Origin of the sequence: Intestinimonas sp. RTP31139st1_F5_RTP31139_211217 (genome assembly GCF_040226735.1) — a bacterium.
GTDB classification, from domain to species: Bacteria; Bacillota; Clostridia; order Oscillospirales; family Oscillospiraceae; genus Intestinimonas; species Intestinimonas butyriciproducens.
In genome coordinates this window covers 54,760-99,211 of sequence record NZ_JBCOAQ010000004.1, presented here as the reverse complement: position 1 = coordinate 99,211, position 44,452 = coordinate 54,760, and the positions used below count along the sequence as shown (strand labels likewise).

The 44,452-nt window shown below is 59.2% G+C and carries 44 protein-coding genes and 1 tRNA gene (1 of these 45 cut by a window edge); 19 read left to right on the top strand and 26 right to left on the bottom strand.

Annotated elements, in window-relative coordinates; genetic code table 11:
* Positions 1-54 precede the first annotated feature (54 nt).
* A complete protein-coding gene (locus ABUA09_RS05075) occupies positions 55-210 on the bottom strand; it encodes a hypothetical protein (protein WP_208319453.1) in 156 nt (51 codons plus the stop codon).
* Positions 211-349: 139 nt separating this feature from the next.
* Here ABUA09_RS05075 and ABUA09_RS05070 point away from each other — a divergent pair, with 139 nt between their 5' ends.
* Together ABUA09_RS05070 and ABUA09_RS05065 are read left to right on the top strand one after the other, a co-directional pair.
* Positions 350-1,228, top strand: coding sequence for a LysR family transcriptional regulator (locus tag ABUA09_RS05070; protein ID WP_033117369.1), 879 nt, complete (start codon positions 350-352; stop codon positions 1,226-1,228).
* A gap of 63 nt (positions 1,229-1,291) precedes the next feature.
* A complete protein-coding gene (locus ABUA09_RS05065) occupies positions 1,292-1,534 on the top strand; it encodes a TIGR03905 family TSCPD domain-containing protein (protein ID WP_033117370.1) in 243 nt (80 codons plus the stop codon).
* A gap of 45 nt (positions 1,535-1,579) precedes the next feature.
* Here ABUA09_RS05065 and ABUA09_RS05060 read toward each other — a convergent pair whose 3' ends face one another.
* Positions 1,580-2,335 carry a MerR family transcriptional regulator gene (locus ABUA09_RS05060; protein WP_075704447.1) on the bottom strand — a complete coding sequence of 252 codons (756 nt, stop codon included), beginning with the start codon at positions 2,333-2,335 and terminating at the stop codon, positions 1,580-1,582.
* Between the two features lie 111 nt (positions 2,336-2,446).
* On the bottom strand, positions 2,447-3,880 hold the full coding sequence (locus ABUA09_RS05055) for a D-alanyl-D-alanine carboxypeptidase family protein (protein ID WP_227152379.1): 1,434 nt from the start codon (positions 3,878-3,880) through the stop codon (positions 2,447-2,449).
* Between the two features lie 136 nt (positions 3,881-4,016).
* On the opposite strand from ABUA09_RS05055, the gene ABUA09_RS05050 reads away from it, so the two are divergent.
* From ABUA09_RS05050 to ABUA09_RS05030, 5 genes are all read left to right on the top strand, one after another.
* Positions 4,017-4,373: a ComEA family DNA-binding protein gene (locus tag ABUA09_RS05050; protein WP_197055531.1), complete on the top strand. Its 357-nt coding sequence runs from the start codon at positions 4,017-4,019 to the stop codon at positions 4,371-4,373.
* 28 nt (positions 4,374-4,401) lie between these two features.
* Positions 4,402-5,088, top strand: coding sequence for a response regulator transcription factor (locus tag ABUA09_RS05045; protein WP_216522316.1), 687 nt, complete (start codon positions 4,402-4,404; stop codon positions 5,086-5,088).
* A 41-nt stretch (positions 5,089-5,129) separates the two neighbouring features.
* Complete coding sequence (locus ABUA09_RS05040; protein ID WP_349949191.1) at positions 5,130-6,599, top strand: sensor histidine kinase; 1,470 nt, start codon at positions 5,130-5,132, stop codon at positions 6,597-6,599.
* Positions 6,596-7,528 (top strand): GerMN domain-containing protein, encoded by a 933-nt coding sequence (locus ABUA09_RS05035; RefSeq protein WP_052082607.1) that lies wholly within the window; start codon positions 6,596-6,598, stop codon positions 7,526-7,528. The genes ABUA09_RS05040 and ABUA09_RS05035 overlap by 4 nt, the downstream gene beginning before the upstream one ends.
* A gap of 85 nt (positions 7,529-7,613) precedes the next feature.
* Positions 7,614-8,897, top strand: coding sequence for an O-acetylhomoserine aminocarboxypropyltransferase/cysteine synthase family protein (locus tag ABUA09_RS05030; protein WP_279204946.1), 1,284 nt, complete (start codon positions 7,614-7,616; stop codon positions 8,895-8,897).
* A gap of 86 nt (positions 8,898-8,983) precedes the next feature.
* Here ABUA09_RS05030 and ABUA09_RS05025 read toward each other — a convergent pair whose 3' ends face one another.
* Together ABUA09_RS05025 and spo0A are read right to left on the bottom strand one after the other, a co-directional pair.
* Complete coding sequence (locus ABUA09_RS05025) at positions 8,984-9,523, bottom strand: flavodoxin family protein (protein WP_058118267.1); 540 nt, start codon at positions 9,521-9,523, stop codon at positions 8,984-8,986.
* Between the two features lie 280 nt (positions 9,524-9,803).
* Complete coding sequence (gene spo0A, locus ABUA09_RS05020) at positions 9,804-10,574, bottom strand: sporulation transcription factor Spo0A (protein ID WP_033117377.1); 771 nt, start codon at positions 10,572-10,574, stop codon at positions 9,804-9,806.
* A gap of 278 nt (positions 10,575-10,852) precedes the next feature.
* Here spo0A and ABUA09_RS05015 point away from each other — a divergent pair, with 278 nt between their 5' ends.
* Complete coding sequence (locus tag ABUA09_RS05015; protein WP_052082608.1) at positions 10,853-11,221, top strand: winged helix-turn-helix domain-containing protein; 369 nt, start codon at positions 10,853-10,855, stop codon at positions 11,219-11,221.
* A gap of 121 nt (positions 11,222-11,342) precedes the next feature.
* Here the strand turns inward: ABUA09_RS05015 and spoIVB are convergent, their stop codons facing one another.
* Entirely contained in the window at positions 11,343-12,452 is a 1,110-nt protein-coding gene (gene spoIVB, locus ABUA09_RS05010) for a SpoIVB peptidase (protein ID WP_033117378.1), read from the bottom strand.
* Between the two features lie 272 nt (positions 12,453-12,724).
* Here spoIVB and ABUA09_RS05005 point away from each other — a divergent pair, with 272 nt between their 5' ends.
* The gene (locus tag ABUA09_RS05005) at positions 12,725-13,246 is read left to right on the top strand and encodes a DUF6512 family protein (RefSeq protein WP_195608414.1); all 522 of its coding nucleotides are present in this window, start codon (positions 12,725-12,727) and stop codon (positions 13,244-13,246) included.
* 124 nt (positions 13,247-13,370) lie between these two features.
* Positions 13,371-13,447: transfer RNA gene (locus tag ABUA09_RS05000), tRNA-Arg, on the top strand.
* Positions 13,448-13,881: 434 nt separating this feature from the next.
* On the opposite strand, the gene ABUA09_RS04995 is transcribed toward ABUA09_RS05000, so the two are convergent.
* From ABUA09_RS04995 to ABUA09_RS04920, 16 genes are all read right to left on the bottom strand, one after another.
* Positions 13,882-15,315 (bottom strand): amidase, encoded by a 1,434-nt coding sequence (locus tag ABUA09_RS04995; RefSeq protein ID WP_195608413.1) that lies wholly within the window; start codon positions 15,313-15,315, stop codon positions 13,882-13,884.
* A 9-nt stretch (positions 15,316-15,324) separates the two neighbouring features.
* Positions 15,325-15,531 (bottom strand): hypothetical protein, encoded by a 207-nt coding sequence (locus ABUA09_RS04990; RefSeq protein WP_058118263.1) that lies wholly within the window; start codon positions 15,529-15,531, stop codon positions 15,325-15,327.
* Between the two features lie 64 nt (positions 15,532-15,595).
* Entirely contained in the window at positions 15,596-16,999 is a 1,404-nt protein-coding gene (locus ABUA09_RS04985) for an amidase (protein ID WP_195608412.1), read from the bottom strand.
* Positions 17,000-17,004: 5 nt separating this feature from the next.
* Entirely contained in the window at positions 17,005-17,211 is a 207-nt protein-coding gene (locus ABUA09_RS04980; protein ID WP_075704439.1) for a hypothetical protein, read from the bottom strand.
* Positions 17,212-17,353: 142 nt separating this feature from the next.
* Positions 17,354-17,503, bottom strand: coding sequence for a hypothetical protein (locus ABUA09_RS04975; protein ID WP_156113742.1), 150 nt, complete (start codon positions 17,501-17,503; stop codon positions 17,354-17,356).
* Between the two features lie 44 nt (positions 17,504-17,547).
* Complete coding sequence (locus tag ABUA09_RS04970; protein ID WP_349949189.1) at positions 17,548-19,044, bottom strand: sodium:solute symporter family protein; 1,497 nt, start codon at positions 19,042-19,044, stop codon at positions 17,548-17,550.
* A 107-nt stretch (positions 19,045-19,151) separates the two neighbouring features.
* Entirely contained in the window at positions 19,152-20,027 is an 876-nt protein-coding gene (locus ABUA09_RS04965) for an enoyl-CoA hydratase-related protein (RefSeq protein ID WP_075704437.1), read from the bottom strand.
* A gap of 18 nt (positions 20,028-20,045) precedes the next feature.
* Positions 20,046-21,347, bottom strand: coding sequence for an acetyl-CoA hydrolase/transferase family protein (locus ABUA09_RS04960; protein WP_272040106.1), 1,302 nt, complete (start codon positions 21,345-21,347; stop codon positions 20,046-20,048).
* Positions 21,348-21,367: 20 nt separating this feature from the next.
* Complete coding sequence (locus ABUA09_RS04955) at positions 21,368-22,507, bottom strand: acyl-CoA dehydrogenase family protein (protein ID WP_058118259.1); 1,140 nt, start codon at positions 22,505-22,507, stop codon at positions 21,368-21,370.
* A 16-nt stretch (positions 22,508-22,523) separates the two neighbouring features.
* Positions 22,524-23,681: an acyl-CoA dehydrogenase family protein gene (locus tag ABUA09_RS04950; protein WP_075704435.1), complete on the bottom strand. Its 1,158-nt coding sequence runs from the start codon at positions 23,679-23,681 to the stop codon at positions 22,524-22,526.
* Positions 23,682-23,793: 112 nt separating this feature from the next.
* Positions 23,794-24,573 carry an acyl-CoA dehydratase activase gene (locus ABUA09_RS04945; RefSeq protein ID WP_075704434.1) on the bottom strand — a complete coding sequence of 260 codons (780 nt, stop codon included), beginning with the start codon at positions 24,571-24,573 and terminating at the stop codon, positions 23,794-23,796.
* Between the two features lie 20 nt (positions 24,574-24,593).
* Positions 24,594-25,730, bottom strand: a complete 1,137-nt coding sequence (locus ABUA09_RS04940) for a 2-hydroxyacyl-CoA dehydratase subunit D (RefSeq protein WP_075705554.1) — start codon at positions 25,728-25,730, stop codon at positions 24,594-24,596.
* 6 nt (positions 25,731-25,736) lie between these two features.
* A complete protein-coding gene (locus ABUA09_RS04935; RefSeq protein WP_195416888.1) occupies positions 25,737-26,960 on the bottom strand; it encodes a 2-hydroxyacyl-CoA dehydratase subunit D in 1,224 nt (407 codons plus the stop codon).
* A 97-nt stretch (positions 26,961-27,057) separates the two neighbouring features.
* Positions 27,058-29,088 (bottom strand): sigma 54-interacting transcriptional regulator, encoded by a 2,031-nt coding sequence (locus ABUA09_RS04930; RefSeq protein WP_195608409.1) that lies wholly within the window; start codon positions 29,086-29,088, stop codon positions 27,058-27,060.
* A gap of 86 nt (positions 29,089-29,174) precedes the next feature.
* Positions 29,175-30,395 (bottom strand): CaiB/BaiF CoA transferase family protein, encoded by a 1,221-nt coding sequence (locus ABUA09_RS04925; protein ID WP_197055533.1) that lies wholly within the window; start codon positions 30,393-30,395, stop codon positions 29,175-29,177.
* 64 nt (positions 30,396-30,459) lie between these two features.
* Positions 30,460-31,245, bottom strand: a complete 786-nt coding sequence (locus tag ABUA09_RS04920) for an enoyl-CoA hydratase/isomerase family protein (RefSeq protein ID WP_058118253.1) — start codon at positions 31,243-31,245, stop codon at positions 30,460-30,462.
* 253 nt (positions 31,246-31,498) lie between these two features.
* Here ABUA09_RS04920 and ABUA09_RS04915 point away from each other — a divergent pair, with 253 nt between their 5' ends.
* From ABUA09_RS04915 to ABUA09_RS04900, 4 genes are all read left to right on the top strand, one after another.
* Positions 31,499-31,861, top strand: coding sequence for a hypothetical protein (locus ABUA09_RS04915; RefSeq protein ID WP_279204960.1), 363 nt, complete (start codon positions 31,499-31,501; stop codon positions 31,859-31,861).
* Positions 31,862-32,027: 166 nt separating this feature from the next.
* Positions 32,028-32,228, top strand: coding sequence for a hypothetical protein (locus tag ABUA09_RS04910; protein WP_033117393.1), 201 nt, complete (start codon positions 32,028-32,030; stop codon positions 32,226-32,228).
* Positions 32,218-33,324: a DNA adenine methylase gene (locus tag ABUA09_RS04905; protein ID WP_058118251.1), complete on the top strand. Its 1,107-nt coding sequence runs from the start codon at positions 32,218-32,220 to the stop codon at positions 33,322-33,324. Before ABUA09_RS04910 ends, ABUA09_RS04905 begins: the two co-directional genes overlap by 11 nt.
* Position 33,325: 1 nt before the next feature.
* Positions 33,326-35,989 (top strand): Eco57I restriction-modification methylase domain-containing protein, encoded by a 2,664-nt coding sequence (locus ABUA09_RS04900; RefSeq protein ID WP_279202916.1) that lies wholly within the window; start codon positions 33,326-33,328, stop codon positions 35,987-35,989.
* A 145-nt stretch (positions 35,990-36,134) separates the two neighbouring features.
* Here ABUA09_RS04900 and ABUA09_RS04895 read toward each other — a convergent pair whose 3' ends face one another.
* Genes ABUA09_RS04895 through ABUA09_RS04885 form a run of 3 tightly spaced genes read right to left on the bottom strand, consistent with a single transcriptional unit; the run spans position 36,135 to position 39,595 of the window.
* The gene (locus ABUA09_RS04895) at positions 36,135-37,427 is read right to left on the bottom strand and encodes an McrC family protein (protein WP_195974226.1); all 1,293 of its coding nucleotides are present in this window, start codon (positions 37,425-37,427) and stop codon (positions 36,135-36,137) included.
* 8 nt (positions 37,428-37,435) lie between these two features.
* Positions 37,436-39,109 (bottom strand): AAA family ATPase, encoded by a 1,674-nt coding sequence (locus ABUA09_RS04890; RefSeq protein ID WP_195608405.1) that lies wholly within the window; start codon positions 39,107-39,109, stop codon positions 37,436-37,438.
* A gap of 27 nt (positions 39,110-39,136) precedes the next feature.
* Positions 39,137-39,595 carry an Lrp/AsnC family transcriptional regulator gene (locus ABUA09_RS04885; RefSeq protein WP_033119336.1) on the bottom strand — a complete coding sequence of 153 codons (459 nt, stop codon included), beginning with the start codon at positions 39,593-39,595 and terminating at the stop codon, positions 39,137-39,139.
* A gap of 267 nt (positions 39,596-39,862) precedes the next feature.
* Between ABUA09_RS04885 and ABUA09_RS04880 the strand changes: the two genes are divergently transcribed.
* The 5 genes from ABUA09_RS04880 (at position 39,863) to ABUA09_RS04860 (ending at position 44,176) form a co-directional block, all read left to right on the top strand.
* Complete coding sequence (locus tag ABUA09_RS04880; protein WP_052082918.1) at positions 39,863-40,444, top strand: chromate transporter; 582 nt, start codon at positions 39,863-39,865, stop codon at positions 40,442-40,444.
* Positions 40,441-40,992 (top strand): chromate transporter, encoded by a 552-nt coding sequence (locus ABUA09_RS04875; protein ID WP_052082917.1) that lies wholly within the window; start codon positions 40,441-40,443, stop codon positions 40,990-40,992. Before ABUA09_RS04880 ends, ABUA09_RS04875 begins: the two co-directional genes overlap by 4 nt.
* A gap of 280 nt (positions 40,993-41,272) precedes the next feature.
* A complete protein-coding gene (locus tag ABUA09_RS04870) occupies positions 41,273-41,917 on the top strand; it encodes a hypothetical protein (protein ID WP_033118034.1) in 645 nt (214 codons plus the stop codon).
* Positions 41,918-41,934: 17 nt separating this feature from the next.
* A complete protein-coding gene (locus ABUA09_RS04865; protein ID WP_052082715.1) occupies positions 41,935-43,542 on the top strand; it encodes a flotillin family protein in 1,608 nt (535 codons plus the stop codon).
* A gap of 361 nt (positions 43,543-43,903) precedes the next feature.
* Positions 43,904-44,176: a DUF1905 domain-containing protein gene (locus ABUA09_RS04860; RefSeq protein ID WP_033118056.1), complete on the top strand. Its 273-nt coding sequence runs from the start codon at positions 43,904-43,906 to the stop codon at positions 44,174-44,176.
* 48 nt (positions 44,177-44,224) lie between these two features.
* On the opposite strand, the gene trmB is transcribed toward ABUA09_RS04860, so the two are convergent.
* On the bottom strand, positions 44,225-44,452 hold the 3' end of the coding sequence (trmB, locus tag ABUA09_RS04855) for a tRNA (guanosine(46)-N7)-methyltransferase TrmB (RefSeq protein WP_033118035.1). Its footprint extends 465 nt past the window's final position; only the last 228 of its 693 coding nucleotides appear in the window; its start codon lies beyond the right edge, outside the window; its stop codon occupies positions 44,225-44,227.

Sequence of the window (44,452 nt, the reverse complement as noted above, 5' to 3'; positions counted from 1 at the left end):
CGGGGGCCCCTTCCCTTTGAAAAAGAGGGTGGGATTTGGTTTGCTGAAGTGTGATCAAGGACGGAACATCATGCCCACGGCCCGCCAGGGGCTTCCGGACCAGTAAGCGGACCTGGCGCCCAGGGAGCACCAGTCCTTCTTCCAAAGCCGCTCATGGCCCACCTGGACCTGGGGCTGTACACAGTTCATCGCGCTTTTGTTCCATTTCATGACTTGACGCTCCTTTCCGGTCTGTACGGCATTTGCCTCTTGTCTTCCTCTTGTGATTATTATACAATGGCATTAAGCATTACACAAACGACTCTTTCTCATTGATCGCATTCTGAAATAGAATGATAGGAGGCGGGGCATGGACATCGGAAAATATCGGGCACTGCTGCGGACTGTGGAGATGGGAAATATCACCCGGGCGGCGGAGGAGCTGGGCTACACCCAGAGCGCAGTAAGCCGGATCATCGCCGATCTGGAGCAGGAGTGGGGAGTGACGCTGTTGACCAGAGGCAGGATGGGCGTGGTCCTGAGCTCTGCCGGGGAGGCGCTGCTGCCCCATCTAAGGGCAGTGTGCAATGCGGACCGGGAGCTCCTGGAGGAGGTGGACCAACTCCACGGACTCACCCGGGGCACCATTCGGGTGGGGACATTCAACAGTATTTCGGTCCACTGGCTGCCCCGGCTCATGAAAACCTTTCTGGAGCGATATCCGGGGATCCGATTCGAGGTCATGACCCATATTGAGTATCGGGAGATTGAGGAGTGGGTGGCGGGAGGCCATGTGGACTGTGGCTTTATCGCTCTGCCCAGCGCCCTCACGCTGGACACGGTGTTTCTCCGCCGAGACCGGCATATGGCGGTGCTGCCGCTGGATCACCCATTGGCCGGAGAGGAGAGCTATCCCATCAGCCGCTTTGCTGAGGACTCTTTCATTAAATTGGAGGATGACCGGGACCGCGAGATCGTGCAGATTTTTGAGCGATATCAGGTAAAACCCAACCTCCAGTATCGGGTAAACGACGACTATGCGGCCATTGCTATGGTGGAGAACGGGCTGGGGGTGAGCGTACTCACGGAGCTGGTGCTGCAGCGCACTCCGTACGGCGTGGCGGTAAAGCCGCTGGACCCGCCGCAATTTCGGGATATCGGCCTGGCAGTGCGCAGCCGCCGGTCCGCCTCGCCGGCCACGGCCCGGTTCCTGGACCATGTGGAGCGCTGGGCCGCCGAAGGGATTTGACAGCGGGCCCCAGCGGAGGTATAATAATACCGCCAAAATCTAAGGAGACGGGAGCACGCCGCAATGACGATTACCTATAAGACGAAGGGGACCTGTTCCTCCAAAATGACCGCCGAGGTGGAGGACGGTGTGATCCGCTCTCTCCAGGTGGAGGGAGGCTGTGACGGCAATCTCCAGGGCATCTCTAAGCTGGTGGTCGGAATGCAGGTGGAGGATGTGATTGAGCGGCTGGAGGGCATCCGCTGCGGTCGCAAGGCGACCTCGTGCCCCGACCAACTGGCCCGGGCCCTGAAACAGGCTCTTTGAATCAACCGGCGGCGCATCTGGGAACAGATGCGCCGCCGGTCTTTTTTATTGAATGTGGGCCTCAATGGCGGCCCGCAGGAAGGCCGCGCAGCCGGGGAGCGCACGGTCATAATAGGCGGTGAACCGCTCGTCCTCGGTATACATGGCGGCCAGCATCCGGTGTGCTTCAGGGCTGTACCAGCGCTCCTCCCAGGAGTGGGAAAGCCAGGCTTTGTGCCGCAGGGCCAGGTCCAGCCCCACGTCCCCGGCCGGATCGGCCCCGGACCGGACCGCGGCCTCCAGTCCGGTCCGGATCTCCCCCTCCAGCGTGGCCATAGCCCAATACTGCTCCTGTGTAAGCTGCGCGGTCCGGGCATTGGCGCGGTCCATGACTTCATTTCCATAGCGGGCACGCACCTCGGCGCCGTAGGTCTCCTCATTTTCTCTGATTACTTTTTGTTTAAAACATTCGAATTTTTCCAGATCTGACATCATACTTGCCCCTTTCAAAGTCTTTTTTACGGTCAGGATAAGGGCATCCAGCCGGGTGCGGCGGGCCTCCAGGGCGGCGAGGTGGCTCTGCAGCGCCGCCTCACGGTCAAAGGCCGGATCATCCAGCAGTCTGCGGATGGCAGAGAGCTCCAGCCCCAGCTCTCGGTAAAAGAGGATCTGCTGGAGCCGGTCCACCTCCTGCGGACCATAGAGCCGATAGCCTGCGTCTGTGCGCCGAAGGGGCTTGAGCAGCCCCTCCAAGTCGTACCAGCGCAGGGTCCTGGGCGTGACGCCCGAGAGGGCTGCGAGCTGCTTGACGGTATATTCCATGGAACACATGCCTCCTGACAAGGGGAGTATAGCCCCTGCCGTAACGGCAAGGTCAAGATAAAAATAAAAATTGGGGGCGCGGCTGACGCGTCCCCAATTCTTGAACCGGTGTCATCGCCTGCGGCGGCCGCTGTAGCGGCCGCCGCTATAGCCGCCCCGGCGGCGGGAGCCGTATCTGCGGCGGCGTCCGAAGAGCAGCCAGCGCAGCAGCAGCACAGCCGCCAGCACCAGTACCACGACCAGCAGGATTTTTACCCAGAGCTGGTCAAAAAAACGCTTGACCTGGTCCAGACGGTAGAGAAGCTCCGAACGCGCCACGCTGTCCACGGCCACCAAGTCCAGAGAGCCGTATACCGTATCTCCGTTGGAGACCGTGACCTTGCCCACGATCTGACCCTTGTCCACGGGGGCCTCCAGGCTCTCGGCGTTGAACTCGGGCGTCACCTGGAAATCCGCCGGGTCCAGATCGTTGGGGAGGATCGCCTCGATTTCCCCCGATGCCTGGGCCCCGACATAGTTGGCGTCCCGGGAGAGCGTGACGGGAATGGTGCCTCCAAAATAGGTGCTGTCCAAAAGCGTTTTGGTGGAGAAGCTGCTGAATCCCCATTGGAGGAGCCGCTTGCTCTCGGAGAAGGACTGCCGCAGAGTGGTGCCGTCGGACTGCGCAATGTTTTCCGCACCCAAAACGACCGAGATGAGGTTCCGGCCGTCCTTGGAGGCGGAGGCGGCCAGGCACTGGCCGGCCTCCGGCGTGGAGCCTGTTTTGATGCCGGTGGCATATTCATAATAGTAGCCGGTGATCCTCCAGGTGGAGACCAGGGCGTTGGTATCGTGGAGTTCTCTGGCCTCATGGAGGTTGGTGGCGGGCACTATGTAGCTCTTGGCGGTGACGATGGTACGGAAGGTTTCGTGCTGCATCGCCTCCCGACACATAAGGGCGATGTCGTAGGCCGTGGTGTAGTGCTCTTCGTTGTGATAGCCATGGGTGTTGGCAAAGTGGGTGTCCTCCATGCCCAGCTCGCCTGCCCGCTGATTCATCAGGGCCACAAAGTCGTCCACACTGCCGGAGACCGCTTGGGCCAGAACATTGCAGGCCTCATTGGCGGAGGCGGTGAGGGCGCAGTAGAGGACGTCCTCCAGCCGGATCTGTTCCCCCTCCTTGATATTTTGGGTGGAACTGCCGTCGCCCACCTCGCGGTTAACCTCGGAGCCCACGGTGATCACGTCGTTCAGGGACAGCTCACCGCGATCCACGGCCTCGATGGCCAGCATGGCAGTCATGACCTTGGTGATGCTGGCAGGATAGCGCTGCTCATGGGCATTCTGATCGAAGAGCACGGTGCCCGTGTCGGCGTCCACCAGGATGGCGGCCGCAGCCTCAATGTGCATATCACTGAGCAGTTGGCTCTCCACCGGCGCCTTTGGCGTGACCACCGCTGGCGTGGCCTCGGGAGGGGCGCTCTGCGCGGCGAGAGCGGTGGGGAGGGTGAGTCCGGCGGCGAGGGCCAGGGCCAGAAGAGAGCGGAAAAGACGATATTTTTTCATTAGGAAACTCCTATAAACTGTGGTATAATAGCAACGATCCATGCGCCTGCGGATGGGCGGCGCGCGGAAATATTATACCAGACGAACGCACACCGTGCAACCGGGTGGAGGAGGTGGCGACATAAAAATTTCAACTTTGGAAAAGGCGCTTCTGGGCCTTACCGCCGCCTTTCTGCTGATGACGACCGGATATTTCCTGGGTGCGCGCAGCGCCGCGGACCCCTACCGGGTGGACACGCAGTATCCGGCTGCCGCTGAGATCGCCGCTCCGTCAGAGGCGCCGCCCGCCGCACCGGAGGGCACGGTCAATATCAATACCGCCACCGCGGCCGAGCTGGAGACTCTTCCCGGGATCGGGGAGAAACGGGCGGCGGATATCGTGGCGGACCGGGCGGCAAACGGCCCCTTCCGGATTCCGGAGGACCTCACAAGGGTAAAAGGGATCGGAGAGGGTACGCTGGCGGGACTTATCGAGTATATCACCGTAGAATAAACAGGATGCTGGCAGTGGAGGGTGTGCAATGGCGAAAATCTTAGTGGTTGACGACGAAAAGGTGCTGGTAAAGGGCATCAAATTCAATCTGGAAAACGAGGGCTATGAGGTCGAGGTGGGCTATGACGGCGAACAGGCGGTGGAGCTGGCCCGGAACGGCGGCTTCGATCTCGTCATTCTAGACCTGATGATGCCCAAGATCGATGGACTCCAGGCCTGTATGCGCATCCGGGAGTTCTCTAACGTGCCCGTCATCATGCTGACGGCCCGGAGCGAGGATACCGACAAGATCATCGGGTTCGAGTGCGGAGCGGACGACTACATCACCAAACCCTTCAATATTCTGGAGCTCAAGGCCCGCATCCGGGCCATGCTCCGCAGGGCGGGCGCTTCCGGGCAGAAGGACAAGGCCTCCCGTGTGCAGCAGGGCCACATCGTTTTGGATACGGATGAGCGCTCGGCCTGGCGGGACGGGGTGTCGGTGGAACTCACCGCCAAGGAGTTCGACCTCATGGAGCTGCTGATGCGCAACCCCGGCCGGGTCTACAGCCGGGAGAACCTGCTGAACATCGTGTGGGGCTACGAGTACGCGGGCGAGTACCGCACCGTGGATGTACACATTCGCCGGCTGCGGGAGAAGCTGGAGCTGGACCCCGCCAATCCGGAGTATATCCTGACCAAATGGGGCGTGGGGTACTATCTGAAAAGCACCTGAAAAAGGCCGGACCACGGCGGAGAAGAGGGAGGTGGCGAGAGGTGGAGGAAGCGGAAAAGACCCGGAAGACGGAAAAAATCCCATTCCGGCGGTCCATACAATTGAAATTTGCCCTAAGCTATATCGTCATCATCGCAGCGGTGCTGGCGCTGCTGAATACCTATCCGGTGCTGGTCTCTCAGGATCTGGTGTTCCATTCCAAGGCGAGCCTGCTCCAGTCTCAGGCCACGGTCATCGCAAACTCACTGGCGCTGTCGGCCACCCTGACCGCCGACACGGTGCGGGAATATATCGACGGCTCCCTCATGGGCTCTCTGGACAACGCCGGACGCATCCGTATTCTGGTCACGGACCCTTCCGCACGGCTGCTCTATGACAGCGATGAATACCGGGCCACGCAGAATCGCTATGCCCTGCTCAGCGAGGTGACGGCGGCGCTGAAAGGGTACGACGTGGCGGCTTCGGAATATCGGGACGGGGCCTTTCGCAGCAGGGCCGCCACGCCCGTCATGTACCGGGGCGTCACCATCGGCGCGGTCTATGTCTATGAAAACGACGCCGACCAGGCGCGGCTGCTCACCGATATCCAGAGCAACCTGCGTACCATTTCCATCGTCATCTGTGTGGTGGTGCTCATTATGAGCATTGTCTTTTCCAAGGCCCTCACCCGACGGATCGGCGACCTGCTGCGGGCCATCCGGATCGTACGGGAGGGCGAGTACAGCCACCGGGTGAGTATTCGCGGCGGTGATGAGCTCAGCCAGTTGGCCGGGGAGTTCAACCAGCTCACGGACCGACTCCAGACCACTGAGGAGGTCCGCCGCCGCTTTGTTTCCGATGCCTCTCACGAGCTCAAGACACCGCTGGCCTCGATCCGGCTGCTCACCGATTCCATCCTCCAGACGGAGGAGATGGACATGCCGACCGTAAAGGATTTCGTCTCCGACATCGGCGAGGAGGCGGGACGGCTCACCCGCATTTCGGAAAAACTCCTCACGCTCACCCGCATGGACAGCGCCGCACCGCTTGAGCGCCTGCCGGTCAACGTGAGGGATGTGTTGGAAAAGGTGAGACATATGCTCACCCCACTGGCGGAGGAGAGCCGGATCACGGTGGAGACCGAGCTGGCGGGGGATTGTGTGGTGCTCGCCACCGAGGACGACCTCTATCAGATCGCCTTCAACTTGATGGAAAACGCAGTCAAATACAATGTGCCCGGCGGTCGGGTGATGGTGTCCCTCCGGGGAATGGGGGATCTGGTGCTCCTCACGGTAGAGGACACGGGCGTCGGAATCCCCGAGGCCGATCTGCCCAAGATATTCGACCGCTTCTACCGGGTGGACAAGGCCCGCTCCCGCGCTGCGGGCGGCACAGGGCTGGGGCTCTCCATTGTGCGGGATACGGCCAGACAGCACGGCGGAGCCGTCACCGTCTGCCGCCGTGAGCCGGAAGGCACCCGCTTTGAGGTGGCCTTTCCCCGCTATGAGCCGAAGGGAGGCGAGGAGAGATGAGCAGACGGCTGCTGGCCCTGTACTGCGCGCTCCTGCTGCTTCTGCCGGCCTGCAAGCAGGGAGGGGAGGCGGGCCAGAGCGGCAATGGCGGGTATCAGGTCTACTTTGCCGTCCCCTTCGGGGGAGAAGGCGACCCCGGAGAGGCGGGGGGGACGGCCGTGGCCAGCGAGATCCGAAGGCTGCCGGAGGGGGCCGACATCCCCGGCGGACTGATGGAATGCCTGCTCTCCGGCCCGGTCTCAGACGATCTGGCTTCCCCGTTCCCGGAGGGCGTGTACCTTCTGTCCCAGCCCACTGTGGAGGAGGGCGTGTGCCGGGTCAACCTCTCGGAAAAGTACGGCGGACTCTCCGGGGTGGAGCTGACGCTGGCTGATTACTGCATCGTTCTCACGCTCTGCCAGGTGCCCGGGGTGGAAGCGGTCTCCATCGATGTGGAGGGCTCGCCCATCCCCTATCGAGACCGTCAGCTCCTGCGGAGCAGCGATGTGGTCCTCTCAGGCGGCGAGGACCAGCCGCTCTATCTGACAGTGAAGCTGTTTTTCCCGCGGAGGAGCGGAGGACTCGCCGCAGAGGAGCGAAATGTGCTGCTCACCGAGCAGGACACCCCCGTCACCGCGGTGCTGAACGCACTGCTGTCGGGGCCCGAGACCCAAGGGCTTTTCTTCCTCTTTCCGGAAGAGGCCCATATTCTCTCCGCCTGGGTGGAGAACGGAAACTGCTATGTGGATTTTGACGCCCCCTTCTTGGACCGGGAGCCGGAGTCTGCGGCCCAGGCCCAGCAGCTCCTGTACGCCATTGTGAATACCCTCTGCCAGCTCCCGGATGTGGGGGCGGTCCAGATCCTGGTGGAGGGGGAGGCGCCGGAGCGGTATGGTGAGATCCCCACCTCCTCGCCGCTGGAGGCAAACAAGGACCTAGTGGTGGATTAAGTCAGATTTTGATTGACAACGCCCGGGGACCCGAGTAGGATATTTTCATATATTTTGCCCCATATGCCTGAAAGGATGATGTCCCATGTCCGAGTATCAGCCCAGTACCAACTGCCTCCACGCGGGCTACGTCCCCGGGAGTGGAGAGCCCCGCAACATTCCCATTGTCCAGTCCACCACCTTCCGGTATGCCACCGGGGAGGCCATGGGGGCCCTCTTCGATCTGGAGGCCGAGGGTTATTTTTACACCCGGCTCCAGAATCCCACCAACGACCAGGTGGCGGCGAAGATCTGCGCCCTGGAGGGCGGCACCGCCGCCATGCTCACCTCCTCCGGTCAGGCGGCAAATTTCTTTGCCATCTTTAATATCGCCTCCTGCGGCGACCATGTGGTGGCCTCCTCCGCCATCTACGGCGGCACCTTCAATCTCTTCGCCGTCACCATGAAGCGCATGGGGATCGACTTCACCTTTGTGGGGCCGGACTGCACGGAAGAGGAGCTGGAGGCGGCGTTCCGTCCCAATACCAAGGCGGTCTTTGGCGAGACCATCGCCAACCCGGCTCTCACTGTACTGGATATTGAAAAGTTTGCGCGGTGCGCCCACGCCCATGGCGTCCCGCTCATTGTGGACAACACCTTCCCCACTCCCATCCACTGCCGGCCCTTCCAGTGGGGCGCGGATATCGTGACCCACTCCACCACCAAATATATGGACGGCCATGCCAACGCGGTGGGCGGCGCCATCGTGGATTCCGGGAAATTCGATTGGAACCGGTATGCCGACAAGTTCCCCGGACTTACCACGCCGGATGAGAGCTATCACGGCATCACATATACCGAGTGGTTCGGCCTGGGGGGCGCGTACATCACCAAGGCTACGGCACAGCTGATGCGGGACTTTGGCGCCACCCCGGCCCCCATGAACTCCTATTTTGTCAACGTGGGCCTGGAGACCCTGCCCCTGCGGGTGGAGAAACACTGTGCGAACGCCCAGGCCGCGGCGGAGTTTTTGGCGAGCCACCCCAAGGTGGCGTGGGTCAACTATCCCGGCCTTCCCGGCAATCCGTACTACGCCCTTGCACGGAAATATATGCCGGACGGCACCTGCGGCGTGGTTTCCTTCGGCGTGCAGGGAGGACGTGAAGCGGCTTCCCGGTTCATGGCGGGGCTGAAGCTGGCATCCATTGCCACCCATGTGGCCGACGCGAAGACCTGTGTTCTGCATCCCGCGTCCACCACGCACCGGCAGATGAACGACGAGGAGCTGCTGGCCGCGGGCGTCTCCGCCGACCTGGTGCGCCTTTCGGTGGGCATCGAGGACCCGGCAGATATCCTGGCAGACCTCGAACAGGCCCTGGCTCTGGTGTGAGAGAGTACCCATACCGATCAGAAGAAGACCCTCCGGCGATTGATCGCCGGAGGGTCTTCTTCTGATCGAAAAGAGCGCCCGAGGAATCAGACGGCCTTTCCCATTTCATACGCCTGCTGTACCGCAGGGGTGCGGAGAATGTCCCCCTTTTCCCAGGCGCCCACGCCGTAGAGGATACCCTTCTCGACCGCCCGGTCCAGGCAATCGAGTGTAAAGCCGCGAAGGCCCTCCACGGTCTTTTCCAAATTGGCGCGCTCCGTGTCGGCGGCGGTCATAATGTAATAAAATTCTTTGTCCGTCATCTCTGTATAACGGGGAACCGTCCGGTCGATCAGGGTTTTCATCTGGCCGTCCATGGTGTAGAAATAGACCGGTGTGGCCAAGACGATTACATCGGCAGCCACCATTTTGTCGAGGATTTCCGCCATGTCGTCCTTCTGCACGCATCGGTGTGTACGGTTGCAGACACCGCAGCCTGTGCAGTAATGGATGTTTTTGTCACGAAGGAAGATCTTTTCCACCGAATGGCCGGCCTCCGTGGCGCCGCGCAGGAAGGTGTCGCACAGGACATCCGAGTTACCGCCCTTGCGGGGACTTGCTGACAGGATCAAAACTTTCTTGCTCATAAACACGTGCGTCCTTTCTAAAAATATGACCTGGATACCGATCCCTTCGGTCCCGATGCATACCCGAGGCGGGCGGGGCGACCCGCTGAATAGCGCGCGCGTCCACGCCGGAGGGGGCCCCGAACAGGAGGGATACCGGCATTGTAATCCCTGGAGCGCACTCCAAGTCAAGCGCTTTTTTGAAGGATTGGAAAACACACCCGCACAATAGAGAACTCCCGTCCCAGGCGGTTGGAAGCCGCGCGGGCCGGGAGCTCTCCGGGAAAATTTGTAATTGGAGTTACTTTTCTTTGCGCTGGAGCTGGAGACGGTCGGCGATCATAGCAATGAACTCAGAATTCGTGGGCTTGCCCTTGGCGTTGGAGACGGTATAGCCGAAATATTTTTGCAGGGTCTCCAGATCGCCGCGGTCCCAAGCCACCTCGATGGCGTGACGGATGGCGCGCTCCACCCGGGATGCGGTGGTATTGAAGCGCTTGGCCACTTCGGGATAGAGGATCTTGGTGACGGCATTGATGACGTCCATATTCTCCACTGTCATGATGATGGCCTCGCGGAGGTACTGATAGCCTTTGATATGTGCGGGAACGCCGATCTCGTGGATGATGGAGGTCACAGACGCCTCCAGGCTCTGATGGGGACGGCTGGAGGGGCGGTCGGGGAACTCGTCTTCGCCATGGAGGGGAGTGGTGATTTGGCGGATGCGCTCCACAGCAGAGGAGAGCTTGCATGGCTTCATCAGGCAATAGTTGGCGCCCCGGGCCAGGGCCAGCTCCGTGGTACCGCCTCGGGCCAGGGCGGAGAGCACCATCACCTTGGGACGTCCGGCGGCATCGAGCGCAGCCAGAACATCCAGACCATCCATGTGAGAGAGGATCAGATCCATCACCAGGATATCCGGCTTGCAGGAGCGGACCAACTCCACTGCGCGCTCGCCGTCGTCGGTGGTCCCCACGACCTCCATATCTCCCTCTTCGCTCAAAGCCTCAATCAGCGCGTCGCGAAAAACCACGTCCGCGTCGGCAATCAGAATACGCTTTTTGCTTTCCATGTCGACTCCCTTTCCAGCAGAACTCCCTGCTCTCTGATTTGCGGCCAACCTTTCGGTTGTGCCATGACCATAATTTACCACAATCAGACAGCAAACGCAACCCTTTTTTTCCAGGTTATGGGAAAATATTTTTGCAGTGCTGTCTAAAAGATACGAAAGTGCCCCCGAAAAGAAAGCGGATCAAACGGATAGATCAGGGGCTCGCGTTGGAGAGACCAGTTGATTTTTGAGGGCGGGGCCGATATAATACAGGCGAGAACAGGAGGAGGGAGACCGGAATGGCGGAAGCGGCATTCACCTTGAAGCTTTCCCCGCGGCTGTTCTGGGGAGGAGAAAAGTGTTTTGGCCCCGGAATTGCAGAATTGCTGGAGGGGGTGGATCGGGAGGGTTCCCTCCGCGCGGCGGCGTGCGGGATGGGAATGGCCTACTCAAAGGCATGGACGGCGTTGCGCCGGTGTGAAGAAACTTTGAAGGTCCCCCTTTTGGAGCGAAAGACCGGAGGGCGCAGCGGAGGACATTCCAGACTCACGGCAGAGGGACGATTTTTATTGGAAGAATACCGGAGGCTGGAGCGCCGTCTCACACAGGAGGGAAGCGGCCTGGCGGATGCGTTCAGCCGGGCGTGGGAAGCCTTTCGCACCCAATAGGGATGAAAGGCTGTGGCGGGAAGATATCTGTAAAGGGGAGGCTGCCGCTGGGAATATCCCAGGGCAGTCTCCTTTTCTCTGCCCCCGACCGCTCAGAAGGCGGTGGGAACGGGCAGAAGGGTTATGACGCCTTTGTCCCGGTTTGAAGGCCGGATTCGGCCAGCATGTGTTCGGCCAGTATGCCATAGCCGCTTGTGGGGTCGTTCACAAGCACATGGGTCACCGCGCCGATCAGCTTTCCGTTTTGCAGAATGGGGCTGCCGCTCATCCCCTGGACGATGCCTCCGGTGGCCTCCAGCAGACGGGGGTCCGTAACCTTAATCATCAGGTCGCGGGTATCGTGACTGCCGGACGGAAAGACCTTGGTAATTTCAACCGTATACTCCTCCACGGTATTCCCCGCGATATTGGATAAAATAGTGGCGGAACCCACCTTTATCTCTTTTCGGGTGGCCACCGGCATGGGTTCGAGACCGTCCACAAGGCTCTGATCGGTCAATGTGCCGAAGATCCCGCCCGGCGTATTGGCGAGCAGGTCGCCCATATCCTGCGAGACCTGGAAGGCGCCGTGGAGTTCACCAGGTTGACCGGCCTCTCCCTTTTTTACGTCGGAGACGGAGGCATACATGATCGAACCGGACTCCAGCGGCATGAGAAGAGCGGTGTCTACATCATTGATGCCATGGCCCAGCGCGCCGAAAAGCCCGGTATCCGGGTCGTAGAAGCTCATGGTTCCAATGCCGGCCATGGAGTCCCGGATCCAGGCGCCGAGCCGGTAACTGCCGTCAGAACAGGCCACGGCCTGGGCGGTGAACTGGACCTGTTTCTCTCCACGCATAGCGCGGATGCTCATTTTGTCTCCCTCCAGATCCTGAAGCACATCCCGGACCTGCTCAATGGTGTCCACCTGGGTATCGTTGATATGCGTAATGATGTCGCCCTGGCGGAGTCCGCAGTCTTTGGCCGGGGTAGAAGCGCCGTCGGAGCTTGGCACCTCGGCCAGACCCACGACCATCACCCCATCGGAAAACAGCTTGATCCCCACGGCGCGACCCATGGGGATCAACTGCCGCTGTGCATTCCCCTGTGCCAGCACAGGCACGGCCTCTTCCGCCCGGGCCCTGGAGCCGAAGCTCAGAAGGAAGAGGGCCGCCGCTGTGCCCAGCGCCAGGAGGCGCAGGGCCAGGAGGACCGAAAGGGTCCAGGGCTGAGTCTGTTCCTCATCTCTCATAATACCACCCCTTTTAAAAAATGAAAACAGCGTGAAGCAATTTTGCCCCCGCTGTGATTTAATATGGCCGCTTTCTGAAGAAAAAAGCGGCGGCGCGGCTGGCAATGAAACACACCTTTGGTATGGTGAGAGTTGGAAATCGGGCAGGCGGCGGGCTTATGCGCCGGTCGAGGCGGCGATTTCTGTTAAATAAATAAAAAAAGGAAATGCGGCATACTCCGGACAGGGCGGTACATATGCTCTATTGACAAGTTCTGAGGGAGGGATCACCCATGCGGAAGCTGCCAAAAAAGCTGTTGACGGCCTTTGTCGTAACCACCCTGGCGGGCGCGTGCCTGCATTTTTTGTATGTGCTGCTGCCGAATCCGGTCACTGCGCTGCTGGCGCCGGTCAACGAGAGTCTGTGGGAACACCTGAAAATCTTCTTTTGGCCTTATCTGGCGGCCGCGCTGCTGCTCACCAGGGGAGGAGAGCGGGGCTGCCGTGCGCCGTGGATGCTCTCCGCCCTGCTGCTGTGCGTCGTCATGCTGTGCGCGGGGTACTTCTATCACATCGTTCTGGGTGGGGAGCGGTTGGCGGTAGATCTGGGACTCTATGTGCTGCTGATGGCCGCAGGATTTCTTCTGCCCGGCGTGTTCTGCCATGTGGGCGAGCGGACGGGGGTAAGGGACATCATTCTTCTGCTCACCGTGACGATGGCCGGAGCAATTGCGATCTTTACATTCCTGCCGCCGGATCATATTCTTTTTACCGACCTCTCAGGGGTCAATACGTGGGCGACCATTCCATATTAAACTGAAATAAAAACCATGTGAGGGCGCGGAATGCCGCCCCTCACATGGTTTTTGCAAAAAAGGCTCTTTACAAACCCGGAAAAGGTTGCTATAATAATCTAGCGCATTGAGAGAGGCATTACGCGCGCCCGTAGCGCAATTGGATAGAGCGTCAGATTCCGGTTCTGAAGGCTGGGGGTTCGAGTCCCTTCGGGCGTACCACGTCGGAGCAAACGTCATATCGTTTGCTCCGACTTTTTTCAAAAGTCAGAGCGCACTCATTTTGTGACTCCTTCCAAATCACAACCGCTGTGCTGGGGTGTGATTTGATGGGGAAAACGGTCTGCCAAAATAGCCTATTTATCGCATTGGGGCATAAAAATACCCACACCAAAATGGTGTGGGTATTTTTATGGATACCGTAAGAGATTAAAATGCTCGGGCGAAATGAATTCGCCCTGCACAATTCTCGCTGCGCTCGAATATACGGCGCAAACGCGCCGCCGGCCAGAAGGCCGGTTTGGCACGGGTCTGAGCCCCTGCATCCTGTTTGACGGCGCAGAGCGGCAAGAAAGCCTTGAAATCCTAGAACCACTAGGATTTCAAGGCTTTCTTGTTTTTGAACCAGACCTTCGAAATGAGAAGCTTTTGGGAGCCTAGCAGAATGATTCCGGCCGGATGCCGGGCAGCCGGTCATAGAGGTGGAAAACGGACTCAAAGGCGGCGCCCGCCTGGTAACAGACATCCTCGCGGAAGGCGTCTCCCAAAAGCTGGAGGCCAACAGGGAGGCCACGCTCATCCAGGCCACAGGGAAGGGTCAGCGCGGGAAGGCCGGTGGTGGGGGCATAGCAGACATAGGTGCCGGACAGGGGCAAAACATTTTCTTTTACCCCGTGGATGATGAGTTCATAATCTCCAATGGGCACTGCGGTAAAAGGCAGCGTGGGAAAGAGAAGCAGGTCCACCTGTTCACGGAACAGGGTGCGGAACTGTTCCCGCAGCCACCGGCGGTACCGCTGTGCGTGAACATAGGTGGTTCCGGAGATGAACTCTCCGGCCTGAAAGAGAACCCGTACGTCATCTCCGTAATCCAATGGGCATGTCCGCAGATTTTTCTGATGGAAAGAGGTGGCCTCCACATAGCAGACGGCGGACCATGCTTTGGGCATCAGCTCCAGGCGGTTCACGCGGCATTTCACGATTTCGGCTCCCAGGCTGCGGAAGGTCTCCAGCGCACGTTGTACTGCGGCAACAACAGCGGGCTGATCTTTCTGGAACAACACCTCTGGCAGAATGCCGATACGAAGGCCCTTCACACCGCGGTCAATGGTCCGGGAGAAATCGTCGCCGGGGCGCTTGGCGGTTGACGGATCACCGGGCTCCTCACCCGCCAGGACTCCCAGCATAAGGGCATTGTCACGGATGCTGCGGGTGATGGGGCCGCAGGCGTCCAAGCTCCAGGCCAGAGGAACGATACCGTTGAGGCTCACCCGGCCGATGGTGGGGCGCATCCCTACCAGGCCGCATACGCCGGAAGGCAGGCGGATGGAGCCTCCGGTGTCTGTACCAAGGGAGGCCAGGGAGGTTGCGTTGGCCACTGAGGCCGCAGAACCGCCGCTGGAGCCGCAGCAGAACCGCGCAGGGTCCCAGGGGTTGTGGGCCGCGCCGAACATAGGGGAGTCAGTGGTAGCGCCCTGGGCAAATTCATGCATGACGGTTTTCCCGATGATGACCGCTCCGGCGGCCTTCAGCCGCCGCACCACCACGGCGTCCTCGGTGGGATAATTGTCCCGATATACCTGACTACAGGCGGTGGTGCGCAGTCCTTTCACGTTGATGTTATCCTTCAGAGAGACCGGGATCCCATGGAGGGGGCCGAGAAAACGCCCGGCAGCCTGCATCTCTGTCAATGCGCGGGCGGAAGACCGCGCAGCATCGGCATAGACTTCAGCAAACGAACGAAATTTCGCTTCCGTCTCTTCAATGCGCGACAAATAAGCATCCACCAGTTCCAAGGGCGTGACCTCTTTTCCAGCGATCAGGGCCTGTGCCTGTACCAAGGAGAGTCGGAGCAGTTCCTGATGTGTCATGGCTTCTGTTCACCTCCCCTCTTCCATGGATACGATGGAAGCTGGAAAAACACCATTGTACTCCGGTTTCTCCATCTCTTCCCTTAGATCGTTGGCGTCGTTGAGCCATCCCTCTACCGTGGCACGGGTGGCCTCACGGGTGGCGTCGTCCAGCGGCAAGCCGATTCGCGCCGCGATCTGTTCCATCTCTGTGACAGAAAAGAAAACTCGATCCACAAAAACGCTCCTTTCTGCGGTGCTCCTTTTTCTCTGTGGGAGAGAAGAGCGCTATCAGTTCCGTTCAGTGGAACGCGGGCAACTGCTCATGGAGGTTAAACGCCGTTTCAAAAGCGGCGCCGATGCGGTAAAGCGTTGCCTCGTCGAAAGGACGGCCCAGAAGCTGCATCCCAATCGGCAGGCCCTCATGATCCAATCCGCAGGGGATGTTCAGTGCGGGCAAACCCGTCAGACTGGCGATACAGGTAAAGAAAGCGTCCATATCACGGATACTTTTGCTAGCGCCGTAGAGCTCGCTGAGTTTGAGCGCGGTGCAGGGGATGGTGGGGAACAAAAAGGCGTCCACTTCGCGGAATTTGGCGCGAAACTCCTCTATGATGCATTGGCGCAAACGCATGGCCTGAAGGTAGAAGGTGGCGGGCAGAAATTCTCCGGCAGCCAGCAGGGTGCGGACATCGCCGCCGTAGTCCTCGGGCCGTGCCCGGATGTCTCGCTGGTGGTAGGCGCTTCCCTCCGCCGAGTTCAGAATGAGCCAGGCAGTCATAGCGTCGTCCAGGTAGTCGAATCGGCACGCTACGATCTCGGCACCCAGAGAGCGGAACACGTTGGCGGCCTCCTCCACTCCCGCATCCACGTCCGGCTGGCTCACCCTATGCATAAGCTGGGGAATCATGCCGATCCGCAGATGCTTGACGCCCAGCTCCAGATCGGCGGTATAGTCGCAGGTGCACTTTTCCGAGCAGCCGGGGTCTTTGAAATCGTGGCCGGCGATGACACCCAACATCACAGCATTGTCCCGGACCGAGCGGGTCATGGGGCCGCAGGTGTCCATCGTCCAGCCGCAGGGAATGATTCCAGTGTTTGGGACACGTCCTATGGTAGGGCGCATTCCCACGATGCCGTTGACCGCTGCGGGAAGACGGACGGAGCCGCCGGTATCCGTACCTAGGGCGCCCAGAGCGGTGCCGCCGGCCACCGCCGCACCGGAACCCCCGCTGGAACCGGCACAGTATCGCTCCAGATCCCAGGGGTTGTGGGAGGCACCGAAATGGGGACTGTCTGTGGTCCCACCCCAGGCAAATTCATGCATGTTGGTATGGCCGATGATGACCGCGCCGGCAGATTTGAGCCGAGCCGCCACGGTAGCGTCACGGGAGGCGACGTGGTTGCTGCGGATCTTACTGGAGGCGGTGGAGCGGAAGCCTTTCAAATCGATGTTGTCTTTGAGCGCGATGGGAATTCCATGCAGGGGCCCCAGCGGAAGGCCGGCGGCCTGCAGCGCCGTGAGCCCCTCGGCCGCTTGGCGCGCAGCCTCCTCGTGGACGGTGACATAGGCGTTGTAGGCCGGCTCCTTTTCGTGCAGGCGCTCCAGATAGGCGTCCAACAGCTCCGAAGGCGTAACGGTGAGATGTTCGATCTCGTCCCGCGCCTGTACCAATGAGAGATGGAGCAGTTCCTGATGTTTCATGGACTTCACCTCACGGAGATGACAATCGCCGGAGCGACATCGTCAAATTTATGATCCGACATACGATCTATAAAAGGCAGCATTTGCTGATACCAGCTCTCCACCTTTGCACGGATGTCCTCCTCTGCCACCTGGCCTGTCGGGAGAAGAAGCTTTTCCCCCATGACGCTGAGATCTTCCGATGAGACTGTAACCGACAGTTCTTTCTGCATGACAGTCACTCCTTATAGATTGCTCCGCCGAGGGAGCGTCTAAGCAGGACGAAGTCAGAGCACCCGCATGCGAGGGCCCTGACTCGTCCTGGCCGGTCCGTGCAGCTCGCAGAAAAGCCGAGCCGCACGGGCCGGTGTATGGCTATTCTTTTTTTGCGGAATCGGCAGCTTGTTCTTTCTTGAACTTTGAAGCGTCACGGAGAACGGTAAATAACAAGTATGCCAAGGCGCAAAGCCCCCAAATGGGTACGCCCCACATCCAAATTTGGAAGATGATTAATGGCAGACGCATCACAATACCTCCTTATTATTGTCAGGTAAGTGCTTACCTAAGGGTTACACATGGAACTTCTCGCCCAGCAGCGCATAGTCGAAGGGGTCGTCCGGCTTGACAGCTGTAATGATGATTGGAAGGATAAAGGAAACCACGTAGGAATAAATATAGGGGGTGTTGGCGCCTACGCCTGTTCCGGCCAGTACCATAGCAGACAGGATCACATTGCCCACCATGGCGATAAACATGGTGAGGGTGAGTCCCTTTTTATTGACCTTTTTCCAGAAAGCCGCATAGATAAAGGGGATAAACAGCGGCGGGAGCACGCAGTTGATAAACATGTTGATGTACATAAGAGACATCTCGCGTGCAGTAGAAATGACCATGACAATACCCATAATGGCCATAGTCCAGCGTCCGATCTTGACATTCATCTTCTCATCGGCCTTTTTACCCTTGAGGATATAGGGTTCATAAAGGTCGACGACGACGTGGGTACCGATGGAGCAGATACAACTGGACATGGTGGAGGTCAGCGCAAAGAGAATGACAATTGCGCCAACTACGGCACCGCCTTTGCCCAAGAGAGTCATAATAGTCAGAGGGATCACGTCGGTGCCCACCTCGCCCTGAACATTCATGGCAAGACCCAGCAAACCGATGATGGCGGACATCAGAGGAATGGGGATCCAGGCGAGAGAGGTGCCCACGCAGGCCTTCAGGAAATCCTTTTCCGTGCGCACGGACCAGACGCGACCCCACACATTCTGCTCGATGACGCCGTAGCCGATATAGCCCAATGTGAAAGGAATGCCGTAGGCGATAGCGGCAGGCACATTAATAGGGTCTAAGACCAGCGGCATTGTGGTTGCTTCTTTGGCTAAGAGCAAGTTATAGAATGTTTCAGCTCCGCCGATATGCTGCAAGCCAAACAGGCAGATGAACGACATACCTACTACAATGACGGAAATTTGGAAGGAGTCCGTCAGTAGCACGCCCCACAGGCCATTGGCCACAGAAAACGCGATGGTGACCACACCGATGATGATGGCGCTGCTGCGGAAAGGCAGGCCCAGAAGAGAGCGGCAGACGATGCCCGCCCCCACGATCTGAAGCCAAATGGTAAAGGCTTGGAAAACGACGGACCCGACCGCGTTGATGAGACCCGCCCCCGGACCAATTCTACGGCGGATGAATTCGGGGAAGGTGAGGCCATAGGGCATAACTTTTCTGACCCGGTTGAGGATAGGGATGGCGATCAGGATACCGATGCCGCCGCCAATGGGATAATACCAGGAAGCGGCAAAGCCGTGGGTATAGGCGCCCTCACCGGCGGCCATGGTGGTGGTGGCCCAGGTCCAGGAGGCTACCAATGAGAGGCAGGCGACCTGCCAGGGCACACCGCGCCCCGCTGCAAAGTAAGAGGCGGTGCTGTCCGCCTTCTTCTGGGTCTTGTAGGCAAACAGAGCGATTACAAAGAATGCGATTGCCACAAAAGCGACGACTAACCAGCCTTCCAACGAGGTTACCGGGGTTACAATTTTACTGTCCAATGACATAAACCATTCTCCTCCCGTTCTTCAAATTTCTTGTTGTGCGGGGGAACCCGAACTTGCAGTCTGACCGGCGGCAACAGCTCCTTTCCGGTGGATTTGGCGAGGTCCGGCTAACAGTCCTGAATGTTCTTGGGGAAAGGGACCTCAGGGAACCAGGGGTATGCGGGGGGCATATCTGTTACGGGGCTCATCTTGAATTCCGGCGGTCTCTTCTCCATAAAAGAGGCCGCGCCTTCCAGAGCGTCCGGAGCAGTTCCGATATAGTAGAAGCAGGAGGACTCGATCTTGTGAGCGGTCATCGGGTGCCGGGCGCCCGCCATCTGATACATCATCTGGCGGCAGAGAGCCACGGAAACAGGGGCGGTGTTGTCCCGAATGTCCCGGGCAACCTCCAGCGCCCGGGCATAGACGCGGCTGTGGGGGACCACCTCGCTGACCAAGCCGCTGTGCAGAGCCTCTTCCGCGCCGATGATGCGCCCCGTGGTAACCCACTCTACGGCCTTGGAGAGGCCCACAATGCGGGGCAGGAACCAACTGGAGCAGGCCTCGTTGACATAGCCGCGGCGCGCAAATACAAAGCCGAGCTTGGCGTCCTCGGAGAGAATGCGCATGTCCATGGGGAGGGTCATGGTGATCCCGATCCCCACGGCGGAGCCGTTTATGGCGGCAAGGACGGGTTTGCGCATGGCGTAAATGCGCAGGGCGTTGGTGCCGCCGGTGTCCCTGGTGTTGTGGAAACCTGCTTCCGAAAAATCGAAGGGCCTGTCAACGGTGAGATCAAAACCGGCGCAATAGGCGGGCCTTTTCCCACCCTCCGCGCCTGTGAAGATCACCACGCGCACGTCGTCATCACTGTCGGCGGCATCCAGGGCGAGGTTGATTTCCTGACACATTTGGCTATTGTAGGAATTCATGTGTTCGGGACGGTTCAGGGTGATGGTACAGATGCGCTCCCGCACCTCGTACAGGATGGTATCATAGGCCATGGGCGCAGCGCTCCTTCCTCAAACTAAAATGTTTCTTTTCTTCGCTTCAAAGGTGAGCTGATCCCGGAAATTGGGATGGGCAATGCCGATCAGGGCCCGGGTGCGTTGGCTGAGGCTTTGGCCTCGGAGTTTGGCAATGCCATATTCCGTGGCGATATAGTCCACATCATTTTTACTGGTGCTCACCACGGCGCCGGGCGATAACTGAGAGACGATGCGGCTCACCGTCCCATTCCGGGCGGTGGAGGGGAATACGATAAAGCTTTTTCCGCCCTTGGAGGAGATGGCGCCGCGAACGAAGTCGGATTGCCCGCCGGTGCCGGATACATGGGCGGGGCCCATGGATTCGGCACAGACCTGACCCCAAAAGTCTACTTCCAGAGCGGCATTGACCGAGACAAAATCAGGATGCCGGGCGATTATGGCGGGATCATTCACATAGCTGACCGGCAAGAGCTCCACAGCGGGGTTCTCATGGATGTAGGAGTATACCTTCTGCCCCAGACCAAAGGTAGCGACAGTCAGCCCGGTGTGGAGGGGCTTTTTTTCGTTGGTGACGGCGCCGCACCGGATCAGATCCACCATACCATCGGTCAGCAGTTCCGTATGCAGCCCAAGGTCATGCTTGCTCCGCAGTACCTCGGTGATCGCCTCCGGGATCGCGCCCACCCCAAGCTGAATGGTGGCTCCGTTGGGGATCTCTTCCGCTACCAGACCGCCGATGGTGGCGCTGAGCGCATTGTGTGAAACGGGAGGGAGGGTAGGAAGCGGGGCGGCCTCCTCCCACAATCCGTCGACTTGGGAGATGTGGACCAGTGGACCACGCAGCGCGCGGGGGACGTTGTGGTTGACCTGCAAAAACACGCGGTCGCTCTTTTTCAGAAGGGACTCGGTACAGGAGCCCACAGGCCCAAAACTGAAATATCCCTGTTCATCCATGGGAGAGACGACAGCAAAGAAGGCATCCACCCGTGTATATTGGGTGAGCAATGCGGGGACATCCCGGTAGTAGCAGGGGAGGTATTCACCGAATCCAGCATTGACGGCGCCCCGAGCGCCGGCGCCGGAGAACCAGGAGAATCCCTTCAGTTGCGCCCCCATATCCTCCTGATAAAAGGGCAGGGGGGACATATCCATGATGGTATAGACCCGCAGATCCTCTATTTGTCCCCGGCGGACCCGCTCCGCCAGATCCCAATATAAACCATATGGGACGGAGGAGGCGATATCGGAGCAGCAGGACCAGCCGGAGCGGATGCGGGAGGCGATGCGCGCCCTGGAAGAAAGCTTGCGGCGGTATGTGTCTTGATGTGTGTTCACTTGCGCCGGTCCCCCCATGCTCATTTGAGAAGCTGACCCGAGATCACCACGCGCTGGATCTGGTTGGTCCCCTCCACGATTTGAAAAATTTTGGCATCACGCATCAGCTTTTCCACCGGGTACTCCCGCATGTAGCCATAGCCGCCCAGAATCTGAACCGCATCCAAGGCCACCTGCATGGCGGCGTCGGTGGCGCAGCATTTGGCAATAGAGCCATTCATGGTGACGGGAAGATGCTGATCGATGAGCTCCGCGGCGTGATAAACCAGACAGCGGGCCGATTCCAGCCGCATCTCCATGTCCGCCAGCATAAAGCGGATGGCCTGGTTGTTGCAGATGGGCTGCCCAAACTGGCTGCGGACTTTGGAGTAGGCAATGGCCTCCTCCAGCGCCCGCTGACCGACGCCAAGGGCCACCGCGCCGATATACGGCCGCCCGTGATCAAGGGCCGCCATGGCCTGCTTGAAGCCGTCCCCCTCCCGACCTACTCGACAGGAGGCGGGAACGACCACATCCTCAAACACCAGCTCTACCGTGTTGGAGGTTCGGAAGCCACACTTGTCTTCTTCCTTGCCCACGGTGAGGCCGGGAGTGTCACGTGTGACAAGGAAACCGCTGAGCCCTTTGTTGCCCTTGCTTCTGTCAGTAGAGGCGATAACGAAGTATAGTTCGGCGTATCCGCCGTTGGTGATAAAGCATTTGGTGCCGTTGAGCACATAGCTGTCGCCCTGTCGGACAGCGGTCATGCGGCTGGCACCGGAGTCCGAACCGGAGCCGGGCTCGGTGAGGCAGAAGGAGCCCAGTCCCCCCTTACGGAAGAGGATATCTGCGCAAAGCTGTTTTTGTTCCTCAGTACCGTACTTCATAACGGGGACCGCCGCCGTGCCGGTCACACTGAAGGCACAGGTGACGCCGGCATCCGATTTGGCAAGCTCTTCAAAGACCATACAGGCCGTCTTGGTGCCCAGACCTGCGCCGCCGTATTCCTCCGGCTGGTCCAGACACTGCAGTCCCATCTCCAGGCCGGCCCGAATCACGTTCAGGGGGCATTCCCCCCTTTTATCCCAATCGGCCGCATGGGGACGAATCTCACTCTCGCCAAACTTTCGGACCAGATCGATGAGCTCACGCTGCTCCTCGGTATGCACGTGGAAAGCCATTTCTGATTCCCCCTGTTTATAGAAAATGCTCGGCACTTTTCAGGATGTAACTGCCGGCGATCAGGCGCTGAATGTCAGCAGAACCCTCAATATTGGGCGCAATGACGGCGTCGCGCAGAAAGCGCTCCACCTGATACTCTGCCGTGACACCATAGGAGGCGTGCATGTTGAGGGCCATCGTACAGGTCTCCACCGCCAGATCGGCAATGTAGCCCTTGACCAGCGCGGCGCTGGCCTGCACCCGGCGGATATCGTTGGTGATGGTGTCGGCATCCTCCGCCGCCTTATAGAGCATCAGCCTGGAGCTGAGGGTGTTGGCTGCCACCCGGGCAGCCTTGTCCTGCATGGAGGGAAATTTGGAGATGGGGGAGCCTCGGTGGAGCTTTTCCTTGGCATATTTCACCGCCAGGTCATAGGCGCCGTCCATAATGCCGGTAAACACGGCGGAGAAGGCCAGCTTACCGTAAGTAGTGGTGCCGATCAGCAGGTCAAAGCCCTTGCCATATCCCCCCAGAATGTCTGCTTTAGTGACTTCTACATCGTCCAAGAAGACATCATAGACATGGCTTCCATGAAGTCCAATTTTGTCCCAGGGCTTGGAGAGGGAATACCCCTTGCAGAATTTTTCGACGATATAGGCCGTACAGGTGTCGGCGCCCTCGTCACGGGCCACGACGACGATAGGCCCCTTGTAGGCGGCGTTGGAGATAAAACGCTTGGTCCCGCTGATGAGATATTTTCCGTTCCCCCCTTTGGCAACTGTGGTGAGCTGCTTGGGGTCGGAGCCGGTACCCGGCTCTGTAAAGGCCAGGGAGCCACGGTAAGCGCCTTGGATACCGGGGACCAGATATTTCTGCTTCTGCGCCTCGGTGCCGAAAAGGTGGATGGCGTCCAGGGGTAGCAGACACACGGTAAGCAGCGTCGCGGCGCTGGGAGACACGCGGGCAATTTCCTCGAGGACCATGGACAAGGTAAGATATCCGGCGCCCAGACCGCCATAGCTTTCGGGATAGCTCAGGGAGAGAAACCCCATATCCGCCATGATGTGGAACAGGTCCTCTGGAAACTGCTCTGCAGTCTCGATCTCCTCTACCCGCGGCTTGAGATAGTTTTGGGCGAAGTCTACGGCGGAAGAACGTATGGTCTCCTGAAGTTCATTGCGTATAAATTCCATGAGATCCCTTCTTTCTGAAAGATTTTTATTACATTTTTATTAAATAATGGAATTTAAGAGTGATAATGAACCATCTACAGCGCCATTTCTCTAAAAAATGGGCCATTCTGTGTTATAACCGTCCTTCCAAGGCAAACAGGGCTGCACCTACGGCACCGGTGAACTGGGGGAGAGACGGGAGCAGGAGCCCGCACTTCAGATTGCGCTCCAATGCCCGGACCAAGCCGGTATTCAGGGCGCCGCCCCCGGTGAGTGCCACCTCTGGAAGAATACCCATTCGGAGGGTCAACCCCGTGATTTTGCGGGCTACGGAATCATGAATGCCCGCCACTAGGTTGGCAATGTCCACGCCGGCCGAGAGCTTAGAAATCACCTCGGACTCGGCAAATACCGTGCAGGTATTGCTGATAGTCTCCACCCCAGTGGCACGGGCGTCATACTCGCCCAATTCTGCTACCTCCAGGCCCATGACACGGCTCATGACCTCCAGGAAACGCCCGGTCCCGGCGGCGCATTTATCATTCATCACGAACTGTTGCACGCTGCCCCGGTCATTGATCTGTATGGCCTTCAGATCCTGTCCTCCCACATCAATAATCGTGCGCGCCTGCGGGAGAAAGTGGTGGAGCCCCTTGGCATGGCAGGAGATTTCACTGACCTGTGCGTCGGCTCCGCGAAAAATAAGCCGGCCATATCCTGTGGCGATGGTTCGCACACAGTCAGATGGGGACAGCCTGGAATTCCGATAAAAGGTCTCCAGCGCCAATTGGTCGGCCTGGGTGCCGGTCCCAAAGGGGACCACTGTGGTTCCCAGCAGGGCCCGCTCTCCGGAGAGTGCTGCCAGTTTGGTAGCGGTAGAGCCAATATCGATTCCTATATAGTGCGCTTCCATGCAGCCGCCTCCCCGCCCGTCTAGCAAGTGTGCGTAAGCTGTTCGGCAAAAGCCTGTAGCCTTGTGCGCAGAGGCTCGGCCGATTGCATCGTCTGTTCCAGCTCCAGGTGGAGAAAGGGAAGATCCGCCTCTTGGGCGGCGCACCGCACCCAAGGGAGATCATACTCGTCGGTATCGCAGAATTTCATCAGTGCGAACAGCACGGCGTCGGCGCCGGCTTCTTTGGCCGCACGGGCCACCCGTTCACCCCTGGTTTTTCGGGGGTCATAGAGAAATGCCTCACCTTCATAGGTCTGAACCTGGCGCGCCAGACGCTCCAACTGCGAAAGGGCTTCGGGTACCAGGTGATTGAACTGACGGCTCTCATGGGCGAGTTCATCCCCTACGATGGTGTATCCCAATTCGTCCATTACATCCAGGATATGGGACGGTTCCAGCATGACGCCGGAGACATAGACTTTGATACCCTCAAAGCTTGGGGCGGTGCTGGCGCGGAGCATCCCGTTGAGCTCCCGCATCAGACGGGTGTGCTCCTCCTTCCGCATAAAGTAGCGGGCCTTGATCACGGTGTGCCGTTCCCGGCAGGTGAGCAATCCGGGCTTCTCCGCCAACAGACGCGCAAACGCAATCATTTCTTTTCGGTTTTCATTGTAGATTTCAATACTTTGACACAGAGCCTCCTCGGTGATCTGTCTTCCCGTGAGTGTTTCCAGTTGAGCACGTACACCCTCCAGTTCACGGATAAAGTACGTTACAGCCCCCTCCAACCGGTGGTTTTGCGGGTGCTTGACAAAGATCGGCTTCACGCTGGGGCAGGTGAGGGGGAAACTCTGCGTGACGCATTTGAGAGTATCGCACAGGCAGGAGATCAGTACTCCGTCTAAACCGTCATACGCGCCGGCAATGGCCAGCTCTGTAATGGACTGTACCACAGAGCAGGCGTAGGGGGGATAATACTCCGCCGCACGGACGATGGGGAGGCGCTCGGCGCCCCAAATACCCACGGGAAAGGCACCTGATGCATGGACAAGTTCCTCGGGAATCAGGATGGGAAGGCAGCCTATGACTTTGTGACCACGGGCTTTTTCATCCAGAACCCGTTCCCGGATATGGGTCACCGCGTACTCCATTTCGCGGAGGATTTCTACTTTAGACACAGACACTCAGGGCCCCCCTCTCTCGGCTTTGGCCGCTTCCATGTTTTCACGCAGGGCTTGCACTCGAGTCTCAAACTGGGCGGGGGAAAATGTTGTGGGATCGGTCTGATCACCGTCAAAGGTGGCGAAGGGCTTGTGGTTGCGCTCGTATATCCCCCGGCGCAGGCCGGCCTGGAGAAAAGTAAGGATCTTACAGCTTCGATTCACGTGGTAGAGCGCGCCGTCGCACCGGGTCTCCTCCATGATCCGAGCCCGGATATCTGTCTGCCGAGTCAGACTGCCGATGGGGGGGCGGGCAGCATAAGCCCGGGCGAGGGAGCGCACATCATCCTGATCATAGTCCACACACCATTCCACCGGATACATGCCGCCTACAACGATCATGTCGTTTGCCTTGAGGCACTTGTAGTTCTGCGCCAGATGAGGCCAACAGGCGATACCTTCCCACATGATGCGGTGTTTCTGCTCACCCTTGAACTGGCTTTTGTGCTCCCGGAGGTACTCCTCCATTTCCTCTGAAAGCCTGTCGTAAAAGTCCGCTGTGGAGGATTTGCCCCGGGCCACTACGGCCAAAAACATATAGTTGAAGAGATTAAAGCCGTCCAGAGGGCTGGGGCTGTGCTGGACGTAATCCGTGGCCCTCTTCCAGGATTTTGCGACCCGGCGTGAGATGGCGAGGACCTGGCGGAACTTTTTGTAGTTGAATGGCCTTCCGCAGAGAAGTTCCAACTGGCGAATGAGCTCTTGAAACTGGGATACGATATAGTCCACATCGTTTTCCGTCGGGCCGTATTCCGTCTGGTAAGGCGTATCGATGAGGACATAGGGCACATCCAGCCGCTTTGCCGTACACTCAAACCACTTGACGCACAGGCCGCAGATGTTGGTACAGTTGCAGATCATATCCGGACGTGGAAGGTTCAGAATGTCGCTGTCGAAGGACTCGATGTAGCCCAGCCCGATACGGGTATAGGAGCACAGGTCGCTGGAATAACCAAGCGCCTCACATTTTTCCAGATAGGGCATGACACCTTTTTTTGCCCCCAGCGTGGCGGCCAGATTTTCAGGATAGGCCACTTGGATGTCCATGGCCTCAAAAAATTCCTGGGGGAACAGGCCGTTGGTCCACACCACTTTCTGGCCTCGCTCGTGGGCATGGTTTAAATCGTCGTAATACTGCGCGGTTAATTGTTTGAGCAATGTTTTGGTATCAGTTGTGCATGGGTCCATGCTCTTCCCTCGCTTTCTGCCGCCCGGGACTGCTTCGTGGTGAGCCGGAGAAAAGGAAAGGAGGGGCTCTGTGATAGCGGGACCCGCCGAGACCGGGTCAGCCCAGTACCTGGAGGCGCCTCATCCACTTGTACAGCGTTTTGCGGGATACGCCCAGATATTCCGCCGCCCTGGATTTATTCCCCCTGCACTCTTTCAGTGCGTGCAGGATGGCGTCCCGGGTGAGGGAGGAGGTGTCGTCGGGCTGTGGTGAGGCCGCTTTCGGCTCCGCATCTTCCTCCAATTCGGAAGCGGGATGTTGGACCGCGCCGATCACATTCAAATAATCCGTAATGTGATTGACTGTAATGACCGAAGGCGAATAGATCTGGACGATTCCCTCCATCAGGTTCTGCAACTCGCGTACATTTCCTTTCCATGGGAGCTGGCTCAAGTAAATCACTGCATCGTCAGCGATTTGCGGAGGGGTGATGTGGATTCGCCTGGCGACCCGGCTGATAAAGTGATTGGCCAAGAGTACCACATCTTCCCGCCGTTTGCGCAGGGGCGGAATATTCAATACAAAGGCCGACAGTCGAAAGTAGAGATCGCCCCGGAAGCTCTTTTGGGAGACCATCTCCAAAATGTCGGCGTTGGTGGCTGCGATGATGCGGACATCCACGGAGGTCTCCTTGGAGGCCCCCAATTTCATAAAGCGCTTTGTCTCCAGTACCCGCAGCAAAATGGCCTGTAGGTCCAGAGGCAGTGTGCCGATTTCATCTAAAAACAGGGTGCCGGTGTTGGCCAGCTCCAGTTTGCCGGTATTCCCGTTTTTCTTGGAGCCGGTGAACGCCCCCTGCTCGTATCCGAAGAGCTCGCTCACCATCAAATCCCGCGGGAAAGTGGCGCAGTTCACCGCGATAAAGGGGCGGTCCCTGCGGGAACTGGCATTGTGGATCGCCTGGGCAAAGATGTCCTTGCCCACTCCGCTCTCTCCCATGATGAGGACATTGTTGTCGAACTCGGCATATTTCCGGGCATATCGGATAGATTGCTTGATCTCGCGGCTCTGCCCAATGATGTTCCCGAAAGTCATAATGGCGTTGTTGCCGATTTGCCGGGAGACAAAGGAACTGACCTGCTCCTTGTTGGAAATAAAAAAGCGCATTCCCTCATATCCCACGCTGACCTGTCGGTAGGGCATGGTAGAGACGATATACTGTCGGGTGACACCCTGGATACTCAGAGAGATGCTGGCGTTATGTAAATATTCGTTGCTGCTCAGCACCTGCCAAAATTCCCGGTTGGCAGGCAGCGGGTCAAAGACAGTGCTCAGACTTTTGAAGCACAGGTCGCTGAAAGGGATTCCGAGCACATTGAAAATATTGGAGTTGTGATACAGACAATAGGGCCTGCGCGTCCGCTCGTCGATATCCACACAGATGTATCCCATGGTCTCGCTCATATAAAAATTGTAAAAGGTATTCACCATGTCCAAATGGAGACAAACCTCTTTGCACATGGTAATGACTGTGGCCAGGTAATCTTCGAAGCGGTCCGTCCGCGGTGTAATGATGCCAATGCCCCCCAGAAGCTCCAGCTCGCCAAAGCGCTCCCTGGAATTGTCCTCCAGAACACAGGGGGCGAAATACATCGTCATATCAATGAATTTGGACAGATAGTGCTCGCTTCCAGTGGTGCGAAATGGTCTCTTATATTTGATGCCCAGGGAAAAGGCTGTGGTTCCCGCGTGTTCCTCCGACAGGCTGCACCGCTCCCGGATCCCGCGCTCCTCCAGCCAGCCCCGGATCTCCTCCCCGCAGTACAGCTTCAGAATAAAGCCGTGCCCATCTACCATCACATAGGCAAGTGGGCGGACGGACCAGTGGTAGATGCTGTTGATGAGACGGTTGGAATAAGCGTAGAGCTTTTTGGTATTCTCTTTGATGGAGAAGAACTCCTGTTCCCCACAGAGATAAGGGGCCGAAATATCTGGAACCATGGCCCGCTTCTTGCAGTCGCCCCAGGAGTCCCTCAGCGCCGGATCCTGGAATAGCTGCCAGCCCCCTTCGTGATTGCGGCGGTGATTCTCCATCGTAATGCGGTCCGTCATTGTGGTCTTCGTACCCGCCTGAATTGGAGCGGGCACGCCCCTCCCTTCTGCATGTAAGTCGCAGTAAGCATATCACAGAAGGTGCGCTGTCTCAACTTGGCCTTTTCTGGAAATGGAGAGGATTATTCCTTGGCATAGACGCCGACGACCTTGCGCGCGAGCAGCGCGTCGATTTCTTCACGGCTGTACCCATACTCCAGCAGGATCTCCACAGTATGCTCACCGACGAGAGGGGAAAGACGATGCTCGGGATCCTCCACCGTTCCGAATTTAATGGGGGTGGCCGGTCCGATGCAGGTGCTCCCGTCCCGCATGGTGTATGGATAGACATAGTGGTTCTCCAACGCCTGCGCGTCGTGGATGATGTCTTTGATCTTGTCAATATAGGAGTGGGCCACATCCGCCTCCGTCAGGCGGCGGTGCATTTCTTGGTGATCGTACCGCTGGAACCCCTCCTCAATGACACGGATCAATTCCGGGGTGACCGGCTTGCATGCCGCCAGATCACTGTATAGGGGGTGGTCCACCAGGTCCTCCCGGTCGATGGCACGCATCACGGCGTTATAATAACGCTCATGGTCGATTACACACATATAGATCCACACGCCGTCGGCACAGCGGTAGGAGTTGACCAGCGGGGAAACTGCATTTTTCCGGGTCTTTGGGTACTCGTCGCCGTATTGAGTCGACTGTACCCCTACGCCCAAGGCCCAGATAGCATTGCTGTACAGTGAGACCATTACTTTTTCGCCCCTGCCGGTCCTGGCCTGCTGATAGAGCGCCGCACCGACGCCGGCGCAAACGGTCTCGGAGGTGAGCATGTCTCCGAATGCGATGAGCGGCGGGATGGGCGCGGTGTCTTTTTCTGGCAAATCTCCCATGGCGCCGCTCCTGGCCCAGAAAGCCACGGTGTCGAATCCGGGATCATTGGCCTGGGGGCCTTCCGTCCCGAATCCAGTGACCTGGCACCAGATGATGTGGGGGTGCCGCGCAGAAACGGATTCGTAGTCCAGTCCCAGCTTTTCCAGTGCTCTGGTGCGGAAATTGGTGAGAAATACATTGGACTCCGAAAGCAGCCTTTCCAGAATCGCCTTGCCCTCGCTCTGCTTCAGGTCCAGGGCAAGGCTCCTCTTGTTTGCATTGAACACTTCGTTGTGGGGGTTATTGGAGTCATCAATGGGCATCCCCATCATCCGGCCCGCGGGGCGGTTATTGTCTCCCTTCAGCGGCTCCACCTTAATGACGTCGGCACCCCACTCTCCCATCATGCGGGCGGCCGCCGGACCGGCCACATACATGGAGAGATCGACGATTTTTACACCCAGCAAAGGCTTGTGCATCATAAAACCCGCGCCTCCTCTCATCTTCAGGACTTATTTTCTCCTGTGGCCACAGGCCCCTTGCAGCTTATCTGCCGCGGAAAACGGGCGGACGTTTTTCCGAAAAGGCCAGCATCCCCTCCCGAAAGTCCGCTGTGTCGAACAGCATGGCATCATTTCTGGCCTCGATCTCCAGGGCGGTGTACAGATCATGATTTCTGCCTTGGTCTACGGCCGCCTTGGCCATGTGGAGCGCAAGGCTGCTCCGCTCCTTGATGACATTGGCCATGGAGACGGCCTCCTCCAGCTCCCGGCCATCCGGAACCACCTGATTTATGATGCCCAGGCGCTCCGCCTCAACAGCGGGAAGAAGTTTTCCCGTAAAGAGAAGTTCCTTGGTTTTTGCCGTGCCGATAAGCCGCGGCAGACGCTGAGTCCCGCCGATGCAGGGGAGCGCACCCAGTTTCAGTTCGGGAAGCCCTAGTCTGGCACTCTCAGCGGCAATACGGATATCACAGACTAGCGCAAGCTCCAGCCCTCCTCCGCAGGCAGCGCCGTGGATCGCCGCGATGACGGGTTTTTTGATCGACTCGATGCGGTTGAAGACTCTCTGTAGGCCCAGAATATATTGATAGGCGCCCATAGAGGTTCTCTTTTTCAGAAGATCTCCATCGGTGATATTGTCACCGGCACAAAAGCCCCGCCCAGCGCCGTGGAAGATCAGGACCTGTATACCATCATCCTGATCGGCCAGCTCCGCGACCTCATAGAGCTCCTCATAGGCCTTGGCGTTCAAGGCGTTCAAAACGTTCGGCTGATTGAGTGTGATGATACCGAGTCCCGCTTCCTTTTTATAGACGAGTGTTTCGTACATCCTTTTCCTCTCCTCTCTTTCATCGCGGAGAATTGACTCTGGCTGTCTCTGTATACAAGCAAATCGAGTGCCAAGTTTTATATGCGTGAATAGGATGCAAAAAGGTGGATAAAGCAGCCCAAACAGGCAGAAATTATAAACTTGTGAGGAGTAATCAGAAAATGGTGTTACCCAATGTCACCTCGTAAGGGTGACAAAATTGTGGATACGGTATCCAAAGTGTTACCTGTCTGGGGTAACGCGGATATGGACTTTGTCATATTGGGCTGTCCTCATTATCCCATCGATCAGGTGGAATACGCGGCCTGCCCGGTGGGGGAAAAAGGTCCGGGATGGGATACCGTCCTGGGCCCTTGTGCCGCAGTCCATCAAGGACCTGGCTGTGCGCTACGGCTATACGGGCATCATCGAACAGAACGGCGGTCTGGTTGTCGCGGGGCTGCAAAGATCGACCTGGGCTGCGTGGTGCCCCACTGCCCCGGCGTCACTGATCTCGGCCAGGATCCCACTGAGGGCATCCACACCGGAGACTGGGGTCCGGGTGGACCGAGACAGGGGCGCCGTGGAGATTCTGCGCTGGAAGGGCGAGGAGGCGCGCGTCGGCGCAGAAACGTGACGCGGCATCCCAAGCGGGGTTGACAGCAGAAGGAAGCAGGCGCGGCTTTTGCTCCGGAAGGGAGCGTGGGCCGCGCCTGTTTTGTGTGCCAAAGGGCGGTTGACCGGGCCGGCGATCTATGTTATATATATTATATATGTTATATCGTGGAGGAGAGGTGGTCGCCTTGGCGCGCGGAAAATCCGGACGGATCGTACTGGAGATCGACCCTGCACTGAAGCGGCAGCTGTATTTGAAGTTGGGGCAGGACGACGTGACGCTGAAAGAATGGTTCCTTCGGACCGCGGAGCGGTATATCCGCGGCCGGGACCCGCTGGAGCAGAGCAGCCCGACAGAAAAGGAGCCGTTTGACGCGCATGGGGATTGACTTTCTGGGGAACAAGGAGCAGCTTCTGCCCTTTCTCTACACGCATATCAGCGAGGAGACCGCCGGACTTCCGGGGCCGGTGGGGTTGGTGGACCTGTTTTGCGGGGCGGGGGCGGTCAGCCGCTGCTTCAAGTCCCACGGCTGTCGGGTGACGGCCAACGATTTTCTCACCTGCTGCGCCGTGATGACAAAGGCGATCCTGCTCAACGACGGGGCGCCGGAATTCCGGGGGTTGAGGGAGGCGGCGCCGGAAATTTTTGCAGGCGAGAGCACCCGCTCGCCCTATGAGCGGGTGCTGGCCTACCTCAACCGCCTGGAGGGGCGGGAGGGGTTCATTTACGGGAACTATTCACCGGCCTCCCTGGAGCAGTGCGAGTATGAGAGGATGTACTTTACCCGGGAAAACGCGCGGAAGATCGACGACGTCCGGGAGACCATCGCGGAGTGGTCCGGACTTCTGGAGGAGCGGGAAGAGGCGCTTCTCATCGCCGACCTGCTCTTTGCAGTGAGCGCGGTGAGCAATATTGCGGGGACCTATGGGTGCTATATCAAGTTCTGGAAGCCGAAGGCCCGGCAGCCGCTCTGGCTCACACCCCGCCGCTTCACGGCGGGAGGCGGGGGCCATACCGTCTGGAACTGTGACGCCAACGAGCTGGTCGGGCGGGTGGAGGCCCCCATCATCTACGCCGATCCGCCGTATACCAAGCGGCAGTACAGCGCGTATTATCACATCCTGGAGACCATCGCGCGGAACGACCGGCCGGAGATCGGCGGTAAGACCGGATTGCGGAACTGGAAGGAACACTCCTCCCGCTACTGTTACCGGCGCTCCGCGGGCAAGGCCCTGGAGGAGCTGCTGGAGCGGGCCCGCTGCCAATACTTTTTCCTGAGCTACAACAGCGACGGACAGATCCCCCACGAGGAGATCCGCTCGATTATGGCCCGGTTTGGGGAGACGAGGTATTGGGAGGTCCCGTACAAACGCTATAAGAGCAATTCCGCAGTGTCAAGAAAACCGCCGCTGACAGAGCGGCTTTATCTGGCAGATCTGCGGGAGCGGCGGGCGGCGCTGACAAGGGACGGGGGAGCACATTGATATGGAGAGAGTAAGCAGGAACGACAGGGAGCGGATCAGCGCGCTCTGCGACGATTGGAAGCGCGCCCTTGCCCGGCTCTTCCAGGAGCGGTTTTCGAACCTGGAGGGCAAGGCGGCAGACCGGGCCTTCGACCGGGCGCTGACGCGGCTGTTTGAAACGCTGCTATGCAAGTGCTGGTGGGGCGCGGCCCGGACAGGGACAGGGGCCCCGTTCTCCCTGCGGGAGCAATTCCCCGCCTTTTGGGAAGCGATGCGGGCGAGCGGCTGTTTTCGGAAGCTGTTCACACTGGCGTGGGGGGTGGGGCCGGACGCCGGCCTGGATATGGCCGTGCTGGACATGGTGCAGGAACAGATCACAGAGCATGAAGGCCTGCGCTGGATGGATATCCGGCATGCGGGGGCCCTCTTCGAGGAGCTGATGGACAAGCACCTCCTGCTGGAGGATGGGAAGGCCGACGTGGTCAACAGCATGAACAAAAAGACCGACGGAGTGTATTTCACGGACCGGTCCATCGTCGCCTTTTTGGTCTCTGCGGCGCTGGAGGGCTATCAGGACCGGAGCGCGGAGGCGCTTTTCGGCCTGCGGATCATCGATCCCGCCATGGGGGCGGGTTTTTTCCTGACCGAAATGGTCGATCAGCTCTCCGGGCTCATCGCCGCAAAAAGCGAGCTCGCCCCTGCGGAGATCAGGAGGCGGGTCCTGTGCGGATGTATCTACGGGATCGATAAAAACCCGGTGGCGGTGGATATTGCCATGTTTACCCTCTGGCTCACCGAGCTCCAGGGGGACGAGGCATTTCCGGAGCTGCGGAGCCGCCTTCTGGCCGCCGACAGCCTGCTGCTGGTCCCGCCGGACCGGGAGACGGAGGAAAACCGGGATCTTACGGGCTGGAGTCATCTCTTTCCGGAGGTGTTCGGGGGTGCCGGGACGGAACAGGGCTTTGATATTGTGATCGGAAATCCGCCCTGGGGCAAGATCAAGACCAATGTCAACAGTTTTCTCCTGAACGATGCGGGGACATTGGCCGCCCTGCCGCAGGGCCAGGCCAAGAGAACGTATATCGAGAAGGACCAGCGCCTTCAGGCAAACTGGCGGCAGTACTATCTGGACACCAGCGGCTATCTCCGGCAGCTCAAGGGCCGCGGGCTCTATGTCCACCAGCGCTGCGAGATCAACGGGAAGACGGTGGGCGGCGACGACGACTTCTACAAATTTTTTGTGGAGCTGGCCTTCCAGATCGCCAAGGGAGACGGCGTGGTAGGGCTGGTGGTGCCCGCGGCCTTTTATCTGTCCGAGAGCGCCAGCGGCCTGCGGCGCCTGTATCTGGAACACGGCTGCTTTTCCCGGCTGACCGGCATCATCAACAGCCGGAAGCTGTTTCCCATCCACCCCTCCTTTAAATTTGTCGCCTTTTTGTATCGCAAAGGGGCGGTGGGAGACGCGGTATGCGGTGCACGCTTCGACGTCAAAGATCCGGAGGAGCTCCGGACCGACAGACAGGACGGGGTCTCCTATTCCATGCCTTTTCTCCGGCGCTACAGCGGTGACTTTCTGACCATACCCGAGTGCAAGTCTCCCGCGGAGGCGGCTCTGATGGAGCGCCTGTGCGGCGTGTTCCCGCGCCTGGGGGAGCGGGTGGAGGATGGCTGGAACGTTTCATTCCTCCGGGAGGTGGATATGACCGGGGACAAGGAGCAGTTTCTGCCCCGGGAGGCATTCCTGCGCAAGCGCGGCGCGCAGAGAGCGCAGTATGTCCCGGTATTTGAGGGGCGGATGGTACACCAGTATGACTGCTCCCGCAAGCGGTATCGGTCCGGCAGCGGACGGACGGCCAAATGGGAGCGCAATCCCCGACCGGGGGCGCCGGTCACGCCGCAGTTTTATATGAAGGAGAGCCAGGTCCCGGTGGATCTCTCCCATTTCCGCGCCTGCTTCTGCGATGTGACGGGGCAGCACAATGTGCGCACCGTCCTGGCCGCCCTGATCCCGCCCCACTGCGTCTGCGGCAACAAAGTGCCGGTATGCCGGTTTGATCGGGAGGATATCCGGCTGCCGCTGCTCTGGGTCGCCCTAGCGAATTCCTTTGTGGTGGACTGGCTGATTCGGAAGCGGATGACCACTACGCTGAATTTTTTCCACTGGGCCAACGTGCCGTTCCCGCGCCTCTCCCCTGACGGGGAGGCAGCCAGGGAGCTGATTCGGGACGCTGCCCGACTTCTGTTGCAAAATGCCGGAATGGAGGCCCTGCCCGGCCTGTTGCCCGGTGTTTGCCCGGAGGGCGGTCCGGCGGAGCCGGGGAGACCCCTGCCGCCCGAGGCGCAGGAGGAGCTGCGGCTGCGGATCGACTGTAGGGCTGCGGAGCTCTTCGGTTTGAGCCCCGAAGAGCTGGCCCTGATCCTATACGCCTTTCCCTCCCTGGACAATCCCCGGAAGGGCCTGCCCGGCGACCGGAAATATGGCGGGGTGAGCACGGGCTGCTATGTGACCCGGGACAAGCTGCTGCTGGCCTATCTGGAGCGGCGCGCACCGGACGACACCAGAGATGTGGTGGAGCTGTATCGGAGAGCGGGAGTATCCATAGAGGACTGTACGGGGCCTGTCCGGGACCTGCGGGAACGGGCGGCCCGATATGAGGAACTGGGAACGGTGGCCTATGAGACATAGACCATGCCCATCCCGCCCGTGTGGCTGCGGGCAGCAAAAAAGAGAGCGGCGGTCCCGGACGGACCGCCGCTTTTATCTGCCCCCAGGGCTGGCCTGAGGAGCAGCGCGCTGTATGCGATTCGGGGCGTGCCGCTGCGGCCCGGACCTAGAAAAGAAAGGCCAGCAACTGTGCTTCCAGCGCGTTCTGGGCGGCAAGAAGGGCGGACTTTGTACCCAGATCGGAGATGTCCCAGCGCAGCAGTCCCACCCGCCAGATGGTTTCCCCGGACGCCGTGGTCCAGGTCAGAAGAGGCGGCTCTCCGCCAAGGTCCCCCTCGCTGGGGACGACCAGCAGAGCCTGGGCGCAACCGTGGGCAATGAGAGAGGCAAGCATCTGGTAGTAATCCCCGGATCGGGGCTGACGCAGAGGGCCATGTCCGGCGAGATCACACTTGTACTTGGCGTCGATCAGGGCTGTGACCATCTCCTGGATCGTAAGCGTGTTGTCCGGGCGGGTAAACAGCACGGAGCCGGCGCCCTCCGGATGGCCGAGCGCCGCGGTGCGCTGGGCCGTGACGGACCAGTCTGTGTGCCGCCGGGCAATGCGCTGGAGCATCCGCTCCAGAAATTTCTCATAGGTCCGCTCTGTGTTGAAAAGAAAGCCGTAGCCGGAGGAGCCCTGATCTTGGAGGACTGCGGAGGCCCCGCCTGCGATGAGGTTGCCGATTTCAAGGGCGGCCCGGTAGCGGCTGTACTGGGCCGGAAGCGCGGCGTGGACCGGGAGCCTGTAATGGTGCTCCGGCTTGGGCAGAAGGGAGACGACCCGCTCCAGCCGGCGGCGCAGGACCTGGCTGCGGACATGGCGGGCCAGCCAGGCGGCGCTCCAAAAGAGCAGATATTGAAAGGCGTTGTCCGGAGAAAAAACGTCGTGCTCGGAGACGACCTCGCCCGGATGCGTGAGCAGCATGCGCATCTGTTCCGGCAGAAGGAGGCGGCCCCTCAGATAGCGCCCCTGAGAAACGGCGGCGCGATAGGCGCAGATGGGCCCCTTTTGCAGCGCCGACTCTACGGACTCCAGAAAGGCCAGGGCGATGTGGTCGCAGAAGCTCAGCGCGCCACGCCCCATGTGCCGGCTCCGCTCAAAGCTGATGTGCCCGTACTCGGCGATGCTGAGCATATGGAAAAAGCCGCTCTGCCAGGAGGCCGACTGCCGGAAGGAAAATTTGGGGATAATCTCAAACTCATAGCCCACGAGGTTCAGGATGCCGGCAACACCGGCAAACCGGAGAAGGAGGCCCCCCGATCCCTGCCTCAGGGAGATGGGGTCCCGGGACAGGCGGAGCGCCCGCTTCAGTTCCTTGTTTTTGGTGGAGACGATTCCCGGCAGACGGAGGGCTGCGTCTCTGTCCGAGGCGGGCCAGAGAAAATCCTGGTGCTCCCAAACTGTGATCTGGACCATGACGCGCCTCAAGCGCCGCCCGCGGGAGACGGCTCGGCGGCCCCATGCTCCATGAGGAGGCGCAGGACCCATTCCGAGAGACTTGCATCGGAACAGGAAAAGAGACCGTCCCACAAAATGGCGGCGGAAGCCCCTAGCTCCTCGTCCAGCGCGTCGGGCTCCAGGAGCCGGATGGGGGAGGGCTTTCTGAGCTGGAGCAGATGAATGAGCTGCTCGGGTCGGGCGGAAAAGATTTCCCGGAGCTGGGGGATCAGCTTGTGCCGCACCGCGCTGGAAAAGGCGGTCAGGGCCTGCGCCCCGGTCTCGGCGGAGGCGAGGGGCCACAGATAGGAGTGCCCGAGCTGATAGTCGCAGCCTGCAAAGAGGGCAATCTTCTCATTGAGGAAGGACCAGAAGAGAAAGGCCAGACGCTTGATGGCCACGGGGTCGGAGGCAACCGCGCCGGGGGTGAAGCGGCGGTCTCCGGCGCTGACGCCCAGATGTGCGGAGAGCAGCGCGGCGTCCGGGCGGACCTCATAGCGGAAGAAGCGCCGCCCCAGCGCACTGTCCAGAGGATTGGTGGAGCTGTCCACAGAGTTCATGCTGGCCAGAGTGTATACGTGCTTGGGCATCCGCATGGGGTTGTGGAAAACCAGAGGCGTGCCGGGGGCCGGAACGGGGAGCACCTCCCCCTCCTGAAGGTAGGGAAGGCGAACGGAGACCGTGGTGGGGGTCTCGCCGCCGTCCTCGTCCAGCCGCTTGTCCGGCTCCATACAGGTGATGAATTCTCCGAACAGTCTGGAGACATTGCCGCGGTTGATCTCGTCGGCCAGGAGCAGGGAGCGGCAGCCGGGCTGACGGGCAAACTCGGTGAGTTCCAGCAGGATACCGGGCCGTGGAGTGATCTTGAGAAGCGTATGGCTGTCGGAGGCGGTCGTCACCCCCAGAATGAATTCCTCATAGGAATAGCTCTGATGGATGGTGGTCCAGATGGTCCTGGAATGCCCCGCCTGGGTCGGGTCCACCGCGGAGATCATGGGTGCCTCGGAGGAGCCGTACTCCAAGGTATCCTGGAAGGTCCACAGCGCGCCGTCCCGTTCGAACAGACGCTTGACCTCCTGCATGAGAAAGGTCTTTCCGGTGCCGGGCGGGCCATAGAGCAGGACATTGTACTCCCGCAGCAGGGTCAGATAGAGATCGAGGGCCTGGGGAGAGGCTGTAGCCAGCATCCGACAGCCCCGCTCGTTGGAGAGCAGGAGATCCTTCAGGTCCTCAGGCAGATAATCAAGTTCCCGGGCCAGGATCAGCCGTCCGTAATACTTGCCGGAATATGTTTTCAAGAGGACCAGAAAGCTCTTGTCTGACGGGGCGTCGGGCAGCCTGCGGTCCGGCCGCCAGAGGGAATAGGCCGTGGCGCTGCGCTGGCTGGGGATGTTCCAGTCCCTGCGGCTGGAGTCGTTGCCCATATAGCGCACGACCAGCGGAGTGGATGCGCCCGTATCGGCGGTGGGAAAAGAGGTGAGGGGAACGGTCAGGCTGAAACCGCCTATATTGGTGGCGTTCTCGCGGGGCAGGCCGTCAAAGAAGGCGCTGTAATCGGCGGAGCCCAGGCGGATGTCGTATTGCCCCGGGGACCGGTTGTTGAGCGTATCAAAGGTTGCCTTGTTGAGATTCCTCCAGACGATACCGGATATGAATTCCATGAAGAGTCCTCCCCTTCCGGCGGTGTGTTAGACCCGGATCCCTTTGCGGGTCTTGATCCGGGAGACGATCAGGTCGCTGCTGACGCGCTCTATTCCGGGCAGAGGATAGAGCTTCTCCAGCACAAAGTGCTCCAGGTCCTGGTTCATCTCCAGCACGGCGTGGACGTGGAGCTTGCTGGCGCCGGTCATCAGGTACACGTCGGTGACCGCCTCTTCGGCGATCAGCGCATCAGCCACCTGGTGGAGCGCGGAGGGCGTTACCTGGATGTCAAAGAATACGGAGACGTTCCGTCCCACCTTCTCCGGATTCAGGATGACGGTGTACTGTTCGATGACGCCGCTCTTTTCCAGTGCGTCGATCCGGTTTTTGACCGCGACACGGGAGAGTCCCACCTGCTCTGAAATATCGATGAGGGAGATGCGGGAATTTTCGATCAGCAGGTCCAGAATCTGCTGGTCGATCTGATCAAATGTACTGCTTCTCATGGCCGCCTCCTGCAAAAAGCGTTCAGATTTGGTAACCTTATTACATATTGTAAGGTATAGATAATCAAAAAGCAATATAAACTGTGCGTTCCGCCGGAAAAATTCGGGTAAGGACCATAAGGGAAAGATGAGATAAACAAAACATGCAAATTTTTTGCAAAATCCTTTCAAATAGTCAAACTAATACTTGCAAATAGAAATCAAAGGGAGTATGATAGGCAACAGAAGAAAAGCCGGCGCTTCCGGCATGAGATGGGAGGAAATAAAATGAAGCGACTAGCAGAAATTTTCTGGGTATTTTTCAAGATTGGCCTGTTCACCATCGGCGGCGGGTACGCCATGCTGCCGATCATCCAGAAAGAGGTGGTGGAGACAAAAGGGTGGATGACGGATGAGGAGTTTCTCGACGCCATTTCACTCACCAACAGCCTGCCTGGCCCTCTGGCCACCAACTCCGCCACATTCGTGGGTTATCGGGTGGCGCGGGCTCCCGGCTCTCTGGCCGCGGTGCTGGGAGCGGCCACACCGTCCGTTTTGATCATCCTGCTGATTGCCGTGGTGTTCAACAACATTATGGATTATCCTGTGGTGCAGTACATATTCGACGGGATCCGGCCCGCAGTGGTGGCGCTCATCCTGTATGCCGTCATCAAGCTGGCCAAGTCGGCCAAGGTGGGCGAGTACTTTAACTGGGTGGTGGCGCTGTGCGGCTTTGTGGCGATTGCGGTGTTCGGGCTGCATCCCATCCTTGTGGTGGTCTGTGCGGCGGCGTACGGCCTGTTTGTGCGCGGCCGTGTGGTAAAGGCTGTGGATGCCCGCAAAAACCGGAAGGGAGGAGATGAAGCATGATGGAACTGCTGCTGAAGGTCTGCTTTTCCTTCTTAAAAATCGGCGCTTTCTCCTTCGGCGGGGGATATGCCGTCCTGGCCTTTATCCAGCGGGAGGTGGTGGACGGCCACGGCTGGATCAAGCCGGATGACTTTGTCAACATCGTGGCCATTGCGGAGATGACGCCCGGCCCGATCGCGGTAAACTCCTCTACCTTTGTAGGCTATAACCTGTTTGGGATCCCGGGCGGGATCATCTGCTCCATTTGTACCCTCCTGGTCCCCTTTATCTTGGCCCTGATCGTGTCTGTCTACTTTACAAAATTTAAGGACAATATTCACCTGAAGAACGCCCTCTCCGGGATCAGGCCGGTGGTCATCGGACTGATCGCGGCATCCTGTCTGTCGGTGGCGAAGATCTCTATCACCAGCGTATACAGCCTGATCTTCTTCGCCATCGCACTGGCTATGGTCTGGAAGTTCAAGATAAATCCCATCATTACCCTGATCGTCTGCGGCGTACTGGGCGCCGGTTTGTACGGCTGGGTCCTTCCGATAATCGGACTCTGATCCGGACAATCCCATACGAGCACAGGCAGAGGCCCCCGCCGGTTGGATACGGCGGGGGCCTCTGCCTTCACCGAAAAAAAGGCAATGTATCCGGTCATAGGGCGGCCCAAGCGGGAAAAAACGGGCGAAAAAGAGCGCTCGGGCGTTGCCAATGGCGCCCAGGGGACTGGACGGAGCGCCGGCGGCTATGATACACTGCTCCCATGGAAGAGAAATTTATGCGAATTGTAACATGGCGGGCCTTTGATTCGATATAGTAGATAAGAGGGGAGGGGAGACTGTGGACCTGCACACCCTGTTCAACTGCTTTATTGTGGGCGGATTTGTAGTGCCAGTATTGAATATGGTTACGGGCGTGATCGGCGGCGCGCTGGGTGGCGGTACGGATCTGGATGCGGATGCGGATTTTGATATAGACCCGGATATGGACATAGACCCGGTCCCGGATATGGATGCAGACCTGGCCACGGACGTGGACCCGGCGGCAGGCGCAGGGTATGGAAAGCTCCCCGTGAACCTGATGACCCTTTCGCTGACGGCAGTGGTCTTTGGCGCGGTGGGACGCCTGCTTCTGGGAAAGCTGCCCGCGCCGTGGGCCGTGATACTGGCGCTCCAGGCCGGCGTGTTCGCCGGATTTTTGCTGGGGTGGTTCGTCATCCGGCCCCTGAAGCGCAATCGGCCGTATGCCACCAATATACGGGCCCTTCGGGGGCAGCGGGCCACTGTGCAGTTGGAGGCCCGGAGCGATTTTACCGGCACCATCCGCGCCCTCAGCGCCACAGGGAGTCTTGTGACCTATGACGCCCGGCCTGTGGAGGGGGTGGAGAAGATCCCCGTGGGAACAGAGGTATCCATTGTGGACGTAGATGCGGGCAAGGGCCTGTGCTTGGTGCGTCCGCTGGAGAATAGAGAAGAACAAAAATAAAAGGGGGAACCAAAAGCATGGAGTATGTGATCACGGCAGGTATCATCGCAGCAGTCGTCATTCTGATCCTCATCTGCATCCTCTCTACCTGGCGCAAGGTGCCTGCGGACAAGGCGGCCATCGTCACGGGACTGGGCAAAGCAAAGGTCATCACCGGCGGCGGCGTCATCGTTATTCCGGTGCTGCAGCGCATCGACTATGTGACCCTGGAGAACATGAGCTTTGACGTCAATATGCAGGGCACTCTTACCGCCGACGCGGTGCCCATCGAGGCCAACGGCACCGTGGTGGTCAAGATCAAAAACGATCAGGCCATGATCCGCTCCGCGGTGGAGCAGTTCAACTGCGGCAAGGAGTCCGAGACCCGCCAGCACATTGTGGATACGGCGCGGGACGTCTGTGAGGGGCGCCTGCGCGAAATCATTGCCGATATGACCGCCGAACAGCTCTATAAGGACCGCAAGACCTTCTCCGAGCGGGTCAAGGAGGTGGCGGAGGAGCAGCTCAAGGAGCTGGGCCTGGAGCTCAAGAGCTTTACCATCAAGGGGATCGGAGATCAGAACGGTTACTTCGAGGCCCTCTCTAAGCCTCAGATCGCGGCCGTCAAGCGGGATGCTGAGATCGCCCAGGCCGAGGCCATCAAAGAGAGCATGATCAAGACCTCCGAGGCCAAGCGGGCTGGCGAGCAGGCCCGACTGGAGGCCGAAGCCCGCATGGCTGAGGCCCAAAAGGAAGCCGACATCAAGAAGCTGAACTTCGAGCGGGAGCGCCAGACCACAAAGGCGGTCTCCGACGCAGCCTATTCCATCCAGCAGAACGTGACCATGAAGGACGTGACCAACGCTGAGATGGATGCCAACGTCCTGAAAGAACAGCGCGCCCGGGAAGTCCGCGAGGCAGAGATCCAGATCCAGATCGCTGCGGAGGAGAAAAACATCGAACTGGCCAAGAAAAAGGCAGAGCGCAAGGAGGCAGAGCTGCTGGAGACGGTGGTGAAGCCCTCACAGGCAGAGAAGGAGCGGGCCCGTCTGGCCGCTGAGGCCCAGAAGGTGGCCGCTATCCTGAAGGCCGAGGCTGACGCCGAGGCCCGCCGCCTGGACGCCGCTGCGCAGGCCGAGGCCAAGAAGCTGGACGCCGTGGCCCAGGCCGAGCGCATCAAACAGGAAGGTCTGGCCCAGGCGGAGATCACCGCCAAGCAGGGCGAGGCCCAGGCGGAGGCGGTCCGTCAGATGGGCCTGGCGGAGGCAGAAGCCCTGGAGAAAAAGGCGGAAGCGCTGGCCAAGATGAACGATGCCGGTAAGCTCCAGATGGTCATTGAGAAGCTGCCGGAGATCGCCGCGGCGGTGGCGGAACCCATGAGCAAGATCGGCAACATCACCATCATCGGCGGCGGCTCCGGGGAGAGCGGCGAGAGCGCCGGCGCAGCAGATGTGGCACGCTATACGGTGGGCGCCCTGAAGGCGGTCAACGAGGCGCTGAAGGATACCATCGGCTTTGATATGACCGAGGTCATGCGGGCCAATACCTTCGAGGCGAAGACCACCAGCAAGGTCCATCTGGAGGTAGATAATAAGACCAAGAAGGAAGAGGAGCCCGGCACGGCCGGGGAGAAGAGCGAAACATAAAATAGACATCTCAATTGAGAGGGGCCGCCGGAGATCCGGCGGCCCTTTACGTTTTTGGAAATCAGAGGCGCGCCGCCTGCCGGGGCGAGCGCCCAAAACAAACTATGAAACCTGTGAAACCGGCTCCGCCTAAAAGGCGGAGCCGGTTTCACAGAGAGAAAGAGAAAAAAGAGAGGAGGAAGTGGAATGATATATAGAAACACATGACTGTGTTGCTGCTTGTCTGCCCCACAGCGGGAGGCAGTAGTTGATGCCGGAGCTTTGCTGTAAGTATAGGATAGCACACCGGGGAGGGAAAAGGTTGGATGAAGTTTGAATAACATTTAAAGAATGTGTGAACGGAGATGAGTACGGCGGCAAAATGGAGCGGAGTTACGCCTTTGAGGCGGTCATTCAAAAGGTGGATGGGATCGATGGGGCTTACGTGGAGATCCCCTTTGATGTAAAAGCCGAATTTGGGAGAGGGCGCGTACCCGTCCGCGCCACTTTTGACGGAGTTGCCTATGAGGGAAGCCTGGTCCGCATGGGGACGCCGGGCCATATCCTCGGCGTGCGGAAAGAGATCCGCCGCCGGATCGGAAAGGGGCCGGGCGATCGGGTATATGTAACGCTGGTCCCGCGACAGGACAGGTGAAAACAAGCAAAAACCGCCCCGACCGCAACAGCGGTCGGGGCGGTTCCCTTATAGAAGCGGCATTTCCTCCGGAGTGGCGTTCTCCTCGGGAAGCGCCGGCTCCCGGTGGAGCTTGGTCGCGACACAGCGGTTGATGGGAGTGCCCAAGCTGTGAAATTTCTCTTCATAGTCGGTCATTACGCCTCGTATCCCCCCGCCATGGAGGTCTCGCGTCACCTCTGAGAGAGCGTAATCCGCCCTGGGAAACTGGAAGAGGGACCACTCAAAGAGACCGCT

Bases quoted from the DNA above. Each gene is read 5' to 3' on its own strand.
- ABUA09_RS05075 (WP_208319453.1), bottom strand. From the start codon at position 210: ATGAAATGGAACAAAAGCGCGATGAACTGTGTACAGCCCCAGGTCCAG.
- ABUA09_RS05070 (WP_033117369.1), top strand. From the start codon at position 350: ATGGACATCGGAAAATATCGGGCACTGCTGCGGACTGTGGAGATGGGA.
- ABUA09_RS05065 (WP_033117370.1), top strand. From the start codon at position 1,292: ATGACGATTACCTATAAGACGAAGGGGACCTGTTCCTCCAAAATGACC.
- ABUA09_RS05060 (WP_075704447.1), bottom strand. From the start codon at position 2,335: ATGGAATATACCGTCAAGCAGCTCGCAGCCCTCTCGGGCGTCACGCCC.
- ABUA09_RS05055 (WP_227152379.1), bottom strand. From the start codon at position 3,880: ATGAAAAAATATCGTCTTTTCCGCTCTCTTCTGGCCCTGGCCCTCGCC.
- ABUA09_RS05045 (WP_216522316.1), top strand. From the start codon at position 4,402: ATGGCGAAAATCTTAGTGGTTGACGACGAAAAGGTGCTGGTAAAGGGC.
- ABUA09_RS05035 (WP_052082607.1), top strand. From the start codon at position 6,596: ATGAGCAGACGGCTGCTGGCCCTGTACTGCGCGCTCCTGCTGCTTCTG.
- ABUA09_RS05030 (WP_279204946.1), top strand. From the start codon at position 7,614: ATGTCCGAGTATCAGCCCAGTACCAACTGCCTCCACGCGGGCTACGTC.
- ABUA09_RS05025 (WP_058118267.1), bottom strand. From the start codon at position 9,523: ATGAGCAAGAAAGTTTTGATCCTGTCAGCAAGTCCCCGCAAGGGCGGT.
- spo0A (WP_033117377.1), bottom strand. From the start codon at position 10,574: ATGGAAAGCAAAAAGCGTATTCTGATTGCCGACGCGGACGTGGTTTTT.
- ABUA09_RS05015 (WP_052082608.1), top strand. From the start codon at position 10,853: ATGGCGGAAGCGGCATTCACCTTGAAGCTTTCCCCGCGGCTGTTCTGG.
- spoIVB (WP_033117378.1), bottom strand. From the start codon at position 12,452: ATGAGAGATGAGGAACAGACTCAGCCCTGGACCCTTTCGGTCCTCCTG.
- ABUA09_RS05005 (WP_195608414.1), top strand. From the start codon at position 12,725: ATGCGGAAGCTGCCAAAAAAGCTGTTGACGGCCTTTGTCGTAACCACC.
- ABUA09_RS04995 (WP_195608413.1), bottom strand. From the start codon at position 15,315: ATGACACATCAGGAACTGCTCCGACTCTCCTTGGTACAGGCACAGGCC.
- ABUA09_RS04985 (WP_195608412.1), bottom strand. From the start codon at position 16,999: ATGAAACATCAGGAACTGCTCCATCTCTCATTGGTACAGGCGCGGGAC.
- ABUA09_RS04980 (WP_075704439.1), bottom strand. From the start codon at position 17,211: ATGCAGAAAGAACTGTCGGTTACAGTCTCATCGGAAGATCTCAGCGTC.
- ABUA09_RS04975 (WP_156113742.1), bottom strand. From the start codon at position 17,503: ATGCGTCTGCCATTAATCATCTTCCAAATTTGGATGTGGGGCGTACCC.
- ABUA09_RS04970 (WP_349949189.1), bottom strand. From the start codon at position 19,044: ATGTCATTGGACAGTAAAATTGTAACCCCGGTAACCTCGTTGGAAGGC.
- ABUA09_RS04965 (WP_075704437.1), bottom strand. From the start codon at position 20,027: ATGGCCTATGATACCATCCTGTACGAGGTGCGGGAGCGCATCTGTACC.
- ABUA09_RS04955 (WP_058118259.1), bottom strand. From the start codon at position 22,507: ATGGCTTTCCACGTGCATACCGAGGAGCAGCGTGAGCTCATCGATCTG.
- ABUA09_RS04950 (WP_075704435.1), bottom strand. From the start codon at position 23,681: ATGGAATTTATACGCAATGAACTTCAGGAGACCATACGTTCTTCCGCC.
- ABUA09_RS04945 (WP_075704434.1), bottom strand. From the start codon at position 24,573: ATGGAAGCGCACTATATAGGAATCGATATTGGCTCTACCGCTACCAAA.
- ABUA09_RS04935 (WP_195416888.1), bottom strand. From the start codon at position 26,960: ATGGACCCATGCACAACTGATACCAAAACATTGCTCAAACAATTAACC.
- ABUA09_RS04925 (WP_197055533.1), bottom strand. From the start codon at position 30,395: ATGATGCACAAGCCTTTGCTGGGTGTAAAAATCGTCGATCTCTCCATG.
- ABUA09_RS04920 (WP_058118253.1), bottom strand. From the start codon at position 31,245: ATGTACGAAACACTCGTCTATAAAAAGGAAGCGGGACTCGGTATCATC.
- ABUA09_RS04905 (WP_058118251.1), top strand. From the start codon at position 32,218: ATGGGGATTGACTTTCTGGGGAACAAGGAGCAGCTTCTGCCCTTTCTC.
- ABUA09_RS04900 (WP_279202916.1), top strand. From the start codon at position 33,326: ATGGAGAGAGTAAGCAGGAACGACAGGGAGCGGATCAGCGCGCTCTGC.
- ABUA09_RS04895 (WP_195974226.1), bottom strand. From the start codon at position 37,427: ATGGTCCAGATCACAGTTTGGGAGCACCAGGATTTTCTCTGGCCCGCC.
- ABUA09_RS04890 (WP_195608405.1), bottom strand. From the start codon at position 39,109: ATGGAATTCATATCCGGTATCGTCTGGAGGAATCTCAACAAGGCAACC.
- ABUA09_RS04885 (WP_033119336.1), bottom strand. From the start codon at position 39,595: ATGAGAAGCAGTACATTTGATCAGATCGACCAGCAGATTCTGGACCTG.
- ABUA09_RS04880 (WP_052082918.1), top strand. From the start codon at position 39,863: ATGAAGCGACTAGCAGAAATTTTCTGGGTATTTTTCAAGATTGGCCTG.
- ABUA09_RS04875 (WP_052082917.1), top strand. From the start codon at position 40,441: ATGATGGAACTGCTGCTGAAGGTCTGCTTTTCCTTCTTAAAAATCGGC.
- ABUA09_RS04865 (WP_052082715.1), top strand. From the start codon at position 41,935: ATGGAGTATGTGATCACGGCAGGTATCATCGCAGCAGTCGTCATTCTG.
- ABUA09_RS04860 (WP_033118056.1), top strand. From the start codon at position 43,904: ATGGAGCGGAGTTACGCCTTTGAGGCGGTCATTCAAAAGGTGGATGGG.